Raw genomic sequence first — 57,671 nt, forward strand, 5'->3', positions numbered from 1 at the left:
TCACTTCAGCAATGTCAGTTTGAGCCTGCGAATGAAGGCTATCTATCGGTCAGCAGGGATCGATACGAGCAGCCACGCAGGGCGCAGGACTTTTGCCACGCGCAAGAATGAAGTTGGGATTGGGATGCGAACGATCCAGCAGCTCCTAGGCCACGCGAACATCCAGACCACTGCCATGTACTGCGATGTTTCGGATGATCAGCTCAGGGGCGCAGCAAACGCAGGTTAACGGAGACCCGCTGCGGCCAACGATATTGCGTCACCTGGGGTGCGAAATGGAGTTCGCTTGGCGCTGCGCCCGTTTGAAAAAGTGCTGGGTCGCTCGATCCCTCGCATTTTGGTCCGTCATGACGACATTTCGCATCTCGTTGTCGCCCTGAAACATGTGGACCATTCACTGAAGGAACGCTTGTGAGAACGCGTTGTAAACAACGTCAGCAGGGTTGTTTCGGATCATGTCCATCATGTCGTCGTCGAGTATCTCCTCCTCTTCGGCGTAGTGATTGAATTCAAATTCATTTATTGTAGGCAGTGTGGTTCCTTGTACCCGGCCTAGAGGCGCAGGGTGAAAAACGTCAGGATCCATTTCGCCAAAATAAAAGTTCCCTATGCAAGTTTATCTGGCACAAAAGATATTGAAGACATCAGCATCGCGGCCAGCCCAGCGCGATCAGAAGCAGCAACCAAGTCGCCAGTATAATTTTCTCTGGCGGTTTCCAAGCGAATGCCTTCCTGAAAATATGCAATACCCTTAGGTGAATGATCTCCGGAAAGAAAATCTTCGAAATCGTAAAGATATCCAAAGCATTTATATATGCTCTCTCGAATATACCTGTCATCCGTCGTGTTCTTGCATTCAATAAAAATGGTGGCCTCTCTAATACCCTTAAAATGTAGAATAATATCTGGTCTACGCTCAGAGCCGACGATCCCCCGATGTGCAGATACTAGTGAGCGGTACTTCGACAGACTTCCACCCATTATGGTCGTCGGACTTTGATTGAAGAAGACTTTTAGCTGGCGATCGCCATCTTTGAATTCAGCTACCGCACCACGGCCGCTCCGCACCACATCAACGGTCTTTGGCTGACCAAAGCCGAGCTCGTGCATGCCGACATCGATCGTAAGCGCGAGTACATAAAGCTCGAAGAGGTCATCATCTGAAATGGGCGCAAGCCACCCTTCGCTTATGAGGTCAAGAAGCCCACTTAGTTTCCCAAGGATCAGGGCATCTTCGAAGCTCAGCCATAGCCTTCCGAGCTCGCGATAGTGTGCCGATCGGCTGCGGAGCACGGCCGTAACCATCCCGATGTTTGCATGACGAACATCTGAAATCTCAACGAGATAGGCGCTCGAAAGCGCGCTCTCCACGTTTGTCTTGATCTGCTCAATGACCTCCGGCAGTCGAGAATTTCCAATTGCCTTTGATATTTCGCCGATGGCTGCCGATAATTCACGTAGAAAAAGCTTCAGTAAGCGGTTCTCAAGCGTGTCGTATATCTTTGTGTGTCGAGCAACTGAGACCGCACCTACAGGCACGCCGCCATTGATCCTCCCCTTAAAGGTGCGTTGCCAGTCCACCTTTCCCCGTACAGAATACGACTTGTCATCAAACGATCTCTCGCTTGAGTGCCGCAAGGTCTTCAGTATGCGGGGTAGATCGGCTGTAAAGCGACCTAGAGAAGGCTTTAGCAGATAGTAGACAAGACCGAGATGACGCGCTGAAACATCATTCTCGGCAAGCATTTCAACAAACTTTCGAGCACTTTCCTCGTCCCTGTAAGCCTCGATTTGCGAAAATGTGGACGGCCAAAGGTATCTCGAACCGAGGTCCGCCCTACTGAGAAAGCTCAGCCACGTTTCACGAGACATCGCAGCTTACTCGTAGTGGCCGGTCCACATCTGCAGCGACCGATCTGCATCGCCGCTGAGAGGTCGGGATAGGGCGGAGTTAAGGGCTGTCGTGATTTCAGGGTATTTCTGGCGCATGCCTTCCATCTGGGGGAAGACAAGAAGCTCAAGTGCCTCCTCAACAAGCGAAATGCTGTCAGTTAAAGTCGCTGATCTGGATGCAAGATAGCGGATAACATCGAGCGCGAGTGCAGGGCCGAACTCGATCCCAGCAGCCCTTAGAGTTCCAGCTTCGGTGGAAGCGAACAGCGTGGCCAAAATGCTCGCGAGCCCTGAGGCCGCCGCTTTGTCGTTCGGAAATATGTCAACTACGCCTAGAGCGCTGATGAGGATGCTATTGTAATCGTCAGTAGTGGGAACGCTGACATTGATAAAGGCGAAGCGCCGCATGAATGCATAGGACAATTGGTAGAGGCTTGCCTTGTCAGTCGTGTTCATCGTTCCGATGATGCGCCACGACGATGGGATAAGGATAGTGTCGTCGTGCTCGGTTTCTCGGACATGCGACAAAACTACTTGGCGGTAAGTTTCATCTTGAGAGCGGCGTTTGAAAGGAAGTCGGACAGATTTCTGGCCGCCGCCCAACAGTGTGAATAGCTCACCAAAACACTTGTCCAGATCGGCGCGGTTAAGCTCGTCCAGAATAAGCCACTCGCGGTTTTCGAGTGCCTGGACTACGAGGCCGGGGTTGAAATCGAGCACTATAGTGGAAGCATTACCTTCCACCGGAGAGGGTAGGTAGCCACCGATCGTTTCAAACGCTCCCCACTCTGAAGTCGCTGTCACAGACCGAAAGGCTTGCTCAAGTGTGCTGCAAATGAATTCTGCAAGCTCAGTCTTGCCGCTCCCTGGCGGGCCGAGAAGAATCACATGCTTGCCAGCTCGAAGCGCTGCAATTGCCCGCTGATATGGCTCGTTTAAGCCTTTCAGATTTCCCCAAATGGGCTCGTCAGCCAGGGCCCAGTTTACCTCAAGCGAATAACTGGAAGGCGTTGATGCTCCCTCTTGGAGGCCCGGAAGAGTATCCTCCTCGTCGCGCCCTAGACCAGAAGATGCGTCCCTAACGCGGATGGCAAAGTCCTTTGGGGTGTTGAGCTTCGAGAGCGAGTTGTCCAAGAATTGTAGAAGGCCAGTTAGATCTCTCTCGACGTCGTCAGTGCTTTCACCAGCCGCCCGCTTGAAGCTAGCAAAACAGTCTAGCTGCCGTGAAACAGCGCGTACGGAGGAGCCCGGAGCCCATTCGATGAGGGCATCCCGCCATTCGACGTACTGGAAGCTGTTTTCAACTTCGAATGTCGGAAGAGCGCTCCCGAGCCGCGATCTAACGTATTTTGATGCACGCCTTGCTGGGATTTGCTCTGCGCGCTCTGTGCCTACCCAGAGGCCGTAGATCAGCCGTGAGGGAGTTCCAACCCGCCAAATCCTTATTAGGAGGCCGCCGAACTTCTCGTAGGTCGGGATTCCCCAACCCTTAGGGTAGATATCAACAAACGTAGCCGGATGGCCTGTTGGAAATTCATTTCTCCGGCCAATGAAAACTTCGAATGTGTGCTTGAGGCCCGGCACGCTTTTGAGAAAATCATCGAGAGCTGATCTAATCTCTCCATCACTCGCATCGGCGAAAAGCTTCTCGACAAACATGCGAATCCCTCATCTTCGAGATGTAAAGGTGGCTCGCCGCAATGTGTGCTGGCAAGCGTTTTGCCAGTTTAGCCCTTGCGCCGCGGTTCGGGTGGCGAGGCATCCGCAAGAGAAAGTAGCTGGTCCAACTTGCCGGTTTGGAGCAGTTCAAGCGGGACGTAGTTCTGATACCGAGGGTTAGGCTCGGTGAGGAAGTCATACACCTTCCATGCGTCGCCCATAAAGCGCTGATAGAGATCCCTAATTCCATTGAACGGTTCTCCGATTTCATTGACCTGCCAAGTCGGAAAGCGAGCGCCGAAATAGGACCCCTCTATCGAGATAAATTCTCGCCGCTTAGTCCTGCGGCGCACTTCTACTCGCGCGGCACCAATATGCAGCGCGAACTGCTCTATGTTCAGCATGTCCGCACGGTTGAGGATGATGTCCGCCGATTGCCGCTTGAATTCCATAGATCAGGCGGCCCGCACGCGTAATCCGGCCTCATTGCTGGTAAGGGCGTCCAAGGTGGCCAGCACGGCCTGACCGATGGCTTCGGCCATCAGTGGAGGGACCGCATTGCCAACCTGGGAGCAACGCGCGACGTCGAATTTTCGTCTTGGGCCGTTGATAGTGTAGCGGCCGAAGAAATGGAAATCGTCGGGGAACGATTGCAAGCGTGCCATCTCGCGTACGGTGACGTTGCGGGCTTGGGTGCAATGAATGAATTCGTCTGGGTGGGTCGTGATCGTTGAGGTCGGCAGGTCCGGATCAAGAAGTACCTTCTTGTCCTTCTTAGTGTTGTTGGCGAGCAGGAAGGCCTTCGAGAGGCGCCCTTTTTCTTGGGTGCGATGTGCGAGCTCATAGAGCGCAGTGACTCGAGCACCGTGTTTTGAAAAGCGATGAGAGTTGGGTGTCTCCTTGACCTCGCCCCGCATCGCCCGAGCGAATGCTGAGTTGGCTTTAGAATACGGTGCCGTCTCGTAGCCGGTAGAATCGGGACAGATTAAGCGTTCGGTCGACGCAAGATCATGAATGGCCTCCCACAAAGTGACAGGGCGATCCAGTGGCAAGCCGTACTTCGACCGAACGCTAAAAGATGCTGATTTCAATGCATCAGCGAACATGCGGTCGAGTTCGACGGGCTGGGCGTCGACCTTAACACCGAAGATTACAACGCGCTTACGTGTCTGCGGGACGCCGAATTCGGTTGCGTCGAGCAGACGGATGCAACTCGTGTAGCCTCGAGAGCGGAGCATCTCTGCGACGGCCTCGGCAACGCTGCCTTCGGATGAGCGGGCATTGGGCCGCGACACAAACTTGCGAGCGATACCTTCGACGTTCTCGATCAAAACCGCGCGTGGCTCAACGAGATCGATGAAATCGAGCATGCGGAAAACAAGCGTATTGCGCTCGTCTTCGCCATCTCGACGCCCACCGGCCGAGAAGCCTTGGCAGGGTGGTCCGCCGGATACGAGGTCAACGGCTCCCCGTAGGCTTCGAAGCTTCTCCTTCATGTCGGCATCAGCGAGTAGATCGCTGAGGTCTAGGTTAGTCTGAGGCAGCCATTCCGGCCAATCGCGAAAGGACTGGAACGGGCTGCCTTCGTCGACCAAGTTCTTTTTGAGGGTGTCGAATGCCATGGGATCGCGTTCGACCGCGAAGACCCCTTTGAAACCAGCCCTAGAAAGGCCCAGTGCCAGGCCGCCGCAGCCAGCGAACAGATCGATGCAAAGCATGAAAGCCTCTAGACCGCAGGGACCGAAAAGTAAGGCTGTTCCCGAATCATTCTCGTTATCACGAAATGGTCGGTGGTGTCGTTTGTGAGGACCGACTTATCCCCCATGGGACGGCTCAAAAATTGTCGTGGCTAAAGATTGCATGCGCGTTCCCCCGATTAAATGTGGTGCTGCGGCTAAGTTGCGTCTGCGACATTTCTGGACGTAGGGCAAGCCTGGCTAGGCTTCGCGACGTCCTGCAATTCGTCGCGATCTTCGTCGGTTACATACTCGACACGGCCATCGTGCTTTAGGTGATCGCGGCTGTTGCGACTACTTCCAAGTTCAATACGCGGCAATAGAACGGGTGAACTTAGCGCAACTTAAGTCGCGAGCACATGTTGAAGGGTTTGAACTGACCCTATCCCAGCGATCTAAGCGTCTTTCGCCCCAGACGCTGTCATCGCACTGCGCTGCTCAAGAGCCCAGCTGAGGCCTGCTCCAAACCCAATTAGTGATGTTTCGTAGGAAAGTTCGCCTTTTGGACCTGTGCCTGAGCCTTCTTGAGACCGATTTGGGCACGCCCCACCTTCTCCTGCTGCTTCAGATGCGCAGATTGGTCAGCGAGCGATTTGACCCTTAGCTCAGCTGGGCTCTTAGGCTTGATCGTGCCCGCTTCATTCGTGACATCTGGTGCTTGCGACACTGAGAGCACGTTTGCAGCGCCGAAAAGCTGAACGAAGATCGCTCGGGCCTGTGTGAGAGTTTCAGCATGGACGCTTGTCCGAGCGACATTGCCGCCCGCTCTCACTTGGGCAACGTATGTCTTGAGGTTGGAAACTTCACAAATTCGCATCTCGTATTTATGTCCGAGATAGCGGAGCCGCTGTTTTCAGAGCCCTTTGAGCATATTCCGCCCCAGACACTGTCGACGTGCTGCCCATGCAGGTTACGCTGGAAGGCGTGGCACCTACTTCCGACGCCTACGCCCTAGAAGCTGGCTTTTAAGAGGCGGGGCAGAACCTGCTTCGAGCCAAGGCAATGGCTCGATCCGATGGAAGAGCTCCAGCTGACGAAGTGTCGAGGGTGCCATCTACCAGCACCGAATCGCCGAAGCTTGAAGCGGTCTTCCAGAAGGCTCTGCCTCCTGACTTGCAATTGAAAGAGATCATACCCGTGAAGTCGGAAAACTTGCCCTCACCAGTGATCAGAACGTCAGTCTGACCGCCTGTCGAAATAGGGGTTCCGAACCACTGATCATAGTATGGGGCCTCATCTTCGACCTTCTCCAGCAATATCCTAGTGGTCGCCTGAGCATCTCGGCCACCTAAGGAATCGTGGCCCGTGGGCTCTGCAGTGTTTGGGGTAGGTTGACTCGTTGGGTCGGCCAAAGTGCTGGTGGAGCCATTTTCAGATGACGCTCGTTCCTTTTGCAATATGACGAGGTGTGTATCTCCACCGTCGGGAGACATGTCCACTTCACATAACCAATTTCCGAAATTGGCCTGCTTGCCATTGCCTGCGTCATCAATGTTAGTCCACTCTCTTCCGCACCAACTTACCAAGTCTTCCTTTAGATTGTTGAATGACGGGATTACCTGACCCTTGTCATCGTCACTTGTATTGAAGAGATCAAGTGCCATGTAGGTCAGTGTATGAGCTGTATATCTCGTGCTAACACCACTCAATAAATAACGACGCCAAGTCATGTCATAATTGAACTGGCCCGCCTCCTTCCATTTTTGAAAATCAGCACCTGTCGAAACGCCTGGGTTCAGCGCTTGGAAGGCTAAACCAGTGCCAACTCCATTTTGAGTGGTATCAGAACTCGCTTTTTCGGTAAGCTTTCCACCGCACCCCGCCAGGGCAATGAGCGCAATTGCAGCTATCATAGTTGCATTTCGCATTTCGCCACGGCTCCAGATTGAGGTATTTCGATACTTTCTTTTTGCGTGTGATGGATAGGCAAGTCAATGAAGTTGGGCGCTAGTGGGATCGGCCAAAAATCCCGCTCTGAGCGCCCTTTGATCCCGTCGCTCGACTTAGGTGCCCCAGGCCGCGAAACGCTCTCAGGGCGTCTTAGATCCAGCGGAAAGCGGCACGTAGGGCAGAACTTGTTTCTAGTAGTTCTTCAGCCCAAACGGACTGCCACCGTCGCGGCCGTCGCTGAACGCCCATAATAGCGTTCGATGATCTCGACGCTGGTGCCCATGTTCTTGGCGATGTCGTAGATGTTGGCTTTGCCACGGCGAAGCATCTGGACGGCATAGAAGTGCCGAAGCGAGTAGAGCGACAGGCTTTCGCCATCAGCATTCTGCTTCATACCGATCTGACCCAGAACCTTATCAAACTGGTCGGCTAGGCTGATGATCTGCCCCCCATCCGCCATTGGAAACAGCCAGTCCTGCTGTTCGCTCTGATCGCGGCGCTTTGCATTTGAGGGAGCTGTTTCGCCCCATTGTTCCCGTCTTCGAGCATTTCGCTCAAGAGCGCGACGGATATGGGGCAGGCCAGTGGTTCGCATGACGACTTCTCGCCGACCCGTCTTACCATCCACCACAAACCGATAGTTCTCGCGGCCTGCATCATCGGTGAACTGGATCAGGTCTTGTTCTCGAAGATGGTTAGCTTCCCCGACCCTGATGCCTGAATTGGCAAGGATCAGCACATAATCCCGCAGAAGTTCTCTGGTGTAACGCCACTCTTCCCTGTCAGCCTCAGCGATCCAGAGACGCATTTGACGACAAAGGCGACGATATTCATCCGCTGTGAATGATGGCCTTGTCTTCGCTCGGCTGGCCTTGTGACGGAACTTCGGTAGGGGTTTCTGGCCACGATAGCCGCGCTCATGGGCCCATTTGAGAACCGTCAGGGCAAATGTGGTTTCCCACTCCAGCGTCTTGTCTGCAGGATCAAGGCGATGATTGCGGGGGCGGCTAGCCTCAGGCATGCGTCGATAAAAGTCACGACGCCACGGCACATAGTCAGTCAGGACCGCGTTATCGATCCTCTCCACGGCCATGTTGCCGCAGTAAGCCAAGAGGAACTTGGACACTCGGATCATCTGTCGCAGGTTTTGCTCGCTGGTCTGCTGCTGATTGACCTTGTTGGCCTGTTTGTAGGTTCCCCGTTCAAACTGGGTCTGCCGCACCCGCAGATATTCAGCCATCACATCCTTGAAGAGCTTGGTCTCAAGGGGAAGGTTGTCACGCTTCCTGATGCGGATCTCATGGAAGAATTCGTCGGCCTTCGCCCGAGCCTCATTGAGGTCTCTGGTTCTCAGACTACGATACAGATACCGCCGCGTGGCCTCGCCCTTGTAGACGCGAGCATAAAAGATGCGGTTACGAGAAAAGAGGAGCAACTCACCGTCTCTTAGACGCTCCTCGTAGGTGCCTTCTGACAGATCCATTTTTCAGACAGCCTTCGAGACCCGTGGGCTGCTGCTGCCCCCATCTTGGGTCTCATTTCAAAGGATTGCTTGAGCCCGCGCTGACATCAGACACTGCGATGGGCCTTTCGCCCATTTGACGAGTTCAGCTAGGGCGAGGCCTAGCTGAGGTCAAACCTGTCTAACGTCTGTTTAACAAACGGGGTCTAGCAACGCTAAACACCCGTCTGCATACCAGCTACAGGACCGCAGAGTGGCAAGGCGCTCCACAGGTCAGCGGCGACTACCTCGCCGCCTGGCGAAAGGTCACAGGCCAGTGGGTGATCGAGTCGGAACTCTTCATCACCCTGGGCTAATCGCCCCTAGACCAGAGCCCCGTGACAGTGCTTGAACTTCTTGCCTGATCCGCAGGGACAAGCCTGGTTGCGGCCGGTATTTTCCCAGCCGGCCGGCAAGGGCGCAGGGGCGCCGGCAGCCAGGTTCTCGCCCGTCTCGGGATCCACGTGGATTTCCTGGAAGTTGCTGACCTGCGCAGGCTCGGGCTCGGCGAACTGGAACTCCACGGTCATGAGCCACCGGGTGGTGTTCTGACGCAGGTCCACCAGCAGCTTTTCAAACAGGTTGAAGGCCTCGGTCTTGTACTCGTTGAGGGGGTCGCGTTGGCCATAGCCCCGCAGGCCGATGACATTGCGCAGGTGGTCCAGATGCATCAGGTGCTCGCGCCACTGCAGATCGATCATCTGCAGCAGGAAGCTCTTCTCCACAGTCCGCATATGGTCAGGCGTCAGCATGCCTTCCCGCTCTGCGGCCCGGGCGTTTGCAGCCTCAAGCAGTCGGGACTGGATCTCCTCGTTGGCGATCCCTTCCTCGGCGGCCCATTGGGCGATGGGCAATTCCAGGCCAAGCAGGGCCTTCACATGGTCATCCAGACCATCAATGTCCCACTGCTCGGCATAGGCCTTGGGCGGCAGATGGCGGACAACCAGATCTTCCACGGTGTCCTGCCGCATCTCGGCGATGATTTCGGACAGGTCCGCCGAATTCATGAACTCGGACCGTTGTTCGAACACGGCCTTGCGCTGGTCGTTTACGACGTCGTCGTACTTCAGCAGGTTCTTGCGGATCTCGTAATTGCGCTGCTCAACGCGCTTCTGGGCGGTGGCGATGGCGCCATTGAGCCATTTGTGCGTGATCGCCTCGCCTTCCATCACACCGAAGGTGCGCATGATGGAGTCCAGACGATCGCCGGCGAAGATACGCAGCAGATCGTCCTCGCAGGACAGGAAGAATTTCGATCGCCCGGGGTCGCCCTGACGACCGGTCCGGCCACGCAGCTGGTTATCGATCCGACGGCTTTCGTGACGCTCTGTGCCCAGAACATAAAGGCCGCCGGCGCCCAGCGCCTTTTCCTTCAGATCCTTGATCTCGGCTTCCAGCTCGGCCTTGCGGGCCTTCGCCTGATCCGGCGTCACTTCAATGCCCTGGTCGCGTTGCTCATCCTGCCACTTCAGGACACGCATATCGATATTGCCGCCCAGCTGGATGTCGGTTCCGCGGCCGGCCATGTTGGTGGCGATGGTCACGGCGCCGGGAATGCCGGCGTCGGCGACAATGGCGGCTTCCTGTTCATGATAGCGAGCGTTCAGGACGTTGTGCGGAATGCCTTTGACCGTCTTGCCCTCGTGCTCGAAGGCGTGCTCGTGGAGCAGGGTCGACAGGGCTTCGGATTTCTCGATGGAGACGGTACCCACCAGCACCGGTTGGCCGCGGACAAAGCAATCCTGGATCTGCAGCAGGATGGCGCGGTTCTTCTCGGCCTCGGTGCGATAGACCTCGTCATCGTCATCAATCCGCGCGACCGGGCGGTTGGTCGGGATTTCCAGCACATCCATCTTGTAGATGTCGCCGAATTCCTGGGCCTCGGTTGAGGCCGTGCCGGTCATGCCGGACAGCTTGGTGTAGAGGCGGAAATAGTTCTGGATGGTCACCGAGGCCAGGGTCTGGTTCTCGGGCTGGATGTGGGCGCCTTCCTTGGCCTCGATGGCCTGATGCAGGCCCTCGGACAGGCGGCGGCCATTCATCATCCGACCGGTGAATTCGTCGATCAGGATCACCTCGCCAGCCCGGACGATATAGTCCTTCTCGCGGGTGTAGAGCACGTTGGCGCGCAGGGCCTGGTTCACGTGGTGGACCACGGACACATTGGCGGCGTCGTACAGCCCAGCCGAGTCTTCGGCCAGGTGCTTGCCTTCCATCAGGATTTCTTCGATCCGCTCGGCCCCGTCCTCGGTGAGGATCACCTGGCGCTGCTTTTCGTCGAAGTCGTAGGTGGTGGGGTCCTTGATCAGCTCTTTGATCAGGACGTCGATGGTCTTGTAGAATTCCGAACGGTCTTCGGTCGGACCCGAAATGATCAATGGGGTCCGCGCTTCGTCGATCAGGATGGAGTCCACTTCGTCGACGATGACGAAGTTGTGGCCGCGCTGGACCATCTCGTCGGCTTCGTAGACGAGGTTGTCGCGCAGATAGTCAAAGCCGAATTCGTTGTTGGTTCCATAGGTGATGTCGGACTCGTAGGCCGCCTTGCGCTGGCCCTGGCTGAGGCCGTGCACAATGGTGCCGACGCTGAGGCCCAGGAAGCGATAGACCTGACCCATCCAGTCCCCATGCAGCTGGGCCAGATAGTCATTGACGGTGATGACATGGACGCCCTTGCCGGACAGGGCGTTCAGATAGACCGGCGAGGTTGCGACCAGGGTCTTGCCTTCACCGGTTCGCATTTCGGCGATGCCGCCCTGATGTAGGACAATGCCGCCCACCAGCTGGACGTCGAAGTGTCGCTGACCCAGCACCCGGCGGGCCGCTTCACGGACGACAGCGAAGGCTTCCTCAAGCAGCTGGTCCAGGGTTTCGCCCTTGGCCAGGCGGTCCTTGAATTCCTGGGTCTTGCCCCGCAGTTCGTCGTCGCTCAGCGCCTGGATCTTTGGCTCTAGCGCATTGATCTTGGCGACACGGGCCGTCATGGCCTTGACCTTGCGGTCGTTGGAAGAGCCGAAGAAACGTTGGAAAATGCTCAAGGGGCAGGTCCGGATCTGTGGCGGGGCTGGGGCGGTCAGGGCAGAAAGCCCACGCCTACCCGGAAATTCCGCTCTTTTCGGGGCGGGCGAGACTTAAGCAGCGCCCCCCCTCATGTCAACGAGACAGGGGGCAAGTCGTTACCACAGCAGGCAGGAAAAAGGGCCCTCCCGGGGTGGAAGGGCCCTTCAAGATTCCAAACAGCGTCAGGTGTTTAGTAGACCTCGAACAGGCCCGCTGCACCCATGCCGCCGCCGATGCACATGGAAACCACCACATGCTTGGCGTTCCGGCGCTTGCCTTCCTGCAGGATATGGCCGGCCAGACGGGCGCCGGTCATGCCGAAGGGGTGGCCGATGGCGATGGAGCCGCCGTTGACATTGTACTTGGCCGGATCAATGCCCAGCTTGTCGCGGGAATAGAGGCACTGGCTGGCGAAGGCTTCGTTCAGTTCCCACAGGTCGATGTCGTCGACCTTCAGGCCGTGACGCTCGAGCAGGCGGGGAATGGCGAAGACCGGGCCAATGCCCATTTCGTCAGGTTCGCAGCCGGCGACGGCCCAACCGCGGAAGGCGCCCATGGGCGAGAGGCCGCGACGGGCAGCTTCCTTGGCTTCCATAATGACCACGGCGGCGGCGCCGTCGGAGAGCTGGCTGGCGTTGCCGGCGGTGATGAAGTTGCCTTCACCGCGCACGGGGGCAAGCTTGGCCAGACCTTCCAGGGTGGTGTCGGCGCGGTTGCACTCGTCCTTGTCGACCACGTAGTCGACCACGGTTTCTTCCTTGGTCTCCTTGTTGACGACCTTCATCTTGGTCTTCATCGGCACGATTTCGTCGGCGAACAGGCCAGCCTTCTGGGCGGCTGCCATGCGCTGCTGGGAGAGCAGGGAGTATTCGTCCTGATATTCCCGGGCCAGGTTGTAGCGCTTGGCCACGATGTCGGCGGTGTCGATCATCGGCATGAAGATGGCCGGATATTGGGCCGTCAGTTCGGGGTCGAAGCCGCCGGCGCCTGCTGCGCCCGCGCCGCCCATGGAAATCGACTCAACGCCGCCGGCGACAACCACGTCCGAGCCGTCATTACGGACATAGTTGGCGGCCATGGCGATGGTCTGCAGGCCAGAGGAGCAGAAGCGGTTGACCGTCACGCCGGAGGTGGTGATCGGCAGGCCGGCCAGCAGGGCGGCGTTGCGGCCGGGATTGGTTCCGCCATGGGCGACATTGCCCATATAGACGTCTTCAACCGCAGCGGCTTCGATGCCGGACTTGGCCACGGCATGCTTCACGGCGTGGGCCGCGATGCTGACGGTTGGAGTCATGTTGAAGCCGCCGCGACCTGATTTGGCCAGACCTGTGCGGGCATAGGAAACAATGACGGCTTCGCGCATATAATATCTCCGAAATGAAATTGGCCGTTTCAGCCTGTCAGCGGCCGATGGCGATTGAGCGGCGGGACCTTTGCATCCTGCGTGCTAAATGGCTAGGGACGGGGGACCGACTTGGACGGTTTTAGGCACGAGGCGAGCACGCTATGGCGCAAACAGGCATGTCTGTCCGGTTTGAAAAGACCGCCGCCACCCTTGGCGTTCTGGTCTGCTGCCTGATCCTGGCCGCCTGTTCCGGTCGCGATGGCGCCGACAAGCCTCCCGAGCCAGGCGACCAGGCTGTGGCCAGAATTGACGGGCGGACGGTCTGGGTGTCCGACGTCAAGCGCGAAGCCATAGCCCAGGGCCTCATCGGGGAAGGCGAACCTCTGGACGTGACCTCCGACCTGTTCCGGCGGGTCATGGACGAGGTGGTCGATCAGAAGCTTCTGGCGGCTGAGGCCCTGAAGCGGAAGATCGACAAGGACCCAGCAACCCAGCGCAGGTTGGCAGCAGCACGGGAGCGGATCCTCGGCGACATGCTGGTGGAGTCCACCGTCTCGAGCGCGGTCAACGAGAACGCCATTCGCGGCCTCTATCAGGAGCAGCTCAAGCTTTCGAAACGCTCGGAGGAAATCCACGCCAGACAGATTGTGGTCGCAACGGCGCCCGAGGCCGAGGCGATCAAGAAGCTGCTCTCGACCGGCGCATCCTTTGAAGCCCTGGCCATGGAGAAGTCCACGGACGCAGCGACTCGCTTCAATGGGGGCGATCTGGGCTATTTCACCACAGACGTCATGCCGCCTGCCTATGAGGCCAATCTGAAGACCGCCAAGGTCGGACAGCTGGTCGGGCCCTTCCCCGTCGACGGCGGTCTGGCCCTGGTGAAGGTCGAGGATCGACGCCTTGAACAGCCGATCACCCTGGAGGCGGCGCGGCCCCAGATCATCCGCTTCCTGACCTATGACCAGGTCCGGGACCTTCTTGAAAGGCTTCGCAGCCGCGCCAAGGTGCAGACCCTCATCAAGGCGCCGCCGGAAGTCCCTGGCGCGCCCAAGGAGCCAGCCTCGGCCCAGGCCCCCAAGCCTGCCGCAGCGCCTTCCGTAACTTCCAAGCCAGTTCCAGCAGGGGCAATGCCATGACCCGCCCACCCAAGTCGCCCAAGTCCCCGACCGGCCCGGTTGACGCTGTCGGCCAGACCCTGGAAAGGGCTCTGGATCCCCTGACCTCGGCTTTGAAACGCGCCGGTCTGGCCCGGGGTGAAAAGCCCGCTGCAGCCACCCCAGCGCCGCCCAAACCCGGCAAGGCGGCGAAGTCCGCACTGCCGGTTTCGCCCCTGGCCGTGCCGTTTCCGGACATTTCCGTCATTCCAGGCGTTGAAATGGGCACGGGCACTGCCGGCTTCTACAAGCACGAGCGCCCCGACCTGCTGGTCATGCGGTTCGCCGAGGGCACTAACGCCGCCGGGGTCTTCACCCGCCATGGCGTCGGCTCGGCGCCAGTGGACTGGTGCAAGAAGCATCTGGCCGCCACCTCTGGCGCCAATGTCCGGGCCCTTGTTGTCAATGCCGGCTGCGCAAACTCCTTCACAGGCAAGCCCGGCGCCGATGCGGTCCGTCGCTATGCCTCAGCCATCGCCAAGCGGTTCGATTGCCGCCAGCGGGATGTGATGGTCGCCTCCACCGGCGTCATCGGCGTGCTCCTGGACGACTCAAAGATCGTCCAGCGCCTGCCGGAGGTGGAGGCTGCCCTGCATGAAGATGGCTGGGCCGAAGCCGCCGCCGCCATCATGACCACAGACACCTTTCCCAAGGGGGCCTATGCGGAGGCGCTGATCGACGGCAGGAAGGTCAGGATCGCGGGGATCTGCAAGGGTTCAGGCATGATCGCGCCTGACATGGCCACCATGCTGGCCTTCGTGGCCACAGACGCCGCCATTGCGCCCGCCGCCCTCCAGACCCTGGTCAGCCTTTATACCCGCACGACCTTCAACTGCGTGACGGTGGACGGCGACCGATCGACCAACGACACCCTTCTGCTCTTTGCGACCGGACAGTCTGACGCGCCGAAGATCAGCCGGGCAGGAGATCGCCGTCTGGCGGATTTCCGTGAAAAGCTGGAGGCCGTCCTGCTGGACCTGGCCCAGCAACTTGTCCGGGACGGCGAGGGCGCGTCGAAATTCGTCAAGGTGACCATTACCGGCGCCGAGAGCCCGGCCTCGGCCCGAAAGATTGCCCGGACCATCGCCGAGAGCCCCCTGGTCAAGACCGCCTTCGCCGGCGAGGACGCCAACTGGGGCCGGATCGTCATGGCTGTAGGCCGCGCTGACGAGCCCATCGACCGCGACCGGATCAAGGTCCAGTTCGGACCGCTTGTCGCCGCACAGGATGGCCTGATCTCGCCCACCTATGACGAGGCCAGGATGAGCGCCTACATGAAGAACGCCGAGCTTGAGGTCAGCGTTGACGTCGGCGTCGGCAAGGGCGCCGCCACGGTCTGGACCTGCGACCTGACCAAGCAGTACGTGGCGATCAACGGGGACTATCGGTCATAGGCAACCTTCAAGGTGGTTTGGCCAGAACACTCTATTGAGGATTGAGATTCCTCCGCCCTTCCTGAATAGTGGCTCTCCATGCTGGAAGTTCGGTGGAGAAGGTCTGTGCGAAACTGGTTGGGTGTGCTGGCGACCGTTCTGCTGGCTGGAAGCGCGTGGGGCGCCCCTCCGGTTGAAGTCTATGGACGGCTTCCGGCAATTGATTTCATAGAGCTTTCGGAGTCCGGAGAGCGTTTCGCCCTCGTCGCGAGGGTTGGCGAGAACCGACGGCTGTTTGTGCGGAAGGCCGATGGCCAGGCCGAGTTCGTCACCAATCTTGAGCCTGGCAAGGTCAGGAATATCGAGTGGGGTGGAGACCGGCACCTCTTTGTCTTTGGCAGTACGACGATCAGCGCGCCGATGGACGGGCTCTCGACCCGGGAATGGGCGGGCGGCGCCCATCTCGATCTTCAGACCCGCAAGGCCTTCCCCCTGCTGCTCAATTCCCATGTCTTCACCCACGCCGTGTTTGGTTGGTACGGGGTGCGGGAAGTGGGCGGCCGCAGCTATGCCTATGTCGGTGCGATTACCCAGGAGGACCTGGCGCCTCGCGTGGTCATGGAGGGAAACGCCACGCACTACACGGTCTATCCGAAGCTTATCCGGATTGATCTTGAGACCGGTAAGCCGGAGTATGTGGTCCGCAACATCAGGGGGTCCAGCCAGTGGATCGTCGGCGAAGGCGGCGACGTCCTGCTGACCTGGGAACGGGATCCCCGGGGAGAGGTCTACAGGCTATACCGCGGTCGTGGAGGTGTTCCGGCGATCGTTTCGCGGATAGATGATGACACCACCGTGGATCTGCAGGGGCTGGGCCGAACCGCTGACAGCGTCCTTGTGGAAGAAGCCACAGAAGACACCTTCCAGCTGAAGGAAGTGGTTCCGGGCGCTGTCGGCGATGGCGTCATACTCAGTCGCGACGACAATACGGCCACCGGGATCTATGACCGCAAGACCCACCTGCTGATCGGCGTGCGATCTGACAGTGGTGCGACGATCGAACTCTTTGAACCGGCTCTGCAACGGCGGGTGGACGCGGCGCGGAAGGCCTTTCCGGGTCTGCGCAGTTCACTGGTGTCCTATGGCCAGAACTTCGACCGGATGGTTTTCCTGACGGACGGCCCCAATGACGCCGGCACCTATTGGCTGGTGGACATCGCCAAGCGGTCCGCCGTGCCCATCGGGCGGGTCTATCCTGATATCGGTGAGACTGATGTCGGCCTGTCCAGGACCGTGGACTACAAGGCGGCGGATGGCCTGGCCATGGATGGTGTCCTGACCCTGCCTCCTGGCAAGGATCCCCGGAACCTCCCGCTCGTCGTCCTTCCCCATGGCGGCCCCATTGTCGCGGGGGATGAACCCGGGTTCGACTGGTGGGCTCAGGCCTTTGCTTCCAGAGGATATGCCGTCTTCCAGCCAAACTATCGGGGAACCCTCGGTCGCGGTGAGGCCTTCCGCAAGGCTGCCAGCGGCGAGTTCGGGCGCAAGATGCAGACGGACATTTCAGACGGCGTCAAAGCCCTGGCGGCTCAGGGCATAATCGATCCCAAACGCGCCTGCATCGTCGGAGCCAGCTATGGCGGATATGCGGCTCTGGCCGGGGTGACGGTGGAGCAGGGCCGATATCGCTGCAGCGTGTCCGTCGCTGGCATAGCCGACCTCTCCCAGTTTCAGAACTGGGTCTCGGAACAGTCCGGAGACAACCGCAGCTCCCGCGCCTTCTGGAAAGACCTCATGGGCGCTGCAGGGGGGCAGGACCTGGCGGCGATTTCACCAGCCCGCCTTGCGGCCAGGACAGATGCTCCTGTCCTGCTGATCCATGGCGACGATGACTCCGTCGTGCCCATCGAACAGAGCAGAGCCATGGAGCGGGCATTGAAGGCGGCAGGCAAGCCTGTCGAATTCCTGGCCATGTCGGGTGAGGACCATTGGCTGTCCAAGGAGCCCACCCGTCAGGCCATGCTCAAGGCGGCGGTCGCCTTCGTCGAGAAGCACAATCCCGCCGCCCTTTAGCCTTCGTGTGAACTAGTCCACCGGGCTCCAGCGCTTGGCCGGTTCGGCCGCCCGCTTGGGACCCTGGAACTTGGCCTGGCTGATGGGGGTGGTTGAGGCGCGCTCGCCGTTCGGACGGCCGCCACCCTGACTTCCACCCTGGCCACCGCCACTGCCGCCGGCGCGGGCCGGACGGTTGCGTTGCTTGCGCAGGCCCGGAGGCAGGTCCGAGCGACCTTCCGGTTTGCGCTCGCCGCCGCCGCCATTGCGTCCGCCACGGTTCTGGTCACGTCCGCCGCCATTGCCGCCGCGCTCGCCCCGCTCACGCTCACCTGCCGGCGCTTCGGCGGGCATGTGGGCGGTCATGACGGAGAGGCCGCGATCGCCGCGACGATCTTCGGACGGAATGGTCTGACGGGTGACCTTCTGGATATCGCGCAGCAGATTGCGTTCTTCCTCGCCGCAGAAGGCGACCGCCGAGCCGCCGGCGCCGGCGCGGGCCGTCCGGCCGATCCGGTGGACATAGCTTTCGGGCACATTGGGCAGTTCAAACTGGACCACGTGGGTCACGGCGTCGATGTCGATGCCCCGGGCGGCGATATCGGTAGCCACCAGGGCGCGGACTTCACCGGCCTTGAAGGCGGCCAGGGCGCGTTCCCGCTGACCCTGACTCTTGTCGCCATGGATCGAAGCGGCTTCGACGCCGCCCTGTTCCAGGGACTTGGCCACCCGGTCGGCGCCGCGCTTGGTGCGGGTGAAGACGATGACGCGCTTGAAGTCCTTTTCCGCGAAAAGTTCGGCCAGCAGGGCGCGCTTGCGGGCGCTCTCCACGAAGATGACCTTCTGGTTGACCTTTTCCACCGTGGTGGCCTGGGGTGTGACCGAGACCTTCAGGGGATTGGGGTTGAGCAGCTCGCCCGCCAGCTTGCCGATTTCGGTGGGCATGGTGGCCGAGAAGAACAGGTTCTGGCGTTCCTTGGGCAGGTATTTCACCAGCTTGCGGATCGGCACGATGAAGCCCATGTCGAGCATCTGGTCGGCCTCATCGAGGACGAAGATCTCGACGCCGGCCAGGGTGATGGTCTTCTCGCCCAGGTGGTCGAGCAGGCGGCCGGGGGTGGCGACCAGCACGTCGACGCCGGGCGCCAGGGCGCGCATCTGGCCGCCATACTTCACGCCGCCGAAGACGACAGCGACGGAGACGCCCATGTGCTTGCCATAGGTCTTGAAGCTTTCGCCGATCTGGGTGGCCAGTTCGCGGGTGGGCGACAGGACCAGGACGCGGCAGGAGCGGCGATGGGCGGGTTTGCGGTCAGCGGCCAGGCGCTGGAGGATGGGCAGGGCGAAGGCGGCGGTCTTGCCGGTGCCCGTCTGGGCGATGCCCAGCAGGTCCTTGCCGGCCATGACGCCGGGGATGGCCTGGGCCTGGATGGGCGTAGGCTTGGTGTAGCCCTCGTCGGCAAGCGCCTTGAGCAGGGACTTGTCGAGGCCGAGGTCGGAAAATTGAGTCAAACTTCTAGTCTTTCACAAATGCGCCGAAAGCGGCCTCAAGCCACTGGCCTGGGTCGCGGAGCGCGGGTCATTTTAGGAAAGCCCCCGCGTGGCGGGACGATCGATGCGATCTCTTCAGGGCGCTCGACAGTTTGGACCGATCAATAGGGCCAACACGCGACTGGAACGCCGATATCGCCGCAAATGCTGCAGCGCAGCGGGGAAGTGGGCTTTTCCTGCGGGAAAGTCAAGGTCTTAGGCTGGGCAGGTCATTCTGGCGCCCTTGCCAAGGCGGCTGACTTCCGCGATGGACGGAGAATGTCTGATGCGAAAAACCTGCTTCTGGTCGCCGCCGCCGCCCTGATCGATGTGGATGGCCGGGTGCTGATCTGTCAGCGTCCGCCGGGCAAGGCCCTGGCCGGATTGTGGGAGTTTCCGGGCGGCAAGGTGGAGGCGGGTGAGACCCCGGAAGCCTGCCTGATCCGCGAGCTCAACGAGGAGCTGGGGATCACCGTCAGCCAGTCGTGTCTGGCCCCCTTCGTTTTTGCAACCCACGATTATGAGTCTTTTCACCTTCTGATGCCATTGTTCCTCTGTCGTCGCTGGGAAGGTCTCGTGACGGCCAAGGAGCATACAGCGTTAGCATGGGTGAAGCCCGCCAAACTGACGGACTACCCGATGCCTCCGGCCGACGCGCCGCTGGTCGCCTGGCTGCGCGATCTCATCTGAAGCGGTTCCTGGCCGATGAGCGGGGCGCGACCATGATCGAGTATGCCGTGATCCTGGGCGTGCTGGGTCTCAGCCTTGTGGCCACCTTTGGTCGGGCTCAAGCCGTTCTGATCAACCTGATCAACAACTCCATCTCGGTCATGCCCTGATAGCCCCTCGACAAGCGCGGCATTTCGCCTTGTCCTAGGTCCGTGGAAAACCCGGAAGACCTCAACTGGTTCGCAGACTTCCTGTCCAGCGAAGGCCTGCCGACATCCTTCTCGGATGTCCTCCACACTGTTGTTAAGCCCCTGGCCGAACAGATTGCGGCATCGCAAAGAACCCTCCGTCGGGTCGGTCTGTGCGGCGCCCAGGGCAGCGGCAAGTCGACCCTGACCTCCGCCCTTGCCCGGATGCTGCAGGACAAGGGCCTGACGGTGTCCGTCCTGTCCCTGGATGATCTCTACCTCTCCCGGGCGCACCGCCAGGAGCTTGCCCGGCTGACGCATCCTCTCCTGGCGACACGGGGTGTCCCGGGCACCCACGATGTCGCCCTGGGAATTCAGGTTCTTGAAGCCCTGCTCATGCCCGGCGTGACGCCGCTGCCGCGCTTTGACAAGGCCACCGACGATCCCGTTCCGCAATCAGCATGGCCCCGCCTGACCGGGCCCGTGGACGTCCTGCTGTTTGAAGGATGGTGTATCGGTGCGCGTCCCCAGCCTGACGCGGACCTTGCGATCCCGATCAATGCCCTCGAGCGGGACGAAGACCCCGATGGCCGCTGGCGCACCTATGTGAATGAGCAGCTTAAAGAAGCGTACGCCGACCTGTTCTCGAAACTGGATCTCCTGGTCTTTCTGCGGGCCCCCGATTTTGGCGTGGTGGCCGGGTGGCGTCTGGAGCAGGAGGAAAAGCTCCGCGCCCGCCGGCTGGAAGCGGGCGCTGCTACTGACGGCCTGATGGATGAAGCCGGCGTCCGCCGGTTCGTCGCCCACTATGAACGGGTGACCCGCGCCCTGCTGAAGGAGGCGCCGGATCGGGCCGATGTCCTGGTCAGGCTCGCCGCCGACAGGTCCGTGAGCGAGGTCCGCTTCAGACCAGGCTAGTCAATCTGGGAGTAGAGGCCCCGCGCCTCCTCCGGAGGGCCCCGTCGGTCCCCAACGCCTTCGACACGAATGGCCACGATCCTTCCGCCGTTGGCGAAGACCAGACTGTCCCCCGGCTTGACCGGTCGGGCGCACTTGTCGATCCGGCTTTCCTGGCCTGAACGGGTCAGTCTGACCTTGCCTTCATCGAGGAATTTGGCGGCCAGGGATCGCGTCTTGAAGAACCGCGCACGCCACAACCAGACATCGGCCCTGACCGACGCCTCCGTCATGCCTTGACCGCCTTGGTCCTGCGCCGGCGTCGGGGACGGCGGGCGGCAGGCGGGGTTTCCCGCAGGGCTTCCAGGGCGGCGAATGGAGAGGCGGGCCGGACCGCTGCAGGCTCAATGGCCTTTGACGCTGTGCGACGTCGCCAGGCGGTCGGTTCGCCGGGCTTTGGCCTTGCTGTGGGCGCGAAATTGAGGCCGCGCAGGACCTCGCGCATTTCGCCCTCGCTCCATCCCAGTTGGGTGATGATTTCAGGCCCGACGACTGAGCCCTGACCCTGTCTCGGGGCGGCCCGGATCAGGTCGTCCAGACGGTCCAGATCAGCCACCGGAACCGCCAGGCGGCCCACTGACCTGAGGCCGGAGGCCGACAGCACCTTGGGCTCTGCGCCGCCCGGGGGAAGGGGGGTCAACCGGTCTGCAGGCGGTCGCCAGCTGCGGTCCACAAAGCCCTGGGCCAGATGCCTGGCTTCGGGCTTCAGAATGCCGGGAAGGCAGATAGAGAACGCGGTCAGCCTAACCCCGAGGCCTTTCAGGGCCCGCCGTTCGATCGGGCTTAAGGCCTTGGCCTCGGCCTGGACGCTGGATCTGTCCATGACTCCGCCGGCCTCGATCAGCCGATAGGCCAGACCCCGCGCCATGCCCTTGATCTGACCTGAGGACAGGGCGTTCTCAAGCTTGCGCAGGGGGGCCAGCCGGCGGCCGGCCTCAGCAGCAAGGTAGGCTTCCATTCGTCGCTGGGCCCGCTCGCGAGGGGCAGGATGCCCCAGGTCTCCAAGCAGGCGCACCCTTGGCGCAAACGGCGACCCGCCGGCAATGACGCCGGCAATCTCGCCCCGCCACAGGATCGCCCCGTCCCGTCCCAGCTTGAAGGCGGAATCAGGGTCTGCCGCCAGCTGTCCCAGGCGCTTGTTGATCTCGGGGCCAACGGCGGCGACAGCAGCGGCCCGCAGCGCCTTTTCGGCCAGCAGGGTTTCGCCATGCTCTGCTTCGAACTGCACACCCTTCAGGCGGCCGACAAACTGCCCTTCGACGGTGACGGCGCCGTCGGTTCCGACCCCTGCCAGGATCTCCTCGCGGACCCGCAGTCCATGCATGAGGGCGCTGGTCCTGCGGTCGACGAACCGCGCCATCAGCTTCTCGTGCAGGGTGTCGGAGAGCTTGTCCTCCACCACCCGGGTCTGGCCCTGCCAGCCGGCGGCGTCGGCCAGCCAGTCTGGCCGGTTGGCCACATAGGCCAGGGTGCGGACACTGGCCAGGCGGGCCGACAGTGTGTCGATCTCGCCGTCGGTCCGGTCCAGATGCTTCAGCTGATCTGACATCCAGTTGGCCGGAATGCGACGCCCATGGCTGGACAGCCAGAAGAAGAATTCCTTGGCCAGTCTCTGGTGCTCTTCCGCGCTGGTCTTGCGGAAGTCGGGCATCTGGCAGACGTCCCAAAGCCGGGCCAGGGCGGTCCGGTCCCGACAGCGCTCGATCACATCGGCTTCGCCCGCCATTCGCTTGAGGGTGATCTCGTCCAGGGCTTCGGCAGACAGGGTCAGTCCCTCCCTGTGCGGCCCCCTGGCGAGGGACTTCATGAGGTTTGGCAGAGAGGTGAAGTCCAGTTCGGCATTGCGCCATTCAGCTGCGACGACCGGCTCGAACTGATGCTCCTGGACGGCCTCGACCAGGTCGACGTCCATCTCTTCGCATTCGCCCGTGACGCCGAAGGTTCCGTCAGTACGGTATCGCCCGGCCCGGCCGGCGATCTGGCCGACCTCCTGCGGGAACAGGAACCGTGTCCGACGGCCGTCGAACTTTCTCAGGCCGGCAAAGGCCACATGGTCGACGTCCATGTTCAGGCCCATGCCGATGGCGTCGGTGGCGACCAGAAAGTCCACTTCCCCGGACTGGTAGAGGGCGACCTGGGCATTGCGGGTGCGAGGGCTGAGCGAGCCCATGACCACGGCGGCCCCACCCCTCTGACGGCGGATCAGTTCGGCTATGGCGTAGACCTGGTCCGCCGAGAAGGCGACGATGGCGCTGCGGCGCGGCAGGCGGGTCAGCTTCTTGGATCCTGCATAGGTCAGGGCGGAAAAGCGCTCGCGGGTCTGGATTTCGGCCTTGGGCAGCAGGCGCCGGATCAGGGGCGCCATGGTCCCGGCGCCCATCAGCATGGTCTCGTACTTGCCCCTGGCGTGGAGCAGGCGGTGGGTGAAGACATGGCCCCGCTCGGGGTCCGCGCAGAGCTGGATCTCGTCTACCGCCAGGAATTCAACCTCGCGGCTGAGCGGCATGGCCTCGACCGTGCAGATGAAATAGACGGCCCGGGGCGGGACGATCTTTTCCTCGCCAGTGATCAGGGCCACCCGGCTGGCGCCCCGCGCCTTGACCACCCGGTCATAGATTTCCCGGGCCAGCAGCCGCAGGGGCAGGCCGATCATGCCGGAGGCGTGGCCCAGCATCCGCTCAACGGCCAGATGGGTCTTGCCGGTATTGGTCGGGCCCAGGACCGCCACAAGACGGGCCGGCGCCGCGCCGGTGGGGCGGTGGCTCATGGTCCGAAGTTGGGACGGGAATCACCGGCGGGCAAGCTCTGCGCCGCCGATAGCCCCTTTTATTTCCTGATCAGCGACGTTTTGCGGCGGCGATATAGTCGTCGATGACATTGTCCAGCACGGTCAGGGGAACGCCGCCGGCCAGCAGACCAGCATCGTGGAACCTGCGGATGTCGAACCTGCCGCCCAGGGCCTTCTTCGCCCGCTCACGGCCGCGGAGCCAGGTGATCTTGCCGACCATGTAGCTGGAGGCCTGGCCTGGCCAGACAGAGTAGCGCTCGATCTCGGTGATGGCCGCCGGCTCGGGGTCGCCAATATGGTCGACATAGTACTTCAGCGCCTGCTCGCGGCTCCAGCGCTTGGCGTGCATGCCGCTGTCCACCACCAACCGCACGGCCCGGAAGATGGCGTCGTGCAGCATGCCGATATGACCCACCGGGTCCTTGTCATACATGCCCATCTCGACCGCCAGGGCCTCGGCATAGAGGGCCCAGCCCTCGCTGTAACCGGAAAAGCCCTGGATCTTGCGGATCAGGGGCAGGGCCTCGGCCTCGTTCTTCAGGGCCAGCTGCAGGTGATGGCCAGGAATGCCTTCGTGATAGGTCAGGGTGGGCAGGCCCCATTTGGGGTTTTCAGCCGTATCCCGAAGGTTGATCCAGTAAATGCCGGGGCGGCTGCCATCCAGGGGCGGGGCGTCGTAATAGCCGCCGGGGGCGCCGGCCTCGATGGATTGAGGCACCCGGCGGATTTCCATGGGCGCCTTGGGCAGTTGGCCGAAATAGGCGGGAAGCTTTGCGGTGACGATCTTGTTCAGACTGTTCAGGTGGGTCAGCAACTCGGCCTTGCCCGCCTCGGTGTTGGGATAAAGCATTTTCGGGTCGGTCCCGAGAACGCGATAGCGTTCGCCCACCGTGCCCTTGGTGTAGCCGATCTTCTTCATCAGGACGTCGGCTTCGGCGCTCAGGCTGGCCACCAGATCGAGGCCCAGCTTGTGGACCTCGTCCGGACTGATCTTCGCCGTGGTGTACTGCTTGAGGGAGGTCTCGTAATAGGCCTCGCCGTCCGGCAGGCGCCAACAGCCGGCGTCGTGAACCGCCTTTGACCTCTGGGCGGTCAGAAGCTCCACCTGACGCTGCAGGGCCGGCTGAACCCGGTCGGCGTAAAGGCCCAGGGCCTGCTTGGCCCAATCGCCGGAAATGGATTTCTCCTTTGTCCGCCGGACCAGGCTGTTGACCAGGGTGGTTTCAGACGGAGCGGTTCCCAGCATGGCCCGGTACTGGACCAGGGCCTTGTCGATCGCGAAATCGGGCGCAATCACCCCCAGGCCAGCATCGTGTCGAACGACTTCGGCTTCCTGATCCAGCAGGACGGCGAAACCTTCCATCCGCGACAGATAGGCGTCCGCATCGGCCTTGGTCTCTATGGAATGCTGGTTGTCCATGAAGTCGGGAACCGACTGATAGGCCCCGGTCAGCTGGGTCAGGATATAGGGCGCGCCCGATCCGCCGCCGCCATAGTTGAAGCGGCGATTGCCCTCGTCATCGACCTCAAGGGTGAAGGCGACCGTGTCATAGGTGATGGCGTCAACGCCCGAGATCTTGGCGCGATCAATAGTGCGCAGCTGGGCGAGCCTGCGGGCCGTCTTCTTCTTTCCCTCAGAAATGGCGGTCAGGGACAGGTCGCCCAGTTCGGACTTGGTCCAGGCCAGGGTTCCCTTGTCGAGGCCAAGGCTCGAGGTCAGGGTCGGCGCATCCCGCAGGGTGCTGTCCATGAAGTCGTCGAACAGGGCGTACATTTTCGCCGCTTCACCGGTCGGGGTCGCCGCCTCGGCGATCCTGGGCAAGGCGGTCATGGCGCCAAGGGCGGCGGCGGAAAGAAGAAGGTCGCGGCGGCTGTGCATCTGGTGGACTCTGTGAGGTCGAGGTTCAGCCGCAGACAATGCACCGCCAGGCGGACCAGTGACACCCCGCCCCACGTGAAATCGCTGTAATCTGGCTAGTCCAGGGTCCGCCGATATCGCGCCATGGCCAGGGCGGTCACAACACACAGGAAGGCGCCGAGGGCCGCAAGTTCACGCCACATGTCGCCCAGGTTCTGGCCTTTGAGCAGGGCGCCACGGACAATCCTCAGGAAATGGGTGACCGGAATGACCTCTCCTATGGCCTGGGCCCAGACCGGCATGCCGCGAAAAGGGAACATGAAGCCCGACAGCAGGATGGACGGCAGTATGTAGAAAAAGCTCATCTGCATGGCCTGCAGCTGGGACTGAGCCGCTGTCGAAATCAGGAACCCCAGGGCGAGGGACCCGATGATGAACAGGCTTGTTCCGGCGATCAGGCCGCCCCAACCGCCCATCATGGGAACATGGAACAGGACCTTGGCCAGGGTCAGTATGACCAGGGTCTGGATCACCCCCACCAGGACATATGGGGCCAGTTTTCCGATCATCACCTCGATCGGTTCCAGGGGCGTCGCCAGCAGGCTTTCCATGGTGCCCCGCTCGGTCTCCCGGGTCATGGATAGGGCGGTCATCATCACCAGGGTCATGGACAGGATCACCCCCAGCAGGCCGGGCACGATATTGTAGGCGGTGACGGCTTCGGGATTGTAGCGCCGGTGAACCACCACTTCGAAGGGACCAGCCTTGCCCATCCTGCCCTGCAGGGCGCCCTTCAGATCGTGGGACAGGGCTTCGGTGGGCAGCGCCGAGAGGGCGGCGACTGCGCTTCCGGTTGCGGAGGGATCGGCGGCGTCGGCCTCCACCAGGATCTGAGCCCTGTCGCCGCGGACCACCCGGCGTGAGAAGTCGGCCGGAATGGTGATGGCGAACTGCACCTCGCCCCTCTGCAGCATGCCGTCCAGTTCCCCCGGGGTCCGGGCCTGGGCGGTAAGGCGGAAGAAGGCGCTGTTCTGGAGGGCCGAGAGGATGGACCGGGCGAAGGTCGAGTCCTCCTGGATCAGCACCGCCGTCGGAAGGTGTCGGGGCTCGGCGTTGATCGCATAGCCAAACAGCAGGAGCTGGACCACGGGCAGCATCAGGATCATGGCATAGGTCACCCGGTCCCGGGTGAGTTGCTTGAACTCCTTGATCAGGACCGCCAGGACCCGGGTGAGGGAAAAGCCGCTCATTGGAAATTGTCCCGTGAGCCGTCCATCAGCTGGATGAAGATGTCCTCCAGGCTGGGCCGGACCTCCGAGATCTTCACCCCGGGCGCGGCGACTGTCGTGAGTGCGGCGGTGAGGGCTGCCCGGTCAGTCCCGGAAACATGCAGGCTGGCGCCGAAGGGGGCGGCCATTTCGACGCCGGACTGAGTGCGAAGATGATCGGCCACCTGGTCAATATCACCACCCTCAAGGTTGAAGGTGATGAGTCCTGAACGGTCGATCAGTTCGTCCGCCGTACCCCGGGCGATCAGCTGGCCATAGCTGATATAGGCGATCTCGTGGCATCGCTCGGCTTCGTCCATATAGTGGGTTGAGACCAGAACCGTCAGGCCTGCCCGGGCCAGGGCGTGGATCTCGTCCCAGAAGGTGCGGCGGGCCTTGGGGTCCACCCCGGCGGTGGGCTCGTCCAGCAGCAGGAGCTTCGGTTCATGCAGGGTGGCGCTGGCCAGGGCCAGCCTCTGTTTCCAGCCGCCAGAGAGGGTTCCCGCCAACTGCCGCCGCCGGGCGGTGAGGCCCAGGTTTTCGAGGGCGCGATCAACCCGGTCCTGCCGGTGGTCCAGCTCATGAACCCGGGCGGCGAACATCAGGTTTTCCTCAAGGGTCAGGTCCTCGTAGAGGGAAAACTTCTGGGTCATGTAGCCCGTCGCCCGCTTGATGGCGCCGGCTTGCCGGATGATGTCCTGGCCAAGGCAGGTTCCGGATCCTGAGTCCGGGGTCAGAAGGCCGCACAGCATGCGCAGGGTCGTGGTCTTGCCCGAGCCATTGGGACCCAGAAAGCCGCAGATCTGTCCCTGGCCCAGCTGGATGGAGACATCATCCACCACCTTGCGGCCGCCATAGCTCTTGTTCAGGCCTTGGACATCGATGACCAGGGGCTCGCTCATCGGGCGGCGACCAGGGGCGTGACATCCACGGGCTGGCCGGGGTTCAGTCGCACCGAGGGGCGGGCTTCAACCAGATAGACCAGCCGGTCACGGGTCTCGCGGCTGTAGATCACCGGTGGGGTGAACTCGGGCCTGGGGCTGATTAAGTCGATCCTGGCCGTGAGGCCTTTTGCGCAGCCGTCGCACGAGAAGGCGACATTCTTGCCCGGTGAGTAGAGCGCAATCTGCGTCTCCGGAACAAAGAACCGGACCTTGATCCTGTCTTCCGGCAGCAGGGCCATAACCGGCTGGTTGGCGATGACCCATTCGCCCTTCTGGAAGAAGACATCTTCCACCAGGCCGGCGGCAGGGGCCGTTGGCGCAGTGTCAGAAAGACGGGCCGACGCGGCGGCGGCGCCCGCCCGGGCCTGGGTGACCCGGCTGTCGGCGGCCGTGACCTGGCCTTCCCGCGCGCCCAGGGTCAGTGCGTCCCTCTGGCGTCTCGCTGCGGTCAACTGGGCGAGCGCCGCATCGCGACTGGCCTTTGCATCGTCCAGACGCGCCGGGGCGAAGATACCTTTCGCAGCCAGGGGCCGGATACGATTGAGGACCGCGTCGGCCTCCCGCAGGCGCGCTTCAGCCGCGGCGACATTGGCGTCATAGATGGCCAGTTCCACAGGGCGCAATCCTCTCCTTGCATCCTGCGCCTGGGCGGTAGCGGCGGAGACCTCGGCCTGAGCCTGATCCCGGGCGGCGGCAGGCTGGCTGGGATCCAAGCTGAACAGCCTCTGCCCCGCCGCGACCCTTGCGCCCTTCTCCACCTGCAGGTCCGTCAGGGCGCCGGAAACGGGGGAGGCCAGGTAAAGAGCATCGCCCTCCACATAACCTGACAGCAAGGTCTGTCCCTGCTGCCTTGGCAGGAAGACGAGGGCCGCGATCAGTGCAAGGGCGACGCCCACAAGGGCAACGGGAAGGAGCCGGTGCTTCATGGCTTTGGATCCGGGGTCATGCCGCGCAGCACGGTTTCGGCGTGCTGCCGGGCCAGGGCGGTGATGTCGAAGGGCTGGGCGCCGATGGGGACAAAGGTCTCGCGCCACATGACCCCCACCAGGGTCGGCGCCACCATGCCCATGGCGAACAGGCGCGGGTCACCGGGGCGGACCTCGCCCCTGGCCTGGGCCTGTTCAATGATGTCGCAGAGCAGGGTCAGGACCGGTTCAATGGTCCGCTCATGCCAGATACTGGCCAGCTCCGGAAAATTCCGGGCCTCGGCCAGGATCATTTTCACAATGCCGCCGATGGGAGAGTGCGCCGCGAGGGGCGCCGTGATTGCCGCAAACTGGCGCACCCGGTCCGCAAAGGGGGTTGGAACCTGCGCCAGGTCCCGCATGAGCTTGATGTTCGGAGCTACAGCCGTTTCGACCACGGCCCGGAAGATGTCCTGCTTGGTGGCGAAATAGAGATAGATGGCGCCCTTGGACACCCCTGCCCGGGCGGCGATGTCGTCCAGCCGGGCGGCGGCGAAGCCCTTTTCCACAAAGACCTCCAGGGCCGCCGCGACGATTTCGTCGGGCCGATCAGCCTTGCGTCGGCGGAATTTCGGAGGGCCAGGAGGCAGCATGGGACTCACTAATAACTGACTGGTCAGTTATTAGTGCAGACTTGGGCGGAGGTTTCAAGGCGTGATTGGCGGTAGCGAGCAACCGTGGCACCTTCAAACCAAAGGGAGGTCGCCATGACCCGGATCGACAGCCAGCCTGATCATCGCCGCCTCGCGCCTGCCCGCCTCGCCACAGGACTTGTGGCCGGCGTCGCACTCTATCTGATCGACCTTTGGGGTAAGGGCGCCGGAAAGACCTCCCACGAGCTCTTCGCTGTTCTGATCACAACCTGGGTCTTTGTCCCGGTGGTCCTTCTGGGGGCTTTCGGCGCCATGCAGAGGCGGGGTCTGACCCTCTGGGCCCTGGCGTCGACGGTCATTGTGGTCGGGCTGTCCGCCTATCAGGCGAAGGTTTCGGGCGATGCAAATCTGCCGACCCCGCCGTCCTTTGCCTTCGGCTTCTTCCTGGCTGTCGGACTGTTCATCGCCCACGGGCTGATCCTTGGAGCCAGCGCAGCCGGGCGCTGGCGGGCGCCCTACAGCCTCTATTTCGATATCGCCTGGAAGGACGCCGTACGGCTGGCCCTGGCGGCCGCCTTTGTCGGCGCCCTCTGGCTGGTGCTCTTCCTCGGCGCGGCGCTCTTCAACCTGATTGGCGTCAAGGCGCTGCAGGACATCATCACCAGGCCAGTCTTCGCCTTTCCCGCAACCTCGACCTTCTTCGCCCTTGCCGTTCATGTGACGGACGCGAGGGCAGGACTGGTCCGCGGGGCGCGCACCCTGGCCCTGACCCTGCTGTCCTGGCTCTTGCCCCTGATGACGGTTCTGGCTGTGGGCTTCCTGGCAGCCCTGCCGTTTACGGGGCTGGAGCCGCTCTGGAAGACCAAATCAGCGGCGGGAATCCTGCTGGGCGCTGCGGCCGCCCTGATCGTCCTGATCAACGCCGCCTATCAGGAGGGCGAGCAGGACGGCTTTCCACCCCTGGCGTTGAAGCTGTCGGCCCGGATCGCGGCTTTTGTCCTGACGCCGCTGCTGGCGATCGCCGCCTTCGGACTGGTCCTGCGCATCCGCCAGCACGGCTTTACCCCTGACCGGCTTGAAGGGCTGGCGGCTGTCCTGCTCGGGGCCGTCTATGCCCATGGCTATGGCTGGGCGGCGGTGCGGACCCATCCCTGGATGAAGCATCTGGAGGGAACCAACGTCCTCGCAGCCCATGTGGCCCTGGCCCTGCTGCTGGCGATCTTTTCTCCCTTGGCGGACCCGGCCCGGCTCTCCGTGAATGACCAGATGCACCGACTGCGGACGGGCAAGGTCTCGGTGCAGGACTTTGACTACAACTTCCTGCGACATGCCTCCGGACTACATGGCCGGAAAGCCCTGGATCAGCTGGTGGATCATCCCTTCGGGCCCAGGGCCGCCGAGATGGCCGAGCGCGCCAGGAATGCCCGGAAGGCAGAGAACCCCTGGGACCATGTTCCGGCTACGGCGGCCGAGCAGGCGAGGGCGGTGAAGGTCATCGGCGCTGAGGCCCTACCTGGATCATTTACATCCCAGGTCTGGTCAAACGCCGATGATCCCCTTCGGGACTGCAAGGGTGACCAGCCCTGCGCGGCCATTATTCGGGACTTCGATTCTCAGGAAGGAGCAGAGATCCTCATCCAGGCGCCTTCAACCAACAACCTGTATGCCCTGCAAGGCGACCAATGGGTGCGCGTCGGATATGTACCAGCCAACTGCGGAAACAAGGATGACGAGGCGCTCAGGGCCGGGGACTTCAAGCTTGAGCCGCCGAAGAGGGTCTGGAGCGACCTTGTGATTGACGGGCGCCGGGTTCCGGTGGTTCTGGATACACAATGCCCGCCAGTTACAGCTTCTGCTGCGGCATCGACAGATAAATAATTAAATCAATATCTTATGTCGATTTCGGCAGGGTGGCGGCCGCTTCGTAAACGGCTATGGTTAATTCCTGGAACAGGGGCGAAACGAATCAGGACCGAATCAGTGACTTCCACCCATTCGGCATATGTTCCCTACGAGATATGGTAGCCTAACGGCCGTTAACCACAATTGGGCCGGAACGTCGCAGGGGGGACAGGGGAACAGATTCCGCAGACTCTCAGTCCGGATCACCCGCCCTGCCTTGACGCGGCGGTCAGCCTTGCCCTATATCGCCGCTCTTCCGCGCGGGCTTGCCCGTTCGAACCCAATTATTTTGCCTGGATGACTGCTATGTCGCGTCGCTGCGAACTCACCGGGGTCGGCCCCATGGTCGGCCACAATGTGAGCCACTCCAATGTAAAGACCAAGCGCCGGTTCCTGCCGAACCTGGCCCCGGTCAACCTGCAGTCCGAGGCCCTCGGTCAGAGCTTCAAGCTGCGCATCACCAATGCGGCCCTGCGCACCCTGGATTTCCGCGGTGGTCTGGACCCCTTCCTGGTCAAGGCTGATGACGAAGTGCTGTCGCCCCGCGCCTTGAAGATCAAGCGTCAGTTGAAGGCCAAGCTGGCCGAGACCGCCGCCGCATAAGTTTGAGCGAAAGCTCCGAATTCGCAGAGGCCGTCCGAAAGGGCGGCCTTTTTCGTTGGGCGCCCCGCCCTGTTTGACCCGCGGGCGCTGCAGGCCTAACTTCCCATTTGCGTCAGGTTCCCCGGAGACGGGGATGAAAAGGGAACTCGGGTGAAAATCCCGGACTGCCCCCGCAACTGTAAGCGGCGAGCCCGCACGTCATACGCCACTGGAAAGGGACCCCACCGGTCCGGCTCTGGGAAGGCGACGTGCAAAGGGTGTTGACCCGCAAGCCAGGAGACCTGCCCGGCGCAATCGTCCTTCGACCGGCCGGGGTGCGCCGGGCGAACGGGGTTTCCCGAGCGGCGATGCTTCCTTGAGCCCCCGCGCAAGCGTGGGTTCGCCATCGCTTGACCGGGACTGACCCATGAAGACCATTCTGTTCGCCGCTACAGCTCTCTCGCTGTCCATCCCAATTGCAGCCCAGGCTGAAACGCCCCTCGCCGAAATCGTCGTGGTCGGCGCCCGTACGCCCCAGGCGGTGGACCGACTGGGCCAGCAGGTCTCGGTGGTCACCTCCGAGACCCTCAAGGCCCGCCAGGCCGTGGTGATCTCGGACCTTCTCGCAACCCTGCCCGGAGTCAGCGTCAGCCGGAACGGCGGCATTGGGGGCGTGACCTCCGTGCGCATCCGCGGCGCCGAGACGGACCAGACTGTCGTCCTGGTGGACGGGATCAAGCTGAACGATCCTGCCTCAGCCGGCGGCGCCTACAACTTTGCGAACCTGCTGGCAGGCCCCGTTTCCTCCATCGAAGTCCTGCGCGGCTCGCCCTCGACCCTGTGGGGCAGCCAGGCCATTGGCGGCGTCGTCAATATCATCACCACAGGGCCGACCCGGCCACTGGAGGGCGTCGTCAGTCTCGAGGGCGGATCCTATGGTCAGGCCGATGGCCGGCTCAGCCTGGGCGGCGTCGCCCGGGGTCTGACCTGGGGCCTGTCCGGGGAAAGCTTCGCCAATACCGGCGTCTCCGCCTATCGGGGCGGAAAGGAAGCAGACGGCTATCGCCATCAGGGCCTCTCCGCCAAGGTCGCCTACGACCTGCCCGGCGATGTCCGGATAGATCTGCGCGGCCTCTGGTCCCGCGGGCGGGTCCGGATCGACGGCTTTCCGCCGCCCAACTACACCTTTGCTGATGACCCGGAGTATGGGGTCACTGAGTCCCGTCTGGGCTATGGCGGCGTCAGCTTTCCCTTCGGCCGTCTGAAGAACCGGCTGGCCCTGTCGCAGACATCCACGGACACGGACAGTTTCGACCCGACCCAGACGCTTACCCAACTGACCTACCAGACCCGGGGTGACACCCGCCGTTGGGAGTATCAGGGTGTTCTGGAACTCGCGTCTGCCTGGCAGGCGACCTTCGGGGCCGAGCGTGAGGCCTCCCGGTCCTGGACGGCGGCGCCCAGCACCTTTGATCCCCAACCGACACCGGCCATAGCCCGGACCGGTCTCACCAGTTTCTATGCCCAGGCCATTGGCGATGCGGCGCCGGGCCTGACCCTGACGGGCGGACTGCGCCACGACCGCCACGACGCCTTTGGCAATCATACCCTTGGCCAGGTCGCCGCCGCCTGGCGGCTGCCTGATGGCGCGACCATCCTGCGGGCCAGCCTGTCCCAGGGCTTCAAGGCGCCGACCCTCTACCAGCTCTTCAGTGAGTACGGGACATCGACCCTGAGGCCTGAAGCTGCTGACAGCGGCGATCTGGGCCTGGAGCACAGGTTTGAGCCCCTGGCGCTGACCGTCGCAGCGACCGCCTTCCAGCGGCAGACCCGCGACCAGATCGATTTTGTCTCCTGCGCTTTCGGGGCGACCAGTACTGTCTGCCGGCCAAACGGGGTCAGCCGCTTCGGCTATTATGACAACATCGCCCGCACCCGGGCCCAGGGCGTCGAGGTTACAGCGGAAGCCCGGATGGAAGCCCTGACCCTAAGCGCAAACTACACCCATCTCCGGGCGACCAATCAGGCGGCAGGCTCGGCCAATCATGGCAAGCTCCTCGCCCGCCGTCCCCAGCATCAGGCCAATCTCAATGCCGACTACAGCCGGACTTCCGGACTCAGTGTGGGCCTGGGGGTGCGCTATGTGGGCGAGAGCTTCGAGGACGCAGCCAATACCTATCGGCTGAAGTCGCATGTCCTCACGGACCTGCGGATGTCCTGGCCGCTCAAGGCCGGGCTGGAGGCCTATGGACGGGTCGAAAACCTGATGGACCGGAGGTACGAGCCCACGCGCGGGTATGGGGCGCCCGGCCGTGGTGTCTATCTGGGGCTTCGCGGCCGCTTCTAGGCCGATCCGCCATTGGCCTGGATCATCAAAGCCCCTATCGGTTGAGGCAACTCTCCCCCGAGGTTCTCATGAAGCGTCTTGTCTCACTCATTGTCGGTCTGACCCTGTCTTCCGCCTTTGCGGCCAACGGGCAGGCAGTAGAGATCCCGGCTGACCCCGCAACGGCCCGAGCCCTGCATGACGGGCCGGTTGTCGGATATGTGGACGCCGCAACGGGCGCCCAGGCCTGGCGCGCCATTCCCTTCGCAAGGCCGCCTGTGGGGGATCTGCGGTGGCGGGCGCCACGCCCAGCTGAGGCCTGGTCAGCACCCCGGATCTCCACCAAGGCCGCCCCATGGTGCCCCCAGCAGCTCAGCGCCATGGATGGGGTCGACCGGGCCAAATTCGGCCAGATCGCCGGCCAGGAGGATTGCCTCTATCTGGACGTCTACGCGCCCCCAATGACCACCGAGGCGGCGGCCTCGGCGAAGTTGCCGATCATGATGTGGATCCATGGCGGCTCCAACACCTGGGGCCGGGCCGAGCAGTACGACGGTTCTGCCCTGGCGGCGCGCTTCAAGGTCGTCGTCGTGGTGGTCCAGTATCGGCTGGGCGCCCTGGGCTGGTTCGCCCACCCGGCCTTGCGTGAAGGCGGGACCCTTGCCGAAGACGCCTCGGCCAATTTCGGAACCCTCGACCAGATCCGCGCCCTGGAATGGATCCAGCAGAACGGCGCAGCCTTTGGCGGCGACACCAGCCGGGTGACAATTTTCGGCGAAAGCGCCGGCGGACAGAATGTCGCGACCCTGCTGACCAGCCCCCGGGCCAAGGGCCTTTTCCACCGGGCGGTGATCCAGTCTGGCAGCTTCAAGTCAGAACCCCTCGACCTGGCGGAGGGCAAGACCGGGTCAAGCCCGGTTTCCGGAACCACTATCGCCGCCAAGATTGTCGGTTCCGGCCAGCCGGTCACCGCTGCGGCCCTGCGTTCTGCGCCTGTCAGCGCCATCTATGACGCCTACAAGGCCGAAACCCGCGATCTGGATCCCTTCCGCATCATTGCAGACGGGATTGTGGTTCCTGCCGCTGGTCTGGACTCGGTCCTCGACGCGCCATCACAGTTCAATGCCGTGCCGGTCATCACTGGCACCAACCGCGACGAAATGAAGCTGTTCAACGCCCTGAACCCGAAGTTCGTGAAGTATGTGGCGGGCAAGCTGCCCGTGGCTCGCGATCCGGCCTTCTATGAAGCGGCCTCCTTCTATCCCAGCCGCATGTGGCGGGCCAACGCCGTCGACGGGCCAGCAAACCGCATGGCGGCGGGCGGCCACGGTCCGGTCTGGGCCTACCGGTTCGACTGGAAGGAAGAGGGCAAGGTCCTGGTGACGGACCTGGGACAATTGCTGGGCGCTGGCCACAGCATCGAGATCCCCTTTGTCTTCGGCCATTTCAAGCTGCTGGGCGCCTTCGACTCCCTGGCCTTCAACAAGGACAATGCCCCGGGCCGCATCGCGCTTTCGGACACCATGATGAGCTATTGGGTGAACTTCGCGGCGACCGGGGCGCCTGGCAAGGGCGTCGATGGCAAGCTGCCGGAGTGGAAGACCTGGACGCCGTCGAGAGACGCTCCGAACCTGATGGTGTTCGACAGCCCGAAGGCCGGTGGATCCCGGATGATCACCGACCACGAAACCCCAGCCCGGATCGCCGATGACCTGTTAGCGGACAAGACCCTGAAGTCAGAGGATCAGCGGTGCCAGATCCTCAAGGGTCTGACCCGGGACAATCCGGAGATCAAGGACAAGGCCGCCACCTGCGGCTAGGGCATGGCGCGACATGGGAAAGGCCGGGTTGACGCTGGGTCGCGCTTGACCTTGGTCGCCCATGGCCGACTAATCCGGGCAAACCTCCAAACCCGGGAAGAAACACCATGAAGCTCTACAATTCCGTTGGCCCCAATCCGCACGTCGTCCGTATGTTCATGGCCGAAAAGGGCCTTGATATTCCGAAGGTCGATATCGACATCCGCGCCGGCGAGAACCGCAAGCCACCCTATGACAAGGTCAATGTGGCCGGTCAGACCCCGGCCCTGGAACTGGACGACGGCGCTGTCGTCTCCGAGATCACCGTGATCTGCGAGTACCTTGAAGAAAAGCACCCGACCCCGGCCCTGATCGGCACGACGGCGGAAGAGCGCGCTGAGACCCGCATGTGGGTCCGCCGTATTGACCTGAACATCAATGAGCCCCTGGCCAATGGCTTCCGGGCGGCGGAGGGCCGCCCCATGTTCGAGCCGAGAATGAAGCTGGTCGGGGCCGAGGGCGCAGCCGAGCTGAAGGCCATTGCCCGGGATCGCATTCTCTGGCTGGACGCTCAGATCGCCGGTCGCGATTTCGTGGTTCCAGGCCGCTTCACCCTGGCCGACATCCTGCTGTTCGGCTTCCTCGGATTCGGGGCCGTGGTCGGCCAGCCGATTCCGGACGAGGCGTCCAACATCAAGGCCTGGTTCGAGCGGGTAAAGGCCCGCCCGAGCGCAGCGGCTTAGACCTCTCTATCCCTGGGCGGCGGCTGGACCATTTTCCAGCTCCGCCTTCAGGACATCCCTGTCCAGGTCCCCTTCCCAGCGGGCGACGACGAGGGTGGCGACGCCGTTGCCCACCAGATTGGTCAGGGCGCGGCATTCGCTCATGAACCGGTCGACGCCTACCAGGAGGGCGAGGGATGCGATCGGAATGTCGGGAATGACCGCAAGGGTCGCCGCCAGGGTGATGAAGCCCGCGCCGGTGACGCCGCTGGCCCCCTTGGAGGTCAGCATAGCCACCCCCAGAATGGTCAGCTCCTGGGTGAGAGTCAGGGGGGTGTTGGTCGCCTGGGCCAGAAACAGGGTGGCCAGGGTCATGTAGATATTGGTGCCATCCAGGTTGAAGCTGTAGCCCGTGGGGATCACCAGACCAGCCGTGGACTTGCCGACCCCCAGGGTCTGCATCTTCCGGATCATCTGCGGCAGGACCGACTCTGATGAACTGGTGCCAAGGACGATCAGCAGCTCTTCGCGGATATAGGCCAGGAATTTGAAGATCGAGAAGCCGGCCAGGGCGGCGACGGCGCCAAGCACAACGATCACGAAAATCAGCGAGGTGGCGTAGAAGGTCGCCACCAGGGCGCCCAGCTTGATCAGGGCGGCCAGGCCGTACTTGCCGATGGTGAAACCCATGGCCCCGAAGGCCCCGATGGGCGCCAGCTTCACCACCACGCCGATAATGCTGAAAAAGACGTGGGACAGATCATCCAGCCCCTTGGCCGCCTTCTCTCCGGCTGTCCCCATGCGGGTGATCGCAAACCCGGTGATGATGGCGATGACCAGGACCTGCAGCAGCGAACCCTCCGCAAAGGGCGCGAAGAAGGTCTTGGGGATCAGGTCCAGCAGGTATTCAACAAGGGTGCCGCCGTGCTTGGCCTTTTCCAGATAGCCAGCCGCCACAGTGGGATCCAGGCTGGCAGGGTCGATATTGAAACCCGCTCCGGGCTTGACGATCCGACCCACCACGAGGCCGACCGCAAGGGCCAGGGTCGAGACGATTTCAAAGTAGAGCAGGGTCTTGGCGCCCAGGCGTCCGAAGGACTTGATGTCTCCCATCTTGGCGACGCCGCCGGCGATGGTGCAGAAGATGACCGGTGCAATGGCCATCTTGATCAGGGCGACAAAGGCGTCGCCCAGGGGTTTCAGATCCACACCCAGTTTTGGCCAGATGGCGCCGACTGCAATGCCCAGAACAATGCCGATCAGCACCTGAACATAGAGCACACGCAAAAGCTTGAAGACGCCCATCGGCTGGTTCCCCCCTGACGCCCGAATGCGCCCCCGGGACAAGACTAGCCTACGGTCTGCAGCTTGCGAAGCCGATCCATCGACGCCGCCGCTGATCGCCGCTAAGGACTGACCGTCCATCCTGCCGGAAGTCCTGCTCTCGAGGCGATCCTTGACCAAACGACTAGCCATTTTCCATCCCGCCGGGCGACTGGGTCTCAAGCAGAACCCGTTTGGAAAGGATGTGGCCAATCTCCAGCTCTTCCAGGCCCTGGCCCGACATGGCGGCTATGAGCAGCTGGACATCCTCTCGGCCGAGGGGCTGAGCGGAGAGGTCCTGTCCGCCGACCTGTTTCCTCAGGGCCAGCCCACCCTGCGTCTGGCCGGCGGCGGCCTGCTGGCCACAGATGGCGCTGCGGCGGGGGGCACCCTTTTGCGGGGGCAGGCTGATCTGGCCGAGCTGGCCTGGAACCGCAGACGGACCGTTGGCGACAGGGCCTTCAGCCTTGTGGGGATGATCCACACCCTGGCGCCGCCGGCCCTGCGCCAGGAAATGACGTCAGCGGCCCTGGCGCCGGTCCAGGACTGGGACGCCCTGATCTGCACATCGCCTTCGGTTCAATCGGCCATGACGACCATGTTCGATGGCCTTGCCGAGCACTTCTCCGAACGGCTCGGCGCTGTCCGGTCGCCCCGGCCCCGGTTGCCGGTCATCCCCCTGGGGGTGGATGGCGGACGTTTCGCCGCGATTTCGCAGGACGGGGCCGCTCGCGCCCGGCTCCGCGCCGACCTGAAGGTCCCCGAGGATGAGGTCCTGGTCATCTGGGTCGGGCGCCTGTCCTTCTTCGAAAAGGCCTTCCCCCAGCCCATGTTCCGGGCGGTGGAAGAGGCGGCTGCCCTGTGCGGCCAGAAGCTGCACTTCGCCCTGGCGGGCTGGTTCCCCAATGGCGAGCAGGACCACCAGCGTTATGTCCAGGCCGCCCGGGCCTATTGTCCCAGCGTCTCGGTGACCTTTGTGGACGGCAACCGTCCGGACCTGGTGGCCGACCTGTGGGCCGCCGCGGACGTCTTCATCTCCCTGGTGGACAATATCCAGGAGACCTTCGGCATTACGCCCGTGGAGGCCATGGCGGCCGGACTTCCCGTGGTGGTCAGCGATTGGGACGGCTATCGGTTCACCGTGCGGGACGGACAGGAAGGTTTCCTCATTCCCACCCTCGGCGCCCCGCCTGGTCCCCTTGGCGAATTGCTTGCGGCGCGACATGGCGTCGGGCAGGAGACCTATCAGGGCTATGTCGGCGCCGTGGCTGCGCACACCGCCGTGCATGTGGGCCGGGCTGCCCGTGCCATTTCCGACCTGGCTTCCAGTCCCGACTTGCGCCGCACCATGGGCGCGGCGGGACAGGCAAGAGTCGCCAGCACCTTCAACTGGCCGGTGGTGGTGGGCGAACTGAACCGGCTGTTTGATGAACTTGCCGAGGTTCGCGCCGCGGCGCCGGCATCTCCCCCGCCACGGACACGGCTCAACCCCGTGCGCGGCGACCCCTATGCCGACTTCGCCCACTTTGCGACGCACGCCCTGACCGTGGACAGCCTGCTGACACTGCGCGCTGGCGTGACTGGAGCCGAAGTAGACCGGGCCGCTGCTACGGAGCTCGACGGCATGTTCCAGAAATGGCGGGCGCCGGTCGCCGAAGCCCGGACCATCATCGCCCATCTTCAGGCCACGGGATCGTGCACCGCCAAGGACCTGCTCCTGCTGTTTCCCACCCCGCAAAGGCGGGGAATCCTCATGCTTCTGGCCTGGATGGCCAAGCTTGGCATGGTCGACTGGATGGAAGTCTGAGGGCAGGGCGCTGGGGGTTTCCCTTCCCCCCAAAAACCCACTAGAAGGCCCTGCAGCAGGCCCGGTAGCTCAGCAGGATAGAGCAGCGCTTTCCTAAAGCGAAGGTCGGGGGTTCGAGTCCCTCCCGGGCCGCTGTAAAATTGGGATGCCGAAGACGTGACGGCTCAGGGAACAAGCATCATCAGGGCGGTGCGCGCTCGATAGACGCAGCTCTTGATGGCGCCCATGGGCGCGCCGCTGATGGCGGCGACTTCGTCAAAGGTGAGGCCGCTGGCCGCGATCAGCACCATCGCGACCAATCCTGGGTTCAGGAGTGAGATGGTGAGCGCCTACGGGCTCCTCCAGGGAGGTAACCCGAGAGCCGTCCTCTCAGTCTGATTGGGAACAGCACCCGTCAGCCGGTATTGCGCAGTCCTGCTGCAATCCCGTTGATCGTCAGGTGAATCCCTTCGCGCACGGCCTGCTCATCATCGCCCGCCCGGCGCCTGCGAATGAGCTCGATCTGGAGATGGTTCAGCGGATCGATATAGGGCAGGCGCGAGCGGATGACGGCGGCAAGGTCGGGGTTCGCTTCCAGCAGTCGGCTCTGGCCGGTGATGGCCAGAAGGGCTTCATGTGTCCGATCCCATTCGGCGCGGATTTCTCCGAAAACATGATCAGCCAGAGACCTGTTTTCCACCAGCCCGGCATAACGCCCGGCAATGGCCATATCTCCCTTGGCCAGCACCATTTCCATATTCGCAAGGGCGGACGAGAAGAACGGCCAGGAACTGTGCATATCCCGCAGCTGACCCATGGAAACCCCGCCCTTCGCCACAGCTGACCCAAAGCCGAACCAGCCGGGCAGGAGGGTGCGCGACTGGGACCAGGAGAAGACCCACGGGATGGCCCTCAGGCCTTCAATACTGGGCTTGGCCTGACGGGAAGTGGGGCGGCTGCCGATATTGAGGTCGGCGATCTCGCTGATGGGCGTGGCGCCGAAGAAATAGTCCACAAAGCCGGGCGTTTCGTAGACCAGGGCGCGATAGGCGCCCATGGCCTGCCGGGCAAGGCTGTCCATGGCTGCGGCGTGCGGTGCGGCCGCTTCCGAGCTGGGCGGCTTGCGCAGGGAGGCAAGGATCACCCCTGAAGCGAGGGTCTCAAGGCTCTGCCGCGCCAGTTCCGGATCGGCGTATTTGTTGGCGACCACCTCGCCCTGTTCAGTTATCCGGATGCGGCCGCCGATAGTGCCTGGAGGCTGGGCCAGCAGGGCGTCGAAACTTGAGCCGCCACCCCGACCGACGGCGCCACCGCGCCCGTGAAACAGTTGCAGCCGCAGATCAGCCGCCCTCGCAGTCTCCGCCAGGGCCAGGGAGGCCTGGTGCAGTTCCCAGGTTGAGGTGAGATAGCTGCCGTCCTTGTTGGAGTCGGAATAGCCGATCATCACTTCCTGGATGCCGACGGGTTCAACCAGTTTCCGGATCAGGGGGAAACTGAAATAGCGGCCAAGGATTGCTGGTGCGGCGCGCAGGTCGGCGATGGTTTCGAAAAGGGGCTCGGCGAAAACCTGGGTATGGGGCGTTTCGCCTGGCGAGAACAGCCCGACTTCCTTGAGCAGGACATAGACCTCCAGCAGGTCTGAAACGGAGGTCGTATTGGAGACAATGTGTGCCCGGATGGAGTCCCGGCCATATCGCGCCTTGATGTCGGCGGCGGCCTGAAGGATCGCAAACTCGCGCCCGGTTTCCTCGCTGTAGCTGGCGAAGGGCGTATGCAGCAGTCGGCCGTGGGACAGTTCCTTGAGCAACAGATCGCAGCGGGCGTCCTCGTCCAGGGCCTCATAGTCGCCGCAGACGCCGGCGCCCTTCAGCAATTCTGCCACCACCCGGGCATGCACCGCCGAGTTCTGCCGCAAGTCCAGGCGGGCGAGGTGGAAACCGAAGATCTCAACAGCCCGGATCAGATCCGGCAGCGGGCCTCTTTCAAAGGCCTGGCCATGGTGTTCCAGCAGGGAAACGAGGATTGTCTCCAGATCTGCACGCAGGGCGTCCGGAGCTTCATAGGCGGGCGCATGGCCGGCTGCGGGCCGCGCTGCGGGCTCGCCAGTCAGATCTTCGTAGGTGGCGGCGAGGCGTGCATAAATGTAGCTGAGCGCTCGGCGATAGGGTTCGTCCGCCCGTTGGCGGGAGTCGTCGGGCGTGGCGTCGGCCAGGGCCTGCAATGCTGGAGAGACCACAGTCAGACCCGCCGACATGGAAAGTTCTGCGCCGAGGGCGTGAATCTGGTCGAGATAGCTGCGTAACGCCGCCCGGGACTGACGGGCCATGGCCCGGCGCATGACGGCGGCGGTTACATTGGGATTGCCATCCCGGTCGCCGCCAACCCAGGATCCCACCCGAAGAAACCCGGGCAACCGACCCGGTTCACCCAGAACTTCCCGCCAGTGAGCGTACATGCGCGGCAGCTCGGGCAGGAAGCTGCGCTCGAGATAGGAGATGGCGTTCTCGATTTCGTCGTCGACGCCCAGCTTCACATTGCGCAGAAGGCGGGTGCGCCAGAAGATCGCCACCTGGCGGATCAGGTCACGCTCAAGGCTTTTACGCTCGATATCAGACCTTGCCCGGTCATGGGCGTCCAGATCATCGGCAATAGCCCCTTGGCGGTCCAGCACGCTCTTGCGGCGAACTTCGCTGGGATGGGCGGTGATGACTGGCGCCACCAGGGCGCCGTCCAGAAGGGTCAGAACCTGCTCAAGCCCAACCCCTTCCGACGCCAGGGCGCGGACCGCGCCCGCAAGCGTATCGGAACGTGAGTCTCCGGCCCGCCCGCGACGGCGCTGGATCTGATCCTCGGCAATGTTGGTGATCTGCAGGAAGCAGGCGAAGGAATGCGCAAACCGAACGGTCTCCGGCAGGCTCAAGCCCTCCAGGAGGTCGGCCACCAGCTCGGCCGAAGCGCCCGTTCCCTTGCGATGGAAGTCTACCGAGGCCTGCCGGATGGCTTCAATCTGCGCGAAAACTTCATCCCCGTCCTCTGCCCGGATGACATCGCCAAGTATCCTTCCAAGGAACCGGACATTGGCACGCAGGAGTTCAGGCAGGGTTTGGGTCATGGGGTATATCGTCGAAGTTCCTGGAATTTTGTTGGGCCTGGCAGGCATTTCTCGAGGTGATCAGCCTTGGCTGGAGAATTGGGCGAGTCTCACTTCAGTCGGGAAGCCTCACGCGACAGGGAGTTGATCCGCTGCCAGTCGCCCGCCTTCATGGCGTCTAGCATATGTCGGTTGAGCACCGTTCTAGCGCCGACCTCACAACCCTCGACCTCTGCAGCGATACGCTCAATAGAGGCCAGTGCCGCGGGGGTGCGAAGGGTGACTTCCAGGGCGAAGAGGCCACCGGCGACCAATGCTCCGGCAAGGGGAACGGCGTGGGTCTCATCCTCGATGATCAGCACCGGCGCCACAGGCTCCAGGCCGAGTGATTCAGGCAGTGATTTCATGTTTGGAAGCAACTTTTCGAACGCCCGGTCTCCGGGCGAAGACAGAAGCTTGCGGTCTGAATATCATGTCAGTTCAAATACTTCAAAGTGACATCGTGGGCTCAACAGACCTGGCGCTTCAGACCTTGGGCTAACTACAGCCACACGAAGTGGTTCTGGTCGACGAGAGGCGCATGAGGCTTGTCGCCAACACCTGCGCCTAATCCCAGACCACCTGGGTAATCGGAGCCTCAAATTCCAAGATTCACAGGTGTCTCGCGACCCTGGCAAGGGCCATTCCAACAGGCCCTTGCCAGGCTGAGCGGTATACTGTTATTCATATGGCGAATTAAAGTTCGTAATCCGAACAATAGAATCGGGGAGGAAACAAAATGACGAATTCGGCAAGGAAGTGTCTCTTGGCTTCGGGCGTCAGTGCAGTCGCCATGTTTTGGAGTGTCAGCGCGTTCGCTGCTGACGCGGCGGCGGCCAATACCGTTGATGAAGTCGTCGTCACCGGCACGCGTATCCAGAACGCGGGGATGACCTCACCGACGCCACTGACGGTGCTCAATGCTGATCAGTTCAAGCAGACAGCCCCGTCGTCAGTTGATGACATCATCTCCCAGCTTCCTGCCTTCAGGAACAACTCCGGCCCCAATCAGCTGCAGCGCAACACCGGGTCAATTTCCACCGGGCAGAGCCTGGCCAATCTCCGCGGCCTTGGCGGCCAGCGCACCCTGACCCTGATCAATGGCCAGCGACCCGTGCCCACCAATGCGGCGGGAACGACCAGCACCAGCATCATACCCGTGGAAATGATCAAGCGGGTTGAAGTGGTGACCGGCGGCGCCTCTGCAGCCTATGGCTCTGACGCCGTCGCCGGCGTGGTCAATTTTGTCCTGAAGGACAAGATCACCAGTCTTCGCGGCTCGGTCTATGGTGGTCAGTCCCGCTATGGCGACAATACTGAGATCGGCCTCAGCCTTGCTGACGGCTTCTCCCTTCTTGGGGATCGTCTGCGCATCGTAGCGGGCGCCGACTACAACAAGAACGAAGGCATGGGCAATATCTACACCCGTGACTGGTCGGCCGTGGAGCCCGGAAACTCGGGCAATGCAATTTCATTCGGGGCGACCCGCCCCGCGGGGACGCCAGCCTTCGGCTGGGCCAATGGCGTTGAGTACGCCACCCAGACGCCCGGCGGCGTGATCAACACCGCAAGGACGACGACGGGCGGCGCTTCGACCGTTTTCAATCAGTTGGCGTTCAACCCCGATGGCAGCACCTTTAAGCTGGTCCGGGGTCCGGTTTTCGGCAACCTGATGATCAATTCATCCAGCAATCCAATTGCGACCCCGATCGCCCAGTGGCAGCTCAAGCAACCGCTGACCCAGTTCGCCTCTCTGGTGAAGGCTGACTACGATATCGACGATTCGACGACGGTCTTCCTGCAGGCTTCCTACGCCGAGAGCAGCGTGTTCTCCGAGTCCCAGTATCATCAGACGCCTGCCCTCACTGTCCTGGCGTCCAACCCCTACCTGCCGGCCTCAATGAAGGCCTTGATGGCGGCCAACAACATCACCCAGTTCGACATGGGCCGGGTGGATACCGAGTGGCTGGGCACAACCGGGGACAACCGCTATTCGACCTACCAGGTTTCTGCCGGGGTTAAGGGCAAACTGCTCGACAAGTACAACTGGGATGCCAGCTATACTTACGGCAACTCGATGATCGACTCCCACGTTTACGGCACCCGTGAAGCCAATCTGGCCGCCGCGGAGTATGCCGTTCTGGATGCCAGCGGAAACATCGTCTGCGGCCCGATTGCGACAAATCCAAACTTCGCCGCCAACAAGCTTACGAACACGATCACTGTGGCCAATGTCCAACCCGGTTGCGTGCCCCTGAATCCCTTCGGCGTTGGGAACATGTCCGCCGCTTCCAAGGACTATGTGGCCGGCATCGAGTACACAAAGAACCAGATCCTGCGTCAGGACCTGGCGATCAACCTGACGGGCGCACTCTGGGATCTGCCAGCGGGGCCGCTATCCTTCGCCATTGGAGCCGAGTACCGCAAGGACAGTCTCCGTCAGACGGCAGACCCCCTGCAGATCCTCGGCCTCTATTCTTCCGGCAACAACAAGACCTATTCAGGTCGTGAGACCGTCAAGGAAGCCTACGCCGAGTTCGAAATTCCGCTCCTCAAGGAGCTCCCGGGCATTGATTCCCTCGGCCTCAACGCCGCAGTACGCCGTACCGCCTACAAGATCAGCGGCAATGTCACGACATGGAAGGTTGGCGGGACCTACGAGCCGATTTCCGGCGTGAGGTTCCGGGCGACGCGCTCCCAGGATATCCGCGCGCCGTCCCTGTCGGACCTCTTCCTGATCGGCGGCGTTTCGGCGACGGGCTCCTTCGTCAATCCCTTCAACGGACAATCATCCAGGTTGCCGGTCCAGACCACCGGCAACTCGGCGCTCACGCCGGAAGAAGCTGAAACCACGTCCTTCGGCGTCGCCTTCCAGGGGCGCGACGGCTTCCTGCCTGGCGCCCGCTTCTCGGTTGACTACTACAAGATCAAGGTCAGCGACGTGATCGCTTCGGTGTCCGCTACGGACACTCTGGCGCGCTGTTTCCAGGGCGTTCAGAGCTATTGTGCGGCCATCCAGTTCGACAGTTCGGCTTTCGGCATTTCCAAGGTCTTCGTGCAACCCTTCAACCAGTCGGTGCTGGATACGGACGGCGTGGACTATGAGTTCGGCTACAAAACTGACCTGTCAGCCCTCAACCTGCCTGGCGCAGTCGACCTTACCGTGTTCGCCACCAATCTGCGGCATCTGAAGACAACCGACCGGCCAGGCCCCACAGGCGTGACGGTCGACAATGCCGGGGTGCAGGCTGGCTCGCCAAAATGGGTCGGTGCGGCCTACCTGAACTATCGTCTCGACGCTCTCAGCCTTGGCGTCCAGGTCCGGGCCTTCTCGGAAATCCGCTATTCGGCCCTGTTTGTCGGACCAGGGGAGGCGGGCTATTCGCCGACCCTCTCGAACAGCATCAACAAGAATACATTCCCGGCGCTCGCCTATGTGAACCTCAATGGCGCCTATGATTTCAAGTACGGCGACCGGAACTACCAGGTCTTCGCAAACGTGAACAACCTGCTCGACACCGAGCCGCCCGCCTATGCGATCGCGGCGATCAACCTTGGCGGTAACCCGTACGATTATGTCGGGCAGACCTTCAAGCTTGGCGTTCGGTTCGGCTTCTAGGGCGACAGATGGGATCGGACATGAACAGGCATCTGAAGACTGCGGGTCTGGCCTCCGTCCTGCTCCTGGCGGCTATGGCGTCGGGGTCAATGGCCCAGACTCCCATGCTCGACTACGAGTCCGCCGCAAAGGCGTCTCAGGTCCAGCAGTCGGCAGAGTGGCGGTTGGCGTTCAGGCCGCCCCTGTTTGTCCTTTCCCAGACTGTGTCGCAGTTGAAGTCTGCGCCAGGGCTGACGCCGGACATCACCACCCAGGTCGACACCCTCATGAAGCAGGCTGAAGGGCAGGTCGGGGGCGAGGCGCAGCGCACCATCTGGCGAGCTGTAACCCTGCTTAACGGACGCAAGTGGACATCTGGTCAGGAGCTTGTCGGGTCCCTGTCCCTCCGGTCCGCCGCTCCGGTTTGGAGCGGGAAGGGAGATCCACTATTCCTTGAGAAGGCCTATCCCGCCGAGGCAGGCGGCGGCGCGAAGTATGTTGTCGACCTGTACGCCAGTGAACCGACGACCTCGGCCACACCCAAACTCGGCGCACGCCTGCGGACTGTCGCCTCCGGGGAAATTGGACCTGGGTCCAAGCAGTCACTTCCCGTTCAGTTGGGCAGCGCCCCGGATGGCGCCTATCTGTTGGTTGCAAGCCTTTCGGCGTCGGACGGAGCGACCGGGCGGGTGGTCCAACCGGTCTATCTCGTCCGCAATCTTCCAGCCCGGGCAGCGGCGCTCAAGGTAAGCCTGGGGCGCATCAAGGGCCATGCCGCCGCCAAGGCCATCGCCGAATACCCCTTCGAACTTGCGGTCGCCCTGAACGCCGGAAAGAGGGAGATCGTCTCCTATGACTTTCCAGCGGCCATGGCGAATTCAGACCGCATTCTTGCAGGGCTCAAGGCAGGACGTGATCCTGTCCTTCGCGCCAGGGGCTTGCAGGCCAGGGCCTACCGCTTTCCGGAAACCGGAGAACTTGTTCCCTACCAGGTCTATGTTCCGAGCAATTGGACGCCTGACCGGAAATGGCCTCTGATCGTTGCGCTCCATGGCGCCAATCTCGACGAGACAAACATGCTGGGCCGCAATGGCGCCAACATGCAAAAGCTCGCCGAGGCCCAGGGCTTTGTCGTCGTCACGCCCCTGGGCTATCGGCTGAACAGCGCCTACGGCTCGCAACGAGGCTTCAGCAGGGCGATCGTCGGTGAACAAGCCGATCGTCGCCGACGCAGTGAGGATGACGTCCTGCATGTCACCTCCCTGGTCGAGGCGGAGTACAATATCGATCCTCACAGGCGCTATCTGACCGGCAATTCCATGGGCGGCGGCGGAACCTGGTGGATAGGCGGTCGCTATCCGGATCGCTGGGCGGCTCTGGCGCCGGGCGCTTATGGCGGCGTCCTTCCGGAGGATGTGCCGGGCCTGGCCAGAACGCCGATCATGGCTGTCGTCGGCGACCGTGACGAACTGGGCATGCTCGATCGGGTCAAGGATGCGGTCGCCGTCCTGCGCGCCGGTGGTGTTGTTCCCGAGTATGTCGAGGTTGCAGGCGGCACTCACGCCAGCGCCTTTGATCAGGCCCTGCCTCAGATTTTCAAGTTCTTCCAAAACCACGTCAAATAGCTGCCCTATCATAGGAGAGTCTCAAGGGCTCAGTTCGGAGCGTTCGAGACATGCACAGCAGGGGCGATCATGGTTGAAGAGAAGAACATCGTAAAATCAGTCGGCAAGGCCTTCTCGGTCCTGGAGGCTTTTGGTCCGGACGCCTGTGAAATGGTGCTGGCTGACATCGCCCGGGCGGCCAAGCTGGACAATGCGACAGCGTTCCGGCTCCTGAACACCCTGGTCATGCTCGGCTATGTCGAGAGGGTCCAGGATACCCGACGGTTTCGATTGACCTTCAAGTGCCTGGAGCTTGGCTTCAACGCCATCGCGCGGTCCGACCTTCGGAGCCTGGGCCGGCCCTTCCTGCGCGCCATCGTCAATGACCGGCTGGAGGCCGCTTCGATTGGCGTGCTCGACGGCCATGAGGTGGTCTATATCGAACGAATTCAGGCCGGACTTGAGCGGCTTGCCGTCGACATCCGTGTCGGCAACCGGGTGCCGGCCTACTCATCAGCAATCGGTCGGGCCATACTTTCCCGCATGCCGGTGGATATCCAGCGGTCCATCCTTCAGTCAGCGCCGCCGCGACGGCTGACAGACCAGACCTTGATCGATGTTGACCAGATCCTGGGGCAAATCGCGAAGGCGACTGCCGCCGGCTATGCTGTATCCGACCAGGAGACCGTCACCGGCCTTCGGGTAATTGCAGCGCCCATTACGGACATTGATGGCGTGCCGATCGCCGCGATCAGCGCCGCAGCCCCGGCCTTTGGCCGGAGCCTTGAAGACTTCATCGGCGATGCGCGCGATCTCACCTGCGACGCCGCCGCCCGGCTTTCCCTCGCTCTTCGCGCTTCGGGCGGCATGGCCGCCCAGCGATCCGTCACCTAACCTGCAATCCCGGAGTTCTCCCCAGTGCCGCATACCCTCGACCTCAAGGGACTCATCCCCGCCATCGCCATCCCGTTCGCTGACGACTTCAGCATCGATGCGGCCGGTTTGACCCGCTTCGCCAAATGGCTCTCGGGGCAGCGCGGCATCAAGGCGCTGATGACCAACGGACATACCGGGGAGGTATTCTCCCTGACGCCGGCAGAGCGGGTCGAGGTTACGCGGATCACGGTCGCTGCCGTCGAGGGGAGGGTGCCCATCATCTCCTCCATCGTCTGCGAGGGGATCATCGATGCAATAGATCAAGCCTGTCAGGCAAAGGAGGCCGGCGCTTCGGCCCTCGACATCATGCCGCCGCACCACTGGCTGAGGTTTGGTTTCCGGCCCCAGCATGTGATCGACTATTTCACCGCCATTGGCGACGCCTGCCAGCTTCCCCTTGTGGTTCATGTCTATCCGGCCTGGACCAAGGCCTCCTTTTCTTCGGAGCTTCTTGCTGAACTGGCGCGGATGGATCATGTCCATGCCTTCAAGATCGGCACCCGGGAGATGAACAAGTACGCCCGGGACCTTAAGGCCATCCGGGCAGCGGCGCCCGAAAAGGCCCTCCTGACCTGCCACGATGAATACCTGCTGGCCTCCCTGGTCCAGGGTGTCGACGGCGCTCTGGTGGGCTTCGCATCGCTCATTCCCAACCTGATCCAGGACCTGCTCGAGGCGGTCGCCCGGGGCGATCTGGTCGAGGCCATGAGGATCCAGGGCATGATCGATCCGCTGAAGGAGGCCGTCTATGGCGATGGCGAACCCACGGGTGAAGCTCATGCCTGCATGAAGGCCGCCATGGCGGCGGCGGGTATCTTCACCAGCGGAACTGTTCGGGCGCCGACCATCGCGCCGTCACAACAGGAGCTGGTCAGGATCGCAGCGGCCGTCAAGGGCGCGGGCCTGGTCCAGCGTACCGCGGCCTAGGGCGTGACCCTGTCCGGCATCCCTGACGGCGCCATCCTGGTGACCGGAAGCCAATCCGGCATCGGCGCGGCCATCGCCAGCCGGCTTGTCCGCGAGGGGCGTCAGGTGATTGGCGTGGATCTTGTGGCGTCGGCTGAGGCTGGGTCAGGTTATCTGCAATTCGGCGCAGATCTGACAGATCCCGCCCAGATTCACGCTCTTCTTGAACGCCTTCCGCCGATAGCCGGGCTGGTTCACGCTGCTGGCTTCATGCGGACGGGTGACATCGCATCCCTGGATCCGGGCGATGGCCAGTCAATGTGGGCGATCCACGTCCAGGCCCTGGTTCTGCTCGCCCAGCGACTGGTTCCCGCCATGCCCCGCGGCGGCCGTCTCCTGGCGATAGGAAGCAGGACGAGCACCGGCGCCGGAGGCAAGAGTCAGTATGCCGCCTGCAAGGCGGCGGTGACGGCCCTGATCCGCAGTTGGGCCATCGAGCTGGCGCCCTCCGGGGTGACCGCCAACGTCATTGCTCCGGCGGCGACGGCGACGGGAATGCTCGTCGACCCCAAGCGGACCCTGGCGCCTGTGGTGCCGCCCATCGGCCGATACATCGAACCCGACGAGATCGCGGCTTTGGCAGCCTTTATTCTCAGCCCCGAAGCATCCGCCATTACCGGCCAGGAGCTTCTCATCTGCGGCGGCGCTTCGCTCTCGTGAGCGGTGGGCCCAAATTCCAGAAGGACGTCTCGTGACCACCCCGCGTATTGTCGACATTGTCGAAGTCACCAAGCCCATCTCTTCACCGATCCGGAACGCCTATATCGACTTTTCGAAGATGACCTCCAGCCTCGTTGCGGTGGTCACCAATGTCGTTCGTGATGGTCGTCGTGTCGTCGGGTATGGCTTCAATTCCAATGGCCGGTACGGGCAGGGCGGCTTGATCCGGGAGCGATTTGCCGATCGGATCAAGGAAGCCGATCCTGCCACCCTGCTTGATGAAACCGGTGAGAACCTGGATCCGCACCGGATCTGGGCGGCCCTCATGACCAATGAGAAACCCGGAGGTCACGGAGAACGGTCGGTCGCCGTTGGCACCATCGACATGGCGGTCTGGGACGCGGTAGCCAAGATTGCGGGAAAGCCCCTGTTCAGGCTGCTGGCGGAAAGAAAAGGGCGCGAGGCCAACCCCAGGGTCTTCGTCTACGCAGCCGGAGGCTACTATTATCCGGGTAAGGACGATACAGCCCTGCGGGCCGAGATGCGTAGCTATATCGATCGTGGCTACAATGTCGTGAAAATGAAGATTGGCGGCGAAAGTCTGGCGACAGACGCCCGTCGAATTGAATCGGTCCTGGCGGAAATCGGATCAGATGCCCAGCTGGCGGTCGACGCGAACGGGCGGTTCGATACGCTCACAGCCATAGAGTACGCCAAGGTTCTCCGGAACTATCCGCTCTTCTGGTACGAAGAGGCGGGCGACCCGCTGGACTACCACCTGCAATCCGTACTGGCCGAGTTCTATCCCGGGCCCATGGCCACGGGTGAGAACCTGTTCAGCCATCAGGACGCAGCCAACCTGCTACGATATGGCGGCATGCGCCCCGATCGCGACTGGCTGCAGTTTGACTGCGCCCTGTCCTACGGCCTTGTTGAATACCTGCGGACCCTCGATGTCCTGGCCACGGCCGGATGGTCTCCCGCGCGCTGCATTCCCCATGGCGGCCACCAGATGTCCCTCAACATAGCCGCCGGCCTGGGGCTTGGCGGAAACGAAAGCTACCCGGACCTTTTCCAGCCCTATGGGGGCTTCCCCGACGGTGTCCGGGTGGAAAGCGGACACATCGTCATGCCTGAGCTGCCGGGCATCGGCTTTGAGGGCAAGAGCGACCTGATTTCAGTGATGCGCGATCTCGCAGAGTAACCAGCAAACAAGGGTCGGGCTACACCGACCAAAGGGAGGTCCAGATGACCGCAAGTTATATGCGTGAAGCAATGATCATAGGTTCGATCATCGTCTATATCCTGCTGACGAGCGTGTGGGCCTGGGTTCTTCGAAGCAAGACCAGCGCCCAGTTCATGGTCGGGTCGCGAACGCTTCCAGCCGTCGTCATCGGCGTGTTGCTGATGTCGGAATTCATCGGCGCCAAATCCACGGTCGGCACTGCACAGGAGGCCTTTGAAAAAGGGATTGCCGCAGGGTGGTCCGTGGTCGCAGCCTCGATCGGCTTCCTGCTTCTCGGTCTTTTCTTTGCGCGCCAGATCTACAATTCCAACCAGCACACCATATCGGGCCTGATCGAGCAGAGGTTCGGCAATGGAACCCGTATCGTGGTGTCGATCATCATGATCTACGCCCTGCTGCTGGTGAATGTGGGAAACTATCTGAGCGGCGCGGCCGTCCTGAAATCAGCCCTGCACGTAGACCTTACCGTCGCAGCCTTCATCATCGCCGCCTTCAGCGCCGTCTACTACGTCTTTGGCGGTCTCAAGAGCATTGCCTATGTCACTGTGCTCCACAGCATCGTGAAACTGGCCGGGATCGCAATTCTGGTGGCGGTCGCCGCAAGGCTTGCGGGCGGGATTACACCCATGCACGCGGCCTTGCCGCAGTACTATTTCACCCTCGACGGCACGATCGGCGCCCCGACCATATTTGCGTGGATTGTGGGAACTGTCGGGGCGATCTTCTCGACGCAGTACATCGTCCAGGCTATCGCCTCCAACCGCGATACGTCGTCGGCGCGCACCTCTGTTCTCCTGTCGGCGCTTTTCTGTCTTCCGCTGGGCTTTGCCCTGGCCTTTATCGGCGTCGCGGCTCGATATCTGTACCCCGACCAGGACAGCCTCTTCGCGCTCCCGGTCTTCATCTCGAAAATGTCGGCGCCCCTGGCGGCTATCGTTTCGGTTTCGCTGGTGGCGTCCGTTCTGGTCAGTGTCAGCACGGTGGCTCTGGCGACCACAGCCCTGGTCATGCGGGATTTCTATACGCCCTGGCGCAAGCCTGGCCCTGAGGCCGAGCTGAAGGCCACCCGTTATGTGTCGCTGGCTGTCGGTCTGACGCCACTGATCTGCGTCTTTTTCGCACCGCACATCCTGGAGCTTTCGTTCTTTACGCGGGCCCTGCGGCTTTCCATTGCCATCGTCGCCCTGATCGGCGTCTTCCTGCCCTTTGTCGGGTCACCCAGATCGGCGATCACTGCACTGGTCGCCAGTGGTCTCGCCACCACCGCCTGGTACCTGCTGGGCAACCCGTTCCACATCGACAACATCTTTGTCGCAGCCATCGTGCCGATTCTTGTCCTGGGCGCAGGCCGCCTCATGGGCGGCCCTGCCGCGCCTCCGCCAACTCCAGCTGAGGGATAACCCGATGAACCGGTTTTTTTCGTTCAGACGCATGGCGGTCCCTACATCCGCCGCTTTCGCCACGGCCCTGGCCGGCGCGACCTCGGTGGCTTTCGCCCAACAGATTGAGGTCGCGCCCAATGGCGCCACATCGATCCCGGCCATGGAGGTCCCGAGCAGCAACCTCTACAGCGCGGAAGGCAATGCATCCCGCGTCGAGCACATCCTCACCGAGCGGACGCTCAAGGGCAAATCCATTGATGACCTCAACGCGGCCCTGTTTGGGCCGCGGCTGGAGCGAACCAAGGCTGCCTATGCCGTAGCAATTTCCCCGCAGGTCATCGGGGGCGTCAAGGTTCTGGTCTATACGCCCAGGGGCGGGGTCAAACCCGCTGACAGGGACAAGGTCCTGATCAACCTGCACGGTGGCGGCTTTGTCGGCTGTTTTGTGGAGTGCGGTGGGCTTGAGGCCATTCCGACGGCGGCCCTTACCGGCTTCAAGGTCATCAGCGTCGACTATCGCCTGGCTCAGGTCGCGCCATTTCCTGCGGCGACCCAGGATGTGGCGGCGGTCTATCGGGAAGTCCTGAAGACCACACCTGCCCGGAAGGTTGGTGTTTTTGGCTGCTCTGCCGGGGGCCTGCTCACCGCACAGTCTCTCGCCTGGTTCCAGCATCACGGACTTCCCCGGCCGGGAGCTGCCGGCATCTTCTGTGCTGGCGCCGATTCCGGCATGGGCGGGGACTCGCGGATCATCGGCATGCTGCTTGGCGATGGGGAACGGCCCGCCGAGGCAAGGCCGGCGCCGACCTCGCCGCCGACTTCAGGATACCTCAGAGGCGTCTCCCTGACGGACCCCGATGCCTATCCCGCCAGGGATGGCAAAACCCTGGCGGCCTTTCCGCCGACCCTGGTTGTTACCGGAACCCGGGATTTCGCCATGAGCAGCGCCGTCAATCTGCACAGCAAGCTCGTGGCGTCCGGCGTCGCCGCAGACCTGCACGTCTGGGAGGGAGGGCGCCATGCCTTCTTCTATGACATCCGGGTCCCTGAGGCGCGTGAGGCCTTCGACGTGGTCAAGGCCTTCTTCAGGTCAAGACTGCGTTAGGCGGAGACAACTCGACGCCTGACTGGCAGCACCGCCACGCAGTCACGGCAACCCGTCTCATTGCGCCCTCCCTATGAATTCTGGCGCCTCGCCTTAGCCACTAGCCCGCTGCAGCGGCGGGAGTGTCAGGCCGACAGGTCGCGCAGGAGGATGTCGATCATCTGCGCAGCCAGCCCTTCGGGCTCGATGAAGTCCAGGCGATCAAGGTTCACCGGAAGGGCGAGGCACCCGTGGACGCCGGCCCAGACGATTTGGGCCAGTTTCCGGGGGTCGCCTTCCTTAAGGACCCCCAGGGCCTGGCCCTCACCGATCGTCGAGATCAGCAAGCTTGCGAAGGGGGCGCCGTCCAGGGGCTCGCGGTCAGGCCTGGGCATTGTTTCCGGGCGGACAAAGAGAAAGGCGCCACGAAAGAGCTGAGGGCGGGTGACCGCGATCTCGACATAGGCGTTCAGCAGGGCTCTCAACCGCTGGACCGGATCGGTGATCTCAGCAGCCATCTCCCACAGTTTCACATTGATGGCTTCAATAGGCTCCATCCACAGCGACTGCATGAGCCCCTGCAGGCTGCCAAAATGGGCGTAGATCTTTCCGACGCTGACGCCAGCCCGCTGTGCGACCGCCCGGGCCGAGACCGCGGCGGCGCCATGCTCCGCGTAGAAGCTGGCCGCCGCCTTCTGGATCTGGCGACGGGCGGCTTTTTTCTGCGCTTCTGTCGCCGGTCGACGGGCCATGCGCCCCTTATGCGGCGAACTTTTCCCGGTTCAAGTTCATTCTCGCGCGCAAAACTTCGAGGGGGGTATCCAGCTCGTCCTCCCAGCGCTCGAAGTTGAGGTTGCGGGCGCTGCGGCCATAGCTCCACCCATCAACAAAGGCATCCATGGCGTCGACGATGAGGCCAGGCCTGACAAAGGCCATGTGGGCTGCGGTCACCGCCACCCGCATGGCGTGATAGGGGAACCGCAATTGCGCAAGATAGAAGGCGGCCAGGGCCAGCTCGCCCCAGTTGGTCGCCTCATAGCCCGTCAGGACGTGAAGGAAGTCGTGGATCTGGAAACCGCGCACCATCATGTAGCTGAGGTCTGGCGGCAGCCGGTCCAGCTTGCCGGAACTGGTCAGCTCCTCATTGAACCTGCGATAGTTGCGCCCGAGGTTTGCTTCCAGCTTGTTATCCAGGATGAAGCGCCGGTAGGCGTGACCGAGCGTACCCGGCGCGCATTCCGCCAGACGATCCAGGGACAAAGGCTCTGAGATGTAGCGGCTGGCCAGCAAAGGCGCGGCCTCCGGAATGGAGGCGAGCTCACGACTATAGGCATCGATGGCCTTTTGTGGAGCTTCCGCCCACCAGTCATGAAAGAGCAGGTAAACCCCGTAGTCGAGGGGCGCGTCTGCGGCCCGCAGGAACTTATCTGCGAAGGCCCGATCGATAATTTCTGCGCCAGACATGCTCATTCCTCCAATGTGGACGGCTCAAGCCTAGCACCCTGGATATAAAATGAACAAGTTCATTTTATTCGCGGCCTCTGAGGCGCGCCTGCACGAGGACGGGTCGGGGATTTGCGCCATCCCAGAAGTGGGTGGCACCGAAGGAGAGTATCAGGTCAGACCTGCCCAGTGGTTCGCAAGGCATGGCGCTTGCCAAATGCACCCATGCTTGTGGGCGGCGACCTACAGAGAAATTGATGCGCGGACCAGTTTCGCCAGGTCATCCCTGAGCCTTACCGCTCTGGCTCGACCAGCTGCCGTCTTGATGATGTTCACCTGTTCCCTGGGATCGGCCCTGAGGTCGTAGAGCTCGTCCAGTTCCGGCGACATGTTCCAGTGGACGTACTTGAAATCACTTGTCCGAATGGCCTTGTAATCAGCATCCAGAAGCCAGGTGAATGGCAAGTCGTCGCTGAAATTTTCTATCAGGACCTCTGACCTTCTTTTGGGAACTCCAAATTTCCGGGACAGTAGTGGAGCAAAGGAGATTCCCTGGACATGGTCTCCTATGGTCGCATTGCCGATCTGAAGTATGGACGGCGCCAAATCAACACTGGAAACAAGGGATTCGATCCGCGAGTTTTCCTTAACGACACCAGGGTATCGGACGAGAAGCGGAGACTTTATGGATTCTTCATAGGGAAGTCTGCGCTCTAAACTCAGGCCGTGTTCACCAAAGAAGTACCCATTGTCGCTGGTGAAAATGATTGCGGTATTATCCAGCTGGTTTGCTTCAACCAGTGCTTGATATATATTCCCCAGGCTTTCATCGACGGACAGGATCATTTCCGCCCGATCCCGAATGCTCTGTTCGCTGGTTCCCGGATCCAGAATGGGTCCAAACTCGCGGACCACTTCTGGTGATTGCTTTCTATCAAGAAACCGTTTGACCATTGCGCTGCCAAGCGTGCCCTCAGCCGCGGTCTTGCTGATGCTTTGCCTTGGGAAGATCTGATCCTTGTATCGGTCCTTGTACTTTGCAGCCGGGATGTAGCGGTTTCCATATTCCGTATCCACGGAGCCATCATCCCTCTGAATGGCGTCCGGGTGTACGGCCTTGTGGGCGAGATGCAGGAAGAACGGCCTGGAATCATCCTTCTGGCGGTTGATGAACCCTGTCGCCCGATCTGTCAGAATCTCCGTGACATACCCCTTCACGGTGGCGAGGCGACCATTCTCATAGATTTTCGGGTCATTAATCCGCCCCTGCCCAGGGAAGCTGACCCAATAGTCAAAGCCCGGTCGCGGCGTTGGATCATTGCCCATATGCCACTTGCCCACATGAGCCGTCGCATAGCCTGCACGCTGAAGATCCTGCGGGAAGGTCCTCAGGAGGTGGCTGAGGGCATCCCGGCTGGCATTGTTGTAAACACCATGACGCGCTGTGTACTGCCCGGTGAGAATGCATGCCCGATTTGGCGAACATAGCGGGGTCGCGTGGAATGCATTCGAGAATGTCGCGCCTTCCCTGGCCAGACGATCGATGTTTGGCGTCTTCAGGTATGGGTGGCCGGCCGCGCCGAATTCATCCCAACGCAGGTCATCGACCAGGATGAGAATGATGTTCGGCGGCCGTTGGGGAACTGGCGTCGGCAATCCGCGAGCTGGTCCTGCTGCAGCCAGGGTAGCTCCACTGGCGCCGACCAAACCCATGAGTTTTCTACGGTTCATAGCATCATCCAGAGCGCCAGGAGCGGGG

General features: G+C 62.1%; 45 protein-coding genes, 1 tRNA gene and 1 riboswitch (1 of these 47 running past the window's edge). Of the genes, 22 read left to right on the forward strand and 24 right to left on the reverse strand.

Translation table 11 applies throughout. The features are described 5' to 3' along the window. Window positions 1–229, forward strand: the end of a protein-coding gene (locus CFE28_03885) for an integrase (GenBank protein ID OYU69216.1). Its footprint begins 338 nt before the window's first position; 229 of the gene's 567 nt are visible here — the last part of the coding sequence; the start codon falls outside the window, past its left edge; it ends in the stop codon at window positions 227–229. A 165-nt stretch (window positions 230–394) separates the two neighbouring features. Here CFE28_03885 and CFE28_03890 read toward each other — a convergent pair whose 3' ends face one another. The 10 genes from CFE28_03890 to CFE28_03935 all read right to left on the reverse strand — a co-directional run bounded on the left by CFE28_03890 (window position 395) and on the right by CFE28_03935 (window position 13,102). Beyond that, window positions 395–586, reverse strand: coding sequence for a hypothetical protein (locus tag CFE28_03890; protein OYU69217.1), 192 nt, complete (start codon window positions 584–586; stop codon window positions 395–397). 20 nt (window positions 587–606) lie between these two features. Further along, window positions 607–1,872, reverse strand: coding sequence for a hypothetical protein (locus tag CFE28_03895; protein ID OYU69218.1), 1,266 nt, complete (start codon window positions 1,870–1,872; stop codon window positions 607–609). A 6-nt stretch (window positions 1,873–1,878) separates the two neighbouring features. Continuing rightward, a complete protein-coding gene (locus CFE28_03900; GenBank protein OYU69219.1) occupies window positions 1,879–3,552 on the reverse strand; it encodes a hypothetical protein in 1,674 nt (557 codons plus the stop codon). Between the two features lie 68 nt (window positions 3,553–3,620). After that, window positions 3,621–4,004, reverse strand: a complete 384-nt coding sequence (locus CFE28_03905; GenBank protein ID OYU69220.1) for a hypothetical protein — start codon at window positions 4,002–4,004, stop codon at window positions 3,621–3,623. A 3-nt stretch (window positions 4,005–4,007) separates the two neighbouring features. Further along, window positions 4,008–5,270 (reverse strand): DNA (cytosine-5-)-methyltransferase, encoded by a 1,263-nt coding sequence (locus tag CFE28_03910; GenBank protein OYU69221.1) that lies wholly within the window; start codon window positions 5,268–5,270, stop codon window positions 4,008–4,010. Window positions 5,271–5,760: 490 nt separating this feature from the next. After that, complete coding sequence (locus CFE28_03915; GenBank protein ID OYU69222.1) at window positions 5,761–6,105, reverse strand: hypothetical protein; 345 nt, start codon at window positions 6,103–6,105, stop codon at window positions 5,761–5,763. Between the two features lie 148 nt (window positions 6,106–6,253). Further along, window positions 6,254–6,544 (reverse strand): hypothetical protein, encoded by a 291-nt coding sequence (locus CFE28_03920; GenBank protein ID OYU69223.1) that lies wholly within the window; start codon window positions 6,542–6,544, stop codon window positions 6,254–6,256. Window positions 6,545–7,380: 836 nt separating this feature from the next. Continuing rightward, window positions 7,381–8,661, reverse strand: coding sequence for a hypothetical protein (locus CFE28_03925; protein ID OYU69224.1), 1,281 nt, complete (start codon window positions 8,659–8,661; stop codon window positions 7,381–7,383). Between the two features lie 341 nt (window positions 8,662–9,002). Next, entirely contained in the window at window positions 9,003–11,717 is a 2,715-nt protein-coding gene (locus CFE28_03930) for a preprotein translocase subunit SecA (protein OYU69225.1), read from the reverse strand. Between the two features lie 212 nt (window positions 11,718–11,929). Then, window positions 11,930–13,102, reverse strand: a complete 1,173-nt coding sequence (locus CFE28_03935; GenBank protein ID OYU69226.1) for an acetyl-CoA acetyltransferase — start codon at window positions 13,100–13,102, stop codon at window positions 11,930–11,932. Window positions 13,103–13,260: 158 nt separating this feature from the next. Between CFE28_03935 and CFE28_03940 the strand changes: the two genes are divergently transcribed. From CFE28_03940 to CFE28_03950, 3 genes are all read left to right on the forward strand, one after another. Continuing rightward, window positions 13,261–14,220: a peptidylprolyl isomerase gene (locus CFE28_03940; protein OYU69227.1), complete on the forward strand. Its 960-nt coding sequence runs from the start codon at window positions 13,261–13,263 to the stop codon at window positions 14,218–14,220. Window positions 14,221–14,420: 200 nt separating this feature from the next. Next, on the forward strand, window positions 14,421–15,632 hold the full coding sequence (locus CFE28_03945) for a bifunctional ornithine acetyltransferase/N-acetylglutamate synthase (protein OYU71541.1): 1,212 nt from the start codon (window positions 14,421–14,423) through the stop codon (window positions 15,630–15,632). Between the two features lie 78 nt (window positions 15,633–15,710). Next, a complete protein-coding gene (locus tag CFE28_03950; protein OYU69228.1) occupies window positions 15,711–17,684 on the forward strand; it encodes a peptidase S9 in 1,974 nt (657 codons plus the stop codon). A gap of 12 nt (window positions 17,685–17,696) precedes the next feature. On the opposite strand, the gene CFE28_03955 is transcribed toward CFE28_03950, so the two are convergent. Beyond that, window positions 17,697–19,175, reverse strand: a complete 1,479-nt coding sequence (locus CFE28_03955; protein ID OYU69229.1) for an RNA helicase — start codon at window positions 19,173–19,175, stop codon at window positions 17,697–17,699. 297 nt (window positions 19,176–19,472) lie between these two features. Between CFE28_03955 and CFE28_03960 the strand changes: the two genes are divergently transcribed. Genes CFE28_03960 through CFE28_03970 form a run of 3 tightly spaced genes read left to right on the forward strand, consistent with a single transcriptional unit; the run spans window position 19,473 to window position 20,968 of the window. Beyond that, on the forward strand, window positions 19,473–19,883 hold the full coding sequence (locus CFE28_03960) for an 8-oxo-dGTP diphosphatase MutT (GenBank protein OYU71542.1): 411 nt from the start codon (window positions 19,473–19,475) through the stop codon (window positions 19,881–19,883). Then, entirely contained in the window at window positions 19,799–20,032 is a 234-nt protein-coding gene (locus CFE28_03965) for a Flp family type IVb pilin (GenBank protein ID OYU69230.1), read from the forward strand. Before CFE28_03960 ends, CFE28_03965 begins: the two co-directional genes overlap by 85 nt. 42 nt (window positions 20,033–20,074) lie before the next feature. Then, a complete protein-coding gene (locus CFE28_03970; GenBank protein OYU69231.1) occupies window positions 20,075–20,968 on the forward strand; it encodes a kinase in 894 nt (297 codons plus the stop codon). Here the strand turns inward: CFE28_03970 and CFE28_03975 are convergent. The 7 genes from CFE28_03975 to CFE28_04005 all read right to left on the reverse strand — a co-directional run bounded on the left by CFE28_03975 (window position 20,965) and on the right by CFE28_04005 (window position 29,423). Next, the gene (locus CFE28_03975; protein ID OYU69232.1) at window positions 20,965–21,240 is read right to left on the reverse strand and encodes an RNA-binding protein; all 276 of its coding nucleotides are present in this window, start codon (window positions 21,238–21,240) and stop codon (window positions 20,965–20,967) included. The two genes, CFE28_03970 and CFE28_03975, sit on opposite strands and share 4 nt — an antisense overlap. Continuing rightward, complete coding sequence (locus CFE28_03980; protein ID OYU69233.1) at window positions 21,237–23,774, reverse strand: phosphonate-binding protein; 2,538 nt, start codon at window positions 23,772–23,774, stop codon at window positions 21,237–21,239. The genes CFE28_03975 and CFE28_03980 overlap by 4 nt, the downstream gene beginning before the upstream one ends. A gap of 70 nt (window positions 23,775–23,844) precedes the next feature. Continuing rightward, window positions 23,845–25,674 (reverse strand): DUF885 domain-containing protein, encoded by a 1,830-nt coding sequence (locus CFE28_03985; protein ID OYU69234.1) that lies wholly within the window; start codon window positions 25,672–25,674, stop codon window positions 23,845–23,847. A gap of 95 nt (window positions 25,675–25,769) precedes the next feature. Continuing rightward, complete coding sequence (locus CFE28_03990; protein ID OYU69235.1) at window positions 25,770–26,903, reverse strand: mannose-1-phosphate guanyltransferase; 1,134 nt, start codon at window positions 26,901–26,903, stop codon at window positions 25,770–25,772. Further along, on the reverse strand, window positions 26,900–27,823 hold the full coding sequence (locus CFE28_03995) for a multidrug ABC transporter ATP-binding protein (GenBank protein ID OYU69236.1): 924 nt from the start codon (window positions 27,821–27,823) through the stop codon (window positions 26,900–26,902). The genes CFE28_03990 and CFE28_03995 overlap by 4 nt, the downstream gene beginning before the upstream one ends. Beyond that, complete coding sequence (locus CFE28_04000) at window positions 27,820–28,791, reverse strand: secretion protein HlyD (protein OYU69237.1); 972 nt, start codon at window positions 28,789–28,791, stop codon at window positions 27,820–27,822. The genes CFE28_03995 and CFE28_04000 overlap by 4 nt, the downstream gene beginning before the upstream one ends. After that, window positions 28,788–29,423, reverse strand: a complete 636-nt coding sequence (locus tag CFE28_04005; protein OYU69238.1) for a TetR family transcriptional regulator — start codon at window positions 29,421–29,423, stop codon at window positions 28,788–28,790. Before CFE28_04005 ends, CFE28_04000 begins: the two co-directional genes overlap by 4 nt. 114 nt (window positions 29,424–29,537) lie before the next feature. Between CFE28_04005 and CFE28_04010 the strand changes: the two genes are divergently transcribed. The 5 genes from CFE28_04010 (at window position 29,538) to CFE28_04030 (ending at window position 36,775) form a co-directional block, all read left to right on the forward strand. Beyond that, window positions 29,538–31,301, forward strand: a complete 1,764-nt coding sequence (locus CFE28_04010) for a DUF4153 domain-containing protein (GenBank protein OYU69239.1) — start codon at window positions 29,538–29,540, stop codon at window positions 31,299–31,301. Between the two features lie 330 nt (window positions 31,302–31,631). Continuing rightward, a complete protein-coding gene (locus CFE28_04015) occupies window positions 31,632–31,928 on the forward strand; it encodes a 50S ribosomal protein L28 (protein OYU69240.1) in 297 nt (98 codons plus the stop codon). 97 nt (window positions 31,929–32,025) lie between these two features. Further along, a riboswitch (cobalamin riboswitch) is annotated at window positions 32,026–32,232 on the forward strand. A 102-nt stretch (window positions 32,233–32,334) separates the two neighbouring features. Beyond that, the gene (locus CFE28_04020; protein OYU69241.1) at window positions 32,335–34,254 is read left to right on the forward strand and encodes a TonB-dependent receptor; all 1,920 of its coding nucleotides are present in this window, start codon (window positions 32,335–32,337) and stop codon (window positions 34,252–34,254) included. 68 nt (window positions 34,255–34,322) lie between these two features. Further along, window positions 34,323–36,053, forward strand: a complete 1,731-nt coding sequence (locus tag CFE28_04025; protein ID OYU69242.1) for a carboxylesterase — start codon at window positions 34,323–34,325, stop codon at window positions 36,051–36,053. Between the two features lie 107 nt (window positions 36,054–36,160). Then, window positions 36,161–36,775: a glutathione S-transferase gene (locus tag CFE28_04030; protein ID OYU69243.1), complete on the forward strand. Its 615-nt coding sequence runs from the start codon at window positions 36,161–36,163 to the stop codon at window positions 36,773–36,775. Between the two features lie 6 nt (window positions 36,776–36,781). Here CFE28_04030 and CFE28_04035 read toward each other — a convergent pair whose 3' ends face one another. Beyond that, window positions 36,782–38,059 (reverse strand): dicarboxylate/amino acid:cation symporter, encoded by a 1,278-nt coding sequence (locus CFE28_04035; GenBank protein OYU69244.1) that lies wholly within the window; start codon window positions 38,057–38,059, stop codon window positions 36,782–36,784. A 151-nt stretch (window positions 38,060–38,210) separates the two neighbouring features. On the opposite strand from CFE28_04035, the gene CFE28_04040 reads away from it, so the two are divergent. Both CFE28_04040 and CFE28_04045 read left to right on the forward strand, forming a co-directional pair. Then, window positions 38,211–39,884 (forward strand): glycosyl transferase family 1, encoded by a 1,674-nt coding sequence (locus tag CFE28_04040; GenBank protein ID OYU69245.1) that lies wholly within the window; start codon window positions 38,211–38,213, stop codon window positions 39,882–39,884. A 58-nt stretch (window positions 39,885–39,942) separates the two neighbouring features. Continuing rightward, window positions 39,943–40,016, forward strand: a tRNA-Arg gene (locus tag CFE28_04045). Between the two features lie 262 nt (window positions 40,017–40,278). Here the strand turns inward: CFE28_04045 and CFE28_04050 are convergent. Both CFE28_04050 and CFE28_04055 read right to left on the reverse strand, forming a co-directional pair. After that, a complete protein-coding gene (locus tag CFE28_04050; protein ID OYU69246.1) occupies window positions 40,279–42,975 on the reverse strand; it encodes a phosphoenolpyruvate carboxylase in 2,697 nt (898 codons plus the stop codon). A gap of 89 nt (window positions 42,976–43,064) precedes the next feature. Beyond that, window positions 43,065–43,361 carry a hypothetical protein gene (locus CFE28_04055; protein OYU69247.1) on the reverse strand — a complete coding sequence of 99 codons (297 nt, stop codon included), beginning with the start codon at window positions 43,359–43,361 and terminating at the stop codon, window positions 43,065–43,067. Between the two features lie 371 nt (window positions 43,362–43,732). Between CFE28_04055 and CFE28_04060 the strand changes: the two genes are divergently transcribed. The 8 genes from CFE28_04060 to CFE28_04095 all read left to right on the forward strand — a co-directional run bounded on the left by CFE28_04060 (window position 43,733) and on the right by CFE28_04095 (window position 54,490). Then, window positions 43,733–46,612, forward strand: coding sequence for a hypothetical protein (locus tag CFE28_04060; GenBank protein ID OYU69248.1), 2,880 nt, complete (start codon window positions 43,733–43,735; stop codon window positions 46,610–46,612). An 8-nt stretch (window positions 46,613–46,620) separates the two neighbouring features. Continuing rightward, window positions 46,621–48,216 (forward strand): hypothetical protein, encoded by a 1,596-nt coding sequence (locus CFE28_04065; protein ID OYU69249.1) that lies wholly within the window; start codon window positions 46,621–46,623, stop codon window positions 48,214–48,216. A gap of 69 nt (window positions 48,217–48,285) precedes the next feature. After that, the gene (locus tag CFE28_04070; GenBank protein OYU69250.1) at window positions 48,286–49,089 is read left to right on the forward strand and encodes an IclR family transcriptional regulator; all 804 of its coding nucleotides are present in this window, start codon (window positions 48,286–48,288) and stop codon (window positions 49,087–49,089) included. Between the two features lie 24 nt (window positions 49,090–49,113). Then, complete coding sequence (locus CFE28_04075; GenBank protein ID OYU69251.1) at window positions 49,114–50,058, forward strand: dihydrodipicolinate synthase family protein; 945 nt, start codon at window positions 49,114–49,116, stop codon at window positions 50,056–50,058. A gap of 9 nt (window positions 50,059–50,067) precedes the next feature. Next, window positions 50,068–50,757: an oxidoreductase gene (locus CFE28_04080; GenBank protein ID OYU71543.1), complete on the forward strand. Its 690-nt coding sequence runs from the start codon at window positions 50,068–50,070 to the stop codon at window positions 50,755–50,757. A 31-nt stretch (window positions 50,758–50,788) separates the two neighbouring features. Beyond that, window positions 50,789–51,961, forward strand: a complete 1,173-nt coding sequence (locus CFE28_04085; GenBank protein OYU69252.1) for a mandelate racemase — start codon at window positions 50,789–50,791, stop codon at window positions 51,959–51,961. Between the two features lie 44 nt (window positions 51,962–52,005). After that, window positions 52,006–53,403, forward strand: a complete 1,398-nt coding sequence (locus tag CFE28_04090; protein OYU69253.1) for a sodium:solute symporter — start codon at window positions 52,006–52,008, stop codon at window positions 53,401–53,403. Between the two features lie 4 nt (window positions 53,404–53,407). After that, window positions 53,408–54,490 carry an alpha/beta hydrolase gene (locus CFE28_04095; protein OYU69254.1) on the forward strand — a complete coding sequence of 361 codons (1,083 nt, stop codon included), beginning with the start codon at window positions 53,408–53,410 and terminating at the stop codon, window positions 54,488–54,490. Window positions 54,491–54,615: 125 nt separating this feature from the next. Here CFE28_04095 and CFE28_04100 read toward each other — a convergent pair whose 3' ends face one another. From CFE28_04100 to CFE28_04110, 3 genes are all read right to left on the reverse strand, one after another. Next, a complete protein-coding gene (locus tag CFE28_04100; protein ID OYU69255.1) occupies window positions 54,616–55,221 on the reverse strand; it encodes a hypothetical protein in 606 nt (201 codons plus the stop codon). A 7-nt stretch (window positions 55,222–55,228) separates the two neighbouring features. Beyond that, window positions 55,229–55,939, reverse strand: coding sequence for a hypothetical protein (locus CFE28_04105; protein OYU69256.1), 711 nt, complete (start codon window positions 55,937–55,939; stop codon window positions 55,229–55,231). Window positions 55,940–56,155: 216 nt separating this feature from the next. Beyond that, on the reverse strand, window positions 56,156–57,643 hold the full coding sequence (locus CFE28_04110; GenBank protein OYU69257.1) for a hypothetical protein: 1,488 nt from the start codon (window positions 57,641–57,643) through the stop codon (window positions 56,156–56,158). Between the last annotated feature and the right edge of the window lie 28 nt (window positions 57,644–57,671).

It is taken from the genome of Alphaproteobacteria bacterium PA2 (genome assembly GCA_002256425.1).
Taxonomy (GTDB): domain Bacteria; phylum Pseudomonadota; class Alphaproteobacteria; order Caulobacterales; family Caulobacteraceae; genus Phenylobacterium.

Coding starts and splice junctions, on each gene's coding strand:
- CFE28_04010 (OYU69239.1), top strand. CDS start 29,538: ATGACCCGGATCGACAGCCAGCCTGATCATCGCCGCCTCGCGCCTGCC.
- CFE28_04090 (OYU69253.1), top strand. CDS start 52,006: ATGACCGCAAGTTATATGCGTGAAGCAATGATCATAGGTTCGATCATC.
- CFE28_04025 (OYU69242.1), top strand. CDS start 34,323: ATGAAGCGTCTTGTCTCACTCATTGTCGGTCTGACCCTGTCTTCCGCC.
- CFE28_04100 (OYU69255.1), bottom strand. CDS start 55,221: ATGGCCCGTCGACCGGCGACAGAAGCGCAGAAAAAAGCCGCCCGTCGC.
- CFE28_04000 (OYU69237.1), bottom strand. CDS start 28,791: ATGAAGCACCGGCTCCTTCCCGTTGCCCTTGTGGGCGTCGCCCTTGCA.
- CFE28_03895 (OYU69218.1), bottom strand. CDS start 1,872: ATGTCTCGTGAAACGTGGCTGAGCTTTCTCAGTAGGGCGGACCTCGGT.
- CFE28_04060 (OYU69248.1), top strand. CDS start 43,733: ATGACGAATTCGGCAAGGAAGTGTCTCTTGGCTTCGGGCGTCAGTGCA.
- CFE28_03980 (OYU69233.1), bottom strand. CDS start 23,774: ATGAGCCACCGCCCCACCGGCGCGGCGCCGGCCCGTCTTGTGGCGGTC.
- CFE28_03910 (OYU69221.1), bottom strand. CDS start 5,270: ATGCTTTGCATCGATCTGTTCGCTGGCTGCGGCGGCCTGGCACTGGGC.
- CFE28_03915 (OYU69222.1), bottom strand. CDS start 6,105: ATGCGAATTTGTGAAGTTTCCAACCTCAAGACATACGTTGCCCAAGTG.
- CFE28_04050 (OYU69246.1), bottom strand. CDS start 42,975: ATGACCCAAACCCTGCCTGAACTCCTGCGTGCCAATGTCCGGTTCCTT.
- CFE28_03905 (OYU69220.1), bottom strand. CDS start 4,004: ATGGAATTCAAGCGGCAATCGGCGGACATCATCCTCAACCGTGCGGAC.
- CFE28_03890 (OYU69217.1), bottom strand. CDS start 586: ATGGATCCTGACGTTTTTCACCCTGCGCCTCTAGGCCGGGTACAAGGA.
- CFE28_03990 (OYU69235.1), bottom strand. CDS start 26,903: ATGAGCGGCTTTTCCCTCACCCGGGTCCTGGCGGTCCTGATCAAGGAG.
- CFE28_03935 (OYU69226.1), bottom strand. CDS start 13,102: ATGCGCGAAGCCGTCATTGTTTCCTATGCCCGCACAGGTCTGGCCAAA.
- CFE28_03900 (OYU69219.1), bottom strand. CDS start 3,552: ATGTTTGTCGAGAAGCTTTTCGCCGATGCGAGTGATGGAGAGATTAGA.
- CFE28_04105 (OYU69256.1), bottom strand. CDS start 55,939: ATGAGCATGTCTGGCGCAGAAATTATCGATCGGGCCTTCGCAGATAAG.
- CFE28_03995 (OYU69236.1), bottom strand. CDS start 27,823: ATGAGCGAGCCCCTGGTCATCGATGTCCAAGGCCTGAACAAGAGCTAT.
- CFE28_04110 (OYU69257.1), bottom strand. CDS start 57,643: ATGAACCGTAGAAAACTCATGGGTTTGGTCGGCGCCAGTGGAGCTACC.
- CFE28_04020 (OYU69241.1), top strand. CDS start 32,335: ATGAAGACCATTCTGTTCGCCGCTACAGCTCTCTCGCTGTCCATCCCA.
- CFE28_03960 (OYU71542.1), top strand. CDS start 19,473: ATGTCTGATGCGAAAAACCTGCTTCTGGTCGCCGCCGCCGCCCTGATC.
- CFE28_04065 (OYU69249.1), top strand. CDS start 46,621: ATGGGATCGGACATGAACAGGCATCTGAAGACTGCGGGTCTGGCCTCC.
- CFE28_04005 (OYU69238.1), bottom strand. CDS start 29,423: ATGCTGCCTCCTGGCCCTCCGAAATTCCGCCGACGCAAGGCTGATCGG.
- CFE28_04095 (OYU69254.1), top strand. CDS start 53,408: ATGAACCGGTTTTTTTCGTTCAGACGCATGGCGGTCCCTACATCCGCC.
- CFE28_04015 (OYU69240.1), top strand. CDS start 31,632: ATGTCGCGTCGCTGCGAACTCACCGGGGTCGGCCCCATGGTCGGCCAC.
- CFE28_04055 (OYU69247.1), bottom strand. CDS start 43,361: ATGAAATCACTGCCTGAATCACTCGGCCTGGAGCCTGTGGCGCCGGTG.
- CFE28_03925 (OYU69224.1), bottom strand. CDS start 8,661: ATGGATCTGTCAGAAGGCACCTACGAGGAGCGTCTAAGAGACGGTGAG.
- CFE28_04035 (OYU69244.1), bottom strand. CDS start 38,059: ATGGGCGTCTTCAAGCTTTTGCGTGTGCTCTATGTTCAGGTGCTGATC.
- CFE28_03940 (OYU69227.1), top strand. CDS start 13,261: ATGTCTGTCCGGTTTGAAAAGACCGCCGCCACCCTTGGCGTTCTGGTC.
- CFE28_03975 (OYU69232.1), bottom strand. CDS start 21,240: ATGACGGAGGCGTCGGTCAGGGCCGATGTCTGGTTGTGGCGTGCGCGG.
- CFE28_03950 (OYU69228.1), top strand. CDS start 15,711: ATGCTGGAAGTTCGGTGGAGAAGGTCTGTGCGAAACTGGTTGGGTGTG.
- CFE28_03985 (OYU69234.1), bottom strand. CDS start 25,674: ATGCACAGCCGCCGCGACCTTCTTCTTTCCGCCGCCGCCCTTGGCGCC.
- CFE28_04030 (OYU69243.1), top strand. CDS start 36,161: ATGAAGCTCTACAATTCCGTTGGCCCCAATCCGCACGTCGTCCGTATG.
- CFE28_04070 (OYU69250.1), top strand. CDS start 48,286: ATGGTTGAAGAGAAGAACATCGTAAAATCAGTCGGCAAGGCCTTCTCG.
- CFE28_03965 (OYU69230.1), top strand. CDS start 19,799: ATGGGTGAAGCCCGCCAAACTGACGGACTACCCGATGCCTCCGGCCGA.